The sequence below is a fragment of the Flavobacteriales bacterium TMED191 genome (assembly GCA_002171975.2).
Lineage (GTDB): Bacteria > Bacteroidota > Bacteroidia > Flavobacteriales > TMED113.
Map to the genome: position 1 here is coordinate 1 of NHIO02000057.1, position 42590 is coordinate 42590.

Consider the following 42590-nt stretch of genomic DNA (forward strand, 5'->3'; position numbering starts at 1 on the left):
AAATTGAGTTAAATAATGAAAATGCATGCTTCACAGATATAATACTCCTAATTAACAGCTCCAATGAGTCCTTTAGTTGGGAGGGTTCCGGTGGAATAATTGGTGAACTTGATGAATTTGAATTATGTAATGCTGATTGGTGTATTGAATCATTTGCATATGATCCAAATTACAGTGAAATATATTTAAGCTTTATTAACGAAGGCACATATGTTTTAAATACATTTATTAATGAGTGTCCGGAACTGACTAACACAATTACATTCAATGTGGTAGAAAACTGTAGTTCTGCAAATTTAGAAACACACCTCAATTTTCAGATGTTTTTAGATGCAAATAATAATTTAAATATTAATAATCTAGAGCAACCATCAAGCTTAGAAATTTACAATACTATTGGAAAAAAATTGATAGAATCAAACATCAATAAAAAAAATAATCTTATCCAATTAAATCAGTATAGTAAAGGAATATATACTATTCAAATACATAATGAAAACTCCTCATTTAGTAAAAAAATCTATATTAATTGATGAAAGAAAAAGTGTTAATCACTGGAGCAGGTGGATTAATAGCCAAAAATTTAGGCAAAATATTACTTCATTCTGGATATAATATTTGCTTTTTAAGTTCTAATAAAAAAAATCTTAGTTCAAATACCTTTTACTGGAATTTTGAAGAAAAATATATTGATGAAAATGCTTTACACAATGTAGACCATATAATCCATTTAGCAGGATATAATATTGCCAGTAATTGGAACAAAAAAAATAAAAAATTAATGCGAGATAGTAGACTCAAAACATCCGAGTTAATTTATAATAAGTTTGTAGACTTAAAAACTTATCCTAAAACATTTATTAGTGCCTCTGCCATGGGATATTATGGTTTTAACCAAAATGGGACAAAAAATGAAACAGAAAAACCCGGCACTGACTGGATGGCACAACTATGTGTTGATTGGGAAAGTTGCGCAGATCAATTTACTAAACTTGGATCTAATGTAATAAAACTAAGACTTCCTTTAGTACTAGATAAAAATGCTGAAATATTAAAAAAATCATTAATGAGCTTTTATTTTGGTTTTGGAGTAGTATTTGCAAATGGCCAACAAAAATTACCTTGGATTCATATTGAAGATGTTGTCCGTTTTATTGCCTTTGCATTAAAAAATAAAAAAATAAAAGGCGTCTATAATATAGCAAGCAGAGATAATATATCTCATTATCAATTTATTGATATGATTAAAAAAGTAAAATATACATATTCCATGCTGATATATATGCCTCAATTACTTATAAAACTTATATTTTTTAAAAAACATGTTTTATTACTAAACAATATTTCTTTAGATACAAAAAAAATACAAAATGAGAATTTTGAACTAAAATATCCTACAATAGAAAAAGCTATAACAAACTTACTATTATAGCTATTTATTTCTCCTAAATCCTATTTTTTTCTTTTTCACTTTATTTAATGAATTTTCAATTTCTTCATGAGTTTGAGGGGAAATTCTAATTTCTACATCTAATGCCTTCGCCATCATATCGTGCCATTCTTGTTGTTGTTGAGAAAAGTAATTATCAGATCGAGCAATGTTCCGGATGTCCATTAAAAAATATTCTCTCTGAGCTATGTTGAAATTAGGCTGTTGCTTTAAAAACTCAATCATTGAAAACATTACGCCTATTTGATCATGAATAGTTTTTATATTTTCACGCCCCCATGCTATAGTTTCCAAAATCACCTGATTAAGCTTTTCCTTTTGGCTCCCAGACCATCTCAACATGAAATTTGTAATTATTTTTTTTTCTGAATTTGCAAGCCTACCATCAGTAGTAAATGCAAAACTCTGATAAATAAAAAATATACAATGTAAAGTGTTTAAATTTGTTTTTGTTTCCATATGAGTGTTTTTAAATATTAACTAAAAAAATATTTTGACTACCATTTTCCGTACATAGGATTAGGAAAAATAAATTTATTTACACCAAACTTGTAATTTTTGTCCTCAGGAAAATCCCCCATTGCATCACCAAAATAAGCAATAATTTTTTTTGCTCCATGTGCCTTCATTCTGTTCTTTCCTAAAAAAACCTCATCCCTTCTATTAATCTTAGTATCATTTTTATCAAGCTTCAACAAAAAAATATCATCGCTAAAAAAAACCCCTAAATCTTTCATATTATTTTTTGTAGCCATTAAAGTAGTGTTATCTCTATTACTTAAAAAAATAATTTTAGCATCTTTAATTTTTTTATATCTTAAAATGAAGTCCTTGGATCCAGGCACTAATTTAGCTTCTTCTCGTTTAACCCATTTATTCCAACTTTTTGGATTATATTCTTCTGACTTATTAAATAAATTTATCTGATATTGTGAATTATCTAAAACTGTTTCATCTAAATCCATAATAATCACTGGCTCATCTAAAGAAGCAACTTTATTTCTTATTGAAATCCATGCATTAAAATAAATTTGTTCACATAAAGATTTATATTCTGAAGATTGAGTCACCCATTGAACATCATTAGGCAACACTTTACTCTCTTGACTAATAGCAAAGAAGGAAATAATAATAAGTAGATACAAAACCCATCTATTTTTCATAATAATATTTTTTATTTTTTTCTTGTTTAAATAATAAGTGGACCATACTGGATTCGAACCAGTGACTTCTACCCTGTCAAGGTAACACTCTAAACCAACTGAGTTAATGGTCCTTAGTTAAAAAAAAATCCCTCTATTTAAAAGGGATTTATTGTTTTAGTGGGCGATACTGGATTCGAACCAGTGACCCCCTGCTTGTAAGGCAGGTGCTCTGAACCAACTGAGCTAATCGCCCCAATAGAGAATGCAAATATATAAATCTTTCATGCTTTATCTAAATATTTTAGAAAATCTGATACAACAAATGTACTTCCACAAATACAAATTAAGTCATTTTCATCTGTTTTACTTAGTAAATAATCATATGCCTCAAATGAAAAATCAAATACTTCGTAAGTTAAATTATATCGATCAAAATACTTTGAAAGCTTATTTGGGTCTAATATTCTTGAATTATAACTTCCAGTTAAATAATAAGTAAAGTTCGAAGGAAACAAGGAAATTATAGAATTAATATCCTTGTCATGAGAAAGACCTAATATAATGGAAGTTTTTTTATTCAATTTTAATAGCTGACCTACAACCAATTTCATTGAATTATAATTATGAGCGATGTCACAAATAACCTTAGGTTTTTTATTTAATACTTGCCAACGTCCTAAAAGTCCAGTGTTCTTCACTACATTTAGTAAACCATTTACAATATTTACATCTGTAATATCATAAATAGGTCTCAGAATATCTACAGCACTTATACAGGTGTTAATATTTTTATTTTGATATTCTCCTTTTAAATCAGAATTATAATTATAATTAGATGAATAATATATTGGTGCATTTAATTTTTTTGCATTTTTCTCAATTATATATGAACATGAATTCTTTTCACCTATCAAGATAGGAGTGTTCTTTTTGACTATACCAGCCTTTTCATTTGTTATTGACTCAAGGGAGTTTCCTAATAAATTAGTATGATCAATTGAAGTATTCGTAATAATAGATAAAATTGGACAAATTACATTTGTCGCATCTAAACGTCCACCTAGACCCACCTCTATAATTGCAAAATCGACTTTTTCAGAAATAAAATAATCAAATGCCATAGCAACATTCATTTCAAAGAATGACATATGAATTTTTTCAAAGTATCTTTTATATTTATTTATAAAATCTTCCACAAATACTTTTGATATTTTAATGCCATCTATCCTAATTCTTTCTCTGAAGTCTAATATATGAGGAGAAGTAAATAAACCTACTTTATATCCTGATTGTTGTAATACGGAACATAACATGTGTGCAACAGAGCCTTTACCATTTGTTCCTGCAATATGAATTGATTTAAATTGTGAAAGATCGAAGTTATGTTTATCAAAAAAAAATTTAACATTATCAATATCTTCCTTGTATGCAGATTTACCTTTTTCCTGATAAGATGGGAGCTGGTTATAGATCCAATGTATCGCCTCATTAAAATTCATCAATTTCGATAAAAATTATACGTTATTTGGCCGATTTGGATTTCAGGAGCATCATAGTAGGGTGTCCAAGTAGTGCTAAGAGCAGCAATTTTTGCTTCATTTAGTAGACATGATGCAGATTCAGTTGTTCCTCTAACTCCGGCCTCAGCCTTAATAGTTTTTCCTTGTCTATTCACCCAAACACGAACAACAATAGTTCCTGACTCATCACAATTATATTGGGGTTTGATTTTGACTACAGCAAATCTATTGTCCGATAAGATGTAACCGTCATTCTTTTCGTTAATTTCTAAATTATCCACAATGATTGTATCCTCCATATTTTCATTAAATAATTCTTGAGATGATTGAGGTTGATTTAATTTATCGAGAGCCTGTTCTAGCTCAAGACTAATATAAACCTCCTCCTTCGTTTCATTGTCTTGAAAAGTGACCGTATCTTCATCATTAGGTAGCACAGTGTCATCTTCTTTTTCTTTAATTAATTTTTCGACATTTTTCACCTGATCAATTAATTCATTCTCTATTGATTGATTATCCTGAACAAGAGTTGTTTCTTGTATTTCATGTAGACTTTCGTATGGTAAATATTGAACCTCAATACCTTCAGGGGGTAAAATAAAATTCGATCCCATTGTAGAATAAATACATACAATAATAAATACTACATGAAACAACAAAGTTCCAAAAAAACCTAATCTTTTATTTCTAGAATTAAACATAGTATTAATTAGGTTGTGTGGCTAAAACAATCTTAAAATTATTACGATATGCTACATCCATAACTTCTACGACATATTCTAAAGGAATAGTTTGTGCAGCTCTTAAAATGATTGTAGTATCATTTCCTTTCATATGTGTTTGAATTTTGGATTCTAAAAAAATTCTTTCAATGGATTCATTATTAATAAAGTATCTCAAATCTTCGGTAATTGAAATAGATATAGTTTGTTTTTTAAGGGGTTGAGCAGAACTTGAAGGCAACACAATGTCAAGAGCATTAGTTGTTACTAAAGTGGATGTCAACATAAAAAATATTAGCAATAAGAATACGATATCTGTCATTGAAGACATACTGAAATTGGGATTGATTTTATTTTCTGATTTTAAAAACATTAATTATTCTTTTGATCATAAATTAAATCTAAAAACTCAATCACAGTAGATTCCATTTCAAATACTGCTTTAGAAATTTTTGATACTAAATAATTATAACTTATATAGGCCATAATTCCAACAAATAATCCAGCAATAGTAGTTGTCATGGCAGTATAAATTCCTCTTGACAACATTTCAATATCTATTTGCCCACCTGAACTTGCCATCTCATAAAATGCAAGGACCATACCAATTACAGTTCCTAGAAACCCAATCATGGGGGCACTACCAGATATTGTACCTAATATTGCTAAATTATTTTCTAATTTAGATAACTCTAATTTTCCTATATTATTTATTGAAACTGAAATATCTTCAAGTGACTTGTCAATTCTAACAATGCCCTTTTCTAAAATTCTAGCTATTGGAGTATCAGTATTTTGGCATAAATCAATCGCAGATGAATGCTTTCCATCATACAAAAAATCTTTAATTGAATTAAAAAAATAATCATCTTTTTGTAATGCTTTTTTAATAGTAAAATATCTTTCTAAAAAGAGATAAATTGTTATAAAAGATAAAAGAAATAAAAATATAATGATAACCTGACCAGCTACTCCACCTTGAAAAAACAAATCTATTACAGAAATATCATCTGTATAAATTCCTAAATCACTAGATTCTTGAATTAATAAGCTATCTAATTGACAAAAATTAAAATAATAAAACATAATAATTTGATTTAATTTATAAAAACTGTAAAATGATATAGGCAAGAGCACCATAAATATAACCTATAAAAGCTAAAAATGATATCTTTTTTAAATACCACATAAAATCTATTTTTAAAATACCCATTACAGCTACACCTGCTGCAGATCCAATAATTAAAACACTTCCTCCTGTGCCCGCGCAATATGCTAAAAATTCCCAAAAAGTGCCATCCTGTGCAAAGGGACCTACTGAATCAATAGGGTACATACCCATAGCTGCTGCTACTAATGGAACATTATCTACAATAGCCGACATTAAACCTACAATTACATTAATAACGTAAATATTGCCAATTGTATTATTTAAATAATTAGCAAGGGAATTTAAAATACCTGCTGACTGTAAACAAGAAACTGCTAATAGAATTCCTAGAAAGAAAAAAATCGTAGGTGTTTCCACTTTCTTTAATACTCCTATTACAGTTAAGTTGGATTTTTCTTCTAGATTTTTTGACCTATGTAGTACTTCAGTTACAACCCACAGAACACCTAAACTAAGTAACATACCCATATAAGGAGGAAGATGTGTAACTGTTTTAAAAACAGGGACAAATAACAAACCTGCAACACCTAATGAAAAAACTAAATTTCGTTCAAATGAAGTTGTAAGATTTAATTGATTTTCAACAGAATTATGATTTTTTGGTCTTATAATTTTTCCTTTAAGAGTAAATGATAAATAAATTAATGGAGCCAACATACAAATTAAACTAGGAATAAAAATTGAAGTTATAATATTGAGTGCCGATACTTGGCCCCCGATCCATAACATAATTGTTGTAACATCACCGATAGGTGACCATGCTCCTCCGGCGTTACATGCTAATATAACCATACCTCCAAAAAACCAAATATCATCTTTACCCTTAATTATCTTAGGTAGTAAAGCTGCCATAACAATTGCTGTTGTAAGATTATCAAGCACTGCTGAAAAGAAAAAACTTAAAATCGATATAATCCATAACAGTTTAATTCTATCTGATGTTTTTATTTTATTTGTAATAATAGAAAATCCTTGATGAGAATCAACTAATTCAACTATTGTCATAGCACCTAGTAAAAAAAATAGAATTTCAGAAATATGAACTAAGTGATATTGTAACTCTTTTGAAATTTGATAATAACCCGAATCCGCACACAAAACTAAAATAGTCCAACAAATAACCCCTGTCACAATTGCTGTTGCAGCCTTATCAATTTTAATAGGATGTTCAAAAGCAATACACAAATAGCCGAGAAAAAAAATTATAATCAATGTTGTAATCACGATGAATTTTGTTTAGTTAATAATTTATTTAATGCAATTTCTAGAGCTGTAGAAGTTATGTTAACATTACTTGAACTATGCTCATAACATTCTAACAAAGCTTTATATATTATTTTAGAACAATCTTCAAATATATCCTTATCGGTTAGTAAGACTCTTCTTTCAGACATTAAATATGCAAAAACTCTAGCCATTCCACAATTTGAAATAAAGTCAGGAATAACACTCATATTTTTATCTGCATGCTCAGCAATTGAGCCATAAAATATTTCTTTATTAGCAAAGGGAACATTAGCACCTGATGAAATAAGCTGAACACCTGAGTTAAGTAGTCTGTTAACTTGATCTAACTCTAATAATCTAGAAGCAGCACATGGAATAAATACATCAGCCTTTAGATCCCAAATTTGCTTATTTACTTCTTCAAAAGCAATTAGATTTGGGGATATTAATTTATTATTTTCCTTATTCAAAAAAAGTTTCTTAATCTCTTCAGTTGAAAATCCATTTGTATTTATAAGTCCGCCATTAATATCAATTATACCTACGATCAAAGCACCAAACTTGGACAGATAATAAGCAGCAGAAGAACCTACATTTCCCCAGCCCTGAACAATGACTCTTTTATTTTTAAAATCACCTCCCCATATTTTATAATAATGTTTAATTGACTCCGCAACTCCGTATCCCGTAATCATATCAGCAACCACAATATTTTTATATAAACTGGGCGTATAGTTTTCATCTTCTAGTCTTTTTTTTACACCATACCTTAATTGACCTATCCGATTTATTTTCTCAGATGATGAGGGTGAATAATGTCCTGAAAAAATACCTTCCTGAGGGTGCCATACACCACAATCTTCAGTAATAGGAATTACTTCAGATACTTCGTCAATATTTAAATCTCCGCCTGTACCGTAATAATTTTTTAACAATGGAGCAACAGCCTTATACCACCTTAATAAAACATCCTGTTTACGTGGGTCCGAAGGGTCAAAGTTAATACCTGATTTTGCGCCTCCAATAGCAGGACCACAAATAGTAAACTTAACTTCCATTGTTTTAGCAAGGGATAGAACTTCGTATTTTGTCAATCCTTTTCTCATTCTTGTACCGCCTCCAGCAGCTCCCCCTCTTAAAGAATTTATTACTACCCAACCAATTGCATCTGATTGTGGGTCTTTCCATTCAAAAACAATTTCTGGAGATTTATTTTCGTATTCTTGTAATAAAGATTTCATATAAAAAAGTTAATCAAAAATAATAACTAAAAAACATAATATATGCTATATATATATTTTTTTTTAAACATTATAATAAGTATATGTCACCTGAAGAATGATCTCTTTTTGCACCAGTTGCAGACGAAAGACAATTTGTTTGTTTCAAAGACCTAAGCACACCTAAAAAACCAAATACAATTGCTTCTTTAAAACATATAATTTCACGAGAAGGAAGAAGTAATGAACTCATGTAGTTTTTTTCAATACGCGCAATTAAATTAGTGTTGAATGCACCACCGCCCGTAACTAAAATTTTATTTAAGTCTAATTGTAAAAAAACCTTAGATAACTGTACAGCAATATGCTCTGATATTGTAGCTAATAAATCATGTTTATTTAAAGACACTTTACTCAAAATGGGAAGAAAAAATGAATCAACATATTCCATACCTAAAGATTTTGGATGTGAAGAATAATAATAATCTATTTCATTTAAAGATTTTAATAAATTTTTATCTACAGTTCCTTTTGATGCCAATTTACCATCCATATCAAAATCTTGACCAAGTTGATTAGCAATATTATTTAATAAAATATTACATGGACAAATATCAAAAGCAAAACGCGAAGAATGTTTCTCGTAGGAAATATTGGCAATTCCACCTAAATTTAAACAAGCATCAAATTCAGAAAACAATAATCTATCTCCAATAGGCACTAAAGGTGCACCCTGCCCTCCAAGGTCAATATCTTGCTGTCTAAAATTACATACAACAGGCAAACCTAATCTTTTAGAAATAATACTTCCCGAACCAATTTGAGTGGTAAAACCCTTCATAGGCTCATGAAAAATAGTGTGACCATGTGAAGAGATTAAATCAACAGATACATCATGCTTTTTTATAAAACTTATAATAAAATCTGAGATCAGGTGCCCGAATTTTTCATCTAAAAAATTAATAGATAATTCTTTTTTATAGGCTTGAATAAAATTTATCTTTATATCCTTACTATAAAAAAAAGTTTCTGCTTGTATCAGCTTAAATTGCCATTTTTCTTTTTTTCTATAATATTGTACATAAGCAATATCGAGACCGTCCATTGAAGTACCTGACATAGTAGCAATAACCGAAAATTTGTTTGTTATATTTATCATTTTTATAAAGTTAAAATAGAAAAAAAAGAATTATTTTAGAAGATAAATTTTGATTAAATATGAATTTTGAACTATCCAGCGAACAAAAGTTAATTCGAGAAACTGCAAGAAATTTTGCCAAAAATGAGTTATTACCAGGAGTAATTGAAAGAGATGAAAATAAAGAATTTCCAAAATCTCAAATAGCGAAAATGGCAGAAATGGGTTTTTTAGGCATGATGGTAAATCCCAAATACAGTGGTGGTGGAATGGATACAGTTTCTTATGTTTTAGCGATGGAAGAAATATCAAAAGTTGATGCATCATGTTCAGTAATTATGTCTGTAAACAATTCACTAGTTTGCTGGGGAATTGAAAAATATGGTTCCGAAGCACAAAAAGAAAAATACCTTCCTAAACTAGCAAAAGGAGAAATCATTGGAGCATTTTGTCTTTCAGAACCTGAAGCTGGATCAGATGCAACATCTCAAAAAACTACTGCCATTGAAAAAGACGATCACTATATATTAAACGGTACGAAAAATTGGATTACCAATGGAAGTACTGCGTCAATTTATTTAGTTATTGCTCAAACTGATATTTCAAAAGGTCATAAAGGCATCAATGCATTTATTGTTGAAAAAAACACAGAAGGTGTAACTGTCGGGCCAAGAGAAAATAAACTTGGAATCAGAAGTTCTGATACCACTTCTATAATGTTTACCGATGTTAAAGTACCCAAAAAAAATAGAATTGGTGAAGATGGCTTTGGATTTAAGTTTGCCATGAAAACATTAGAGGGAGGACGTATTGGGATTGCTGCACAAGCTCTTGGTATTGCATCTGGTGCTTATGAATTAAGCCTCAATTATGCTAAGGAAAGAAAAGCCTTTGGAAAAGAAATTTTCAAACATCAAGCAATTGCATTTAAATTAGCAGATATGGCAACAGAGATTGATTGTGGAAGATTACTATGCATAAAAGCAGCATGGCAAAAAGATAATAACTTAGACTATTCACAAACTAGTTCTATGGCTAAGTTATATTGTGCTGAAAAAGCAATGAGGATAACAACCGAAGCTGTTCAAATCCACGGAGGATATGGCTTTGTAAAAGAATATCATGTTGAGAGATTAATGAGAGATGCAAAAATTACACAAATCTATGAGGGCACATCCGAGATTCAAAAAATTGTAATATCAAGATCTATTTTAAAGTAATCTTTTTAGCTACTGTCCCATCATTAAATATTTCTACAGTGAACATTTGACCATTTGTCTCTCTACCAAGTAAGTCTGTAAACCTAACAATCAAATTCTTTTTGTTATCCTCCAATAATGAAACATTATTATCAACAATAATTTCTACTAATAAAGGGTCACTTGCACAAGTTCTATCAAACGAAATATTCCAATCATAAAAATAATAATAATAATCTGTTGAAGAGCCTACATTACCTTCTCCATTATCATAATAACCTTCAGTAATTTCTAATATGTTATTTACAGCAAATGGAAAGTTTGGCAAGCCACCAGTAGTTCTTTTAAGCATTGGGTTATTGTCTCCAAAATTATCATTATTCATTTGAGTATTTGTAGTTAATAAATAATCAGAACCAGGGTTAATATTCCAACCTAAATCAATTATATAACCATTATTTGGTGCAGCTGGAATATCTACAAGAACATCGAAAAGTAAATTATCATTACTATCTCTCAACTCAATTGTTCTGTTGCCAGGGGTATCTGTATAAACTTTAACACTATTTAATGAAAAATCAGAATAACAATTAAATAACAAACCACCATTATATACTGTACCACTATAATCTGCATTATTACCAGTTCCCTCATGGTTGGGCTCACCAGTATTAATTGAAGAACTTTCAACAACTGCTTCATTAATTACTGAAAAAAAAGTGTTTTCAATAATAGGTCCTGAATTAAAAATAGGTCCATCATTTACAATATTTCCTTCCAAATCCATATAAATAACCAAGTTATTAGATGGAGATTGACAATCTAAAGAAACTGATTGACCATAATTTACCATATAAATCAAACCATCAGAACATATCGGTAAATCAACAACAAAATTGTCACAAAAATACTCACATGAACCATCATCAATGGTAGCAAAAGAGTTATAATTTTCTGCTTCTAAATCCATACAACCTAAAAATTCACAAGTACCATCATTAATTGTGGCATCTGGATCAAAATTAGATGCATTTTCATTAGTACAACCAAAACCTTCATATGCACCATATGGTGTGTGTAATATAAATAAACCTTCTTGTTGATCCGTAGCTAGTATTAATCCCGAGGGCAAATATGGATAAGCCCCCCAACAACCATCAAAAGACCCGCCTGTCATAGGAGATGTGTCGTAGTAAGCAACTTCGATTAAATTAAAAGGATTACTTGCGTCAATTACCGTAACTCCTGATGTATAATACGAAGTCACCAAATAATCTCCAAATACATGGGTATTATGTGGAATGACATTTTCCTGGTTTCCATTAGCCCCATCACCAGTCCATTCTTGGACTAAGTCTATTTCCTGAATATCATATATATCTGAAACATCATAGGAACCAACATAGCAGCCAGCTGTTTCGTCTGTTGTGAATAAATAATTATTATCATCAGAAATCCAAGCATTATGAGTAAACTGACAAGATGTTGGATAAGAGGACATAATAGATGGATTTGATTTATCCGATACATCTATAATAGAAAATACACCTGCATAAATAGCAGAGCCCCAAAGTGTATCGCCTCTAACCATACCATCATGTAGATAATAATCATCAAAAATTCCAGCTAAAACAGGATTCATTGGATCATTCGTCAAATCTAAAATAACTGCTCCTCCATTGCCTGTATCAGTACCAAAAATATATGCATATCCATTTTCATCAATATAAATATTATGAGATGTAGTAAAGAACTCCTCAGTATATACATATGTTTGACCCGTTAAGTCGCTCAAATCTACAATCAACAATCCATCTTCAGCTTCAGTGGTAACATAAGCATATTTACCCCAAGTTTTCACATCTCTCCAAGTAGAACTGCTACCGTCTATAAAAAACAACTCTGTTGGCTCAGAGGGATTAGATATATCAACAACAGAAAAACCCGTAACAGTACCCACTAAAGCATATTCATTGCCACCGTCTGCATAGCCCCATATATCATTTGTTCCTTGTGAGTATGGTAAATTACCAACTAAATCCATATTTAAACTTTCTTGAGCATATAGAATTAATGACATTAAGCCAGCGATAGATAAAATTATTTTTTTCATACTTAAATTATTTCAAAATTAAAACAAAGATACAAATTAGAATATACATTCTAATTAAAGAAAATTAATTACGTCCGTAATTAATTTTTTTGTAATTGACTTTTATTTCTTTAAAACCCTCCGAAAACATATCAACTATTTCAGCTTTTATAGAATTTCTAATACAATTCAAATCTCTTACTTGAAGGGCTAACCGTCCTATTTCATCAAGTGGCAATTTAGTTCCTTTTCTAATGTCTCCCTCTGTATCCCATATCTTTCCATTAATATCGTACATTCGCTCAATAAAATCTTCTAAATTAACTTTATAGTTAAGTATTTCTTCTTTATATACATGAAGTTCATTTTTAACGTCTTCGTCAGTTCTTTCTGACTTTAACCTAGTAATAGTAAATCGATCTATTATTTCAGATATTGGCATTTTCATAGCGCAAATTATTTCAGGTTATTTTTTGATTTGAACGACTCCAAACCACAATTTAAATAATTAATATAGTTATTTACATTTTTTGCATAACTGTAACCAATAGGATGAGCTAACAATTCCTCATCTGGACTCATTAAAACATATAAAGGTTGTGTGTTGTTTGCAAAAGTTAAACTCTGCAGTGTACTCCACTTATTACCTATTGTTTTTATCTTCTTTTTCTTAACATTACCATCTCTAGTCACAATATCAACAGTCTCCTGTAATTCTTCAGGCAATAGAGTTTTTTCATCAACATATAATGATATAACAACATAATCATTATCTAATATTTTTTTTACATCTTTTTCTACCCAAATTGCTTCTTCTATCTTTCGACAATTAACACAAGCTTGGCCTGTAAAATCAATCATAATTGGCATGTTAGATTTTTTAGCATACTCAAGACCTAACTCATAATCTTTAAAAATATTTTTTATTTCATGTTCTGGGTTCAAGTATGAGTAATACTTAGCTGGAGGAAAGCCACTCAATAAATTATGATGCCACCAACTTTTTCCGATAATGCCAGGAAATAAATATATAGCAAATGAAAATGTTAAAACTGCAAACGAAATTCGACCAAATCCTAAATTTGTTTTTTGACTATCATGAGGAAACTTAATCACACCAATTAAGTATAAAAATAGACCCATAAATGTTAAAAACCATAAAAAGAAAAATGTTTCTCTTTTTATCAAGCCCCACTGCTCTACAAGATCAGCATTAGATAAAAACTTAATTGCTAAGGCGATCTCTAAAAAGCCTAAAATTACTTTAACTGTATTTAACCATCCACCCGATTTAGGTAATGACTTCAGCCAAGTGGGGAAAGCAGCAAATAATGTAAAAGGGAATCCAAGTGCTAAACCAAATCCTGCCATTGCAAGACTTAATTTTACAGAAACCATAGCTGTTTCAAATCCAAAAAAACTTACAGTATCTGCAGTTGCCGAAGATAAAGTGCCAGCTAGCAATGATCCTAAAATTGGACCGGTGCAAGAGAACGAAACAATAGCTAAAGTTAGAGCCATAAAAAATATTCCCACTATACCACCAATATCACGACCTGAACCAGCTGTATTACTCCAACTACTTGGTAGCGTAATTTCAAAATATCCGAAAAATGAAATTGCAAACACAAGAAAAATAAAAAAGAAACTAATATTTAACCATGGATTTGTAGAAATTTCATTGAGAACTTCTGGATTAATATTTGGCATTAAATGAAAAGGTAAACTTAAAAAACTATATGTCAAAAATATAAATAAACCATATAGACCTGCATTATATATTGCTTTTGATTTATTACTAGAACCTTTAGTAAAAAAACTAACTGTAAGAGGAATCATGGGAAAAACACACGGTGTTAAAAGGGCAATAAATCCACCGACTATTCCTAATAAAAAAATCCCCCACAATGATTTTTCAGATTTTTTTTCACCGCAGTCGCCAATTGGATTATCAAGATCAATGGAGGCAATTTTATATTTATTATTTACGCCTAAGTGTTTTTGATTGTCATTTAATAATAAGTGATTCTTAGTTTTTTTTTTTAAATCAAATAACATATCTACATAATCAGGGGGCAAACACATAGTTGAGTTACATACCATAAACTCTAATTCTCCTTTTACAAAAGATAATGTATCATTTACCAATTTAATCTTTTGTTTAAAAATAGCCTTGTTCTGAAATGAGGATAATTCCATCTGAAAAACAGGATCAAATTTTGTTATAGTATTAGATTCCATTACAGATTCTATTAATTGATAATTTGAAGAAGGGGCAAACGTAAAGGTGGTTGGCACAGGACCATCTGGATCAACATGTTGTGAATACACATTCCACCCATTTTCAATATCAGCATGAATTACTAAATACCTGGTGTCTTCAGAAAGACTGTCAACAGAAAAAGACCATTGAACAGGGTCTTCTATTTGAGAAAATAAATTAAATGTAAAAATTGTGCATAATAGAAAAATATATTTTTTCATAGTATTCTTTTTATAGAGATTTAACAATATATATCTTTTTAGATTCTTTAACAAGTTTAAATCTTTCATCTAATCTTTCACCAATAATACAAACAATTTTATTATCAGAAATAAGTAAACGTGCTTTCTTTTTTTTAATTAAGGAAAATTTATTATCAATAAAATAATCACTAACCTTTTTAAATCCTTTCATTCCTAGTGGCATAAAGGTATCACCGTTTTTCCAAGGTCTTATTAATAAAGGGAAACGAAGTTTTTCATAAGATATGTACATTGAATTTAAATTAGTATGTTTTATTGCATCACAATAATCCCTTAATGTATTAATTTCAAATTTTAATTTATATTTCTTAAAACTTTTTAATTTTTCATAAATAACTGTTGAGTCATTATTAATATGCTTTGTTATAATTAAATCTTTTCTATCCTTAATCATATAAAAATCCGAATTAAAAAACTCCTTGCCAGATCTTGATGACAATGATTTAAAAACACTATCAATATCGTAAAAACCAAAATCTGAAATCATTTCATATAATATTTGTTTTGGAGCAGTTTGATGTAAAAGTAAATCAATATTAATTTTATATTCATTATTGCTCTCAGTAATTATACTAGATTTTTTTTCAGAAATAAATTGTTTATATATTAATTCAACATCTTTTAATCGCATAATTGTAGAACCAATAGAATTTAAAACATTAGGGTTGATTTCCTCCATAATCGGAATAATTGTATTTCGCACTTTATTTCTAATATATTTATCTTCTTTATTACTACTGTCCTCTCTATAATTTATTGCATATTTTTTAGCATAACTCAGTATCTCTCTCTTTTGAAAATTAAGTAAAGGTCGAATTATATGTGGTAAATTATTTATACCATGCAAACCCGAAATACCAGTCCCTCTAATTAGATTAATTAAGGCAGTTTCTACTGAATCTGTATAATGATGGGCTGTTGCAATGTAACAAAAATTATATTTTTTTTTAAGTGTTTGAAACCAATCATATCTTAACAATCTTGCGGCCATCTGAATAGACATTTTACTTTTTTTTACAAAGGCCTTTGTGTCAAAACTTTTAACATATAGCTTTATCTTATATAAATCACTTAATGATCTAATAAATTCTTCATCACCATCAGATTCATCTCCTCTTAAACAAAAATTACAATGTGCAATAGAAAATTTGATTCCTGTTTTCATGAAAAGATTTAATAACACCATACTATCAACACCGCCACTTAAAGCCAATAAAATATGTGATTTTTTTTTAACACCACATTTATTTAAATTTCTTTTAAAAATTGTTTTCATTGACCCAAGACTTTAAGAATTGATTTTGCCTTTACTAGACACTCTTGATATTCCGATTCTGGATCTGATTCAATAGTAATTGCTCCACCAACCATAAAAGATAAATATTTATTTTTTTTATTATAAAAAAGAGAACGAATTACTACATTAAAATCAAAATCTTCCTCCGGACTGATATAGCCAATTGCACCAGAATAGATACCTCTCAATGTATTTTCAAATTTATCAATTAACTCCATTGCTCTAATTTTCGGTGCTCCAGTCATAGAGCCCATTGGAAATGTAGCTTTAATTATGTCTACTATATTATATTTTTTATCTAAATCGCATTTAATAGTTGAAATTAAATGGTGTACATTTTCATAACTGTACAAGCAGGCTAGTTCTGTAACACTAACTGTTCCCTTTGCAGCAATTCTCGACAAATCATTTCTAACTAAATCTACAATCATAATATTTTCTGAAATATCTTTAGCGCTAGTCATTAATTTATGTTTATTATCTAAATCCAATTTAAAATCTTTTAACCTTTTAATTGTTCCTTTTATTGGCTGAGACATGATCGAATCACCTTCTTTTTTCAAATATCGCTCTGGACTAGCACATAAACAAAAATTATCATTTACTCTGTAAAAACATGAAAATGGTGCCTTTGAAACTCGGTTTAGATATTCAAAAAGTGCAAATGGATCTAAATCTACATTATCGGCGTAAAACTCTTGGCAATAATTCATCTCATAAATATCTCCCTCCTGCAAATGCTTTTTAATTAAGTTGATATTTTTAATATAATCTTCTTTGCTCACTCTGGGTTTTACTTTGATTTTTTGTTTAAAATCTTGCACATAATTTGCTGAACATATTCGCTCAAATAAATCATCAATTTCTATACTGGAATATGATGAATCATATATAATTTCAATAGATTGATTTTTTACCTTGACTAAAATTGAAGGAATAAAAAAATGTATGTGAGGAAATGCTAATCTGTCTGAATTATTAGATGTTAAATCCTCAATTATATTTTTTAAATCATAACCTAAATATCCGAAGAGCCAGTCTTGGTATGAATTAATCATATTTTGCAAATCCTCAAATGGATGATCAAGTTTTATCAATTGCTTTTTCGGCTTAAATGCAGCTAGAAAATTAAAAGAATTTTTTGATGACGAATCATTACTATCTAAAAAACAAAAACATTTATGATGACGTAAATAATCTAACAAACGAATCTTAAAATTATTTAAATCAGCAACTTTATATTTTTTTTTTTTCTTATTCAAACTAAAAAAAGTAAACAACTAATAATCAACACAATTATTATATATGTAAAGCACGATTTTCTGTGGCAGCAAGTGCTGCTTCTTTTACCACCTCGCTAAAAGTAGGATGTGCATGCGTAATCCTAGCTATATCTTCTGCAGTTGCTTTATATTCCATAGCTACCACTGCTTCAGAAATTAAATCAGCACATCGAGGACCTATCATATGCACACCAAGTATTTCATCATTAACTGCGTCAGCAATAATTTTCACAAAACCGTCATTATCCATAGAAATCTTAGCTCTTCCATTAGCTTTAAACGGGAAAGTGCCAATTTTTATATCTCTACCTAACTTCTTCAATTCTTCTTCAGTAAAACCAACCGAAGAAACTTCAGGCCAAGTATATACAACATTTGGAATTAAATGATGATGGATTTCAGGTTTTTGACCTGCAATTAATTCAGCAACAAACACCCCCTCTTCTTCCGCTTTATGAGCTAACATAGTACCCTCAACTACATCTCCTATTGCATATATATTAGATTGTGAGGTCATAAGTGATTTGTTGACTTTTATTTGTCCCGAAGAGTTTGTTTCAACATTGATTGAATCTAAATTCAAAGAGTCTGTAAAAGGTCTCCTTCCTATAGATATTAAACAATAATCTCCATGTAGTTTAATTTTTTCATTTGATTTGGAAGAAGCAATTAATTCAACCTTTTTGCCATTACTTGTAACTTTTTCTACCTTGTGTGATAAGTAAAATTTAAAACCTAAGTCTCGAGTTAGAACTTTTTTTAATTCTCTACCCAAACTTGCATCCATAGAAGATAGAACACTAGAAGAAATATCAACCACTGACACCTCTGAACCCATTCTAGCATAGACAGAACCTAACTCTAATCCAATAACTCCGGCACCAATAATAATCATTTTCCTTGGAATTTCCTTAAGAGAAAGAGCCTCCGTCGATGTTATAATCCGTTGTTTATCAAAATTGAAAAACGGTAATACGAGAGGTTTTGAACCTGTTGCTATGATAATGTTTTTACCATGTATCTTTTGAGTAGTTTGCTTACCAACAATTGCAACTGTATTTTTATCTACAAACGACCCTGTTCCTTCAAAAACAGTGATTTTATTTTTTTTCATTAAAAAATCTAAACCTGCATGCATCTCTGAAATAATTTTTTCTTTTCTCTTTAATGTTTGAGAAAAATCAATTTTCAGTGCACCAACATTAATTCCATGTTCTTTAAATTCATGCTTTGATTTATGAAAATGTTCTGAAGACTCTAATAAAGCTTTTGATGGTATACAACCAACATTTAAACATGTTCCACCTAATTGAGGATACTTCTCTATAATAGCTATTTTCATGCCCAGTTGTGCACATCTAATGGCTGCCACATATCCCCCTGGTCCAGAACCAATTATTACAACATCAAATTCATTCATAAATAATAACTTTATAAGTATTTACAAAAATAATAGTTATAATTATATTTTAATGAGAAAACTTAAGTTTCTTCCTTACAAGATATAATAGGAAAATGGAAATTGACAAAAAAGATGCAATTCTTCCTAAAAAATCCCCGTGCTTTGTATAAAATGTTTCATTATTATTCAATAAAATACTCGCACTAATTACTCCACTTTTATCCCAATCAATTTGATGATCTATTACTCCTAAAGGATTAATAATTGATGATATTCCTGTATTAGCAGAGCGTGCAATATAACACCTTGTTTCAATAGCTCTTAATTTAGCATACATACTATGTTGTTTATATCCGCTTGTTTGTTTCCACCATCCATCATTAGTTATTATAAATATTGCTTGAGCACCTTTTTGAACAAACCTTCTTACATAATCCCCATATATTGATTCATAACAAATAATAGGTGCAATAGAGTATTCTGTATGTTTACTAATTGAGTCGCTAGGAAAAGCTACAGACTTAAAGACAGATAAAGAATCTTGAGAAGAAAAATTGCCTAATGATGTAGCAGAACCTATTTTCAAAATTTGATCCCCTAAAATCGGAAATAAAAAATCTTGAAACGGCATCTTTTCAGCTCCCGGAACTAGTTTAGATTTATGATAAGTGGTAATTAATAAATCTTGGTTTTGATATACTTTATCATAGACTTTAATAGAGTTCTTTCGCAGGTGTAATGCTGTGTTATAGACCTTATAAAATTGATTCTTGTGACTGCCTAAAGGTTTTGAAGTTGGACTATTTTCTGACAGTGCTAAAGTAGTTGCTCCAACAAATATATTTAAAGGATAAGTTGTAACAGACTCATTACTACTTTTTGCTTTAATTTTATAAGAATTGATTAAATCAAATAATTTTTTAATATCAAGATTATTGAAAAACTGATGTTCCCATATAGGTTGAGCTAAAAAAGTTTCGGGCAAAATAATAAAATCAATATTTTCATTAACATGAGGATTAATAAGACTTAACATATCGTTAGTTTGATTTGTTTGAGAAATTGAAAACTTGTCCCTATATGGATCAATATTAGGTTGTACTACAAGTAGATTAATACGGTCCATACTATTAGAGTTAGGTTCCAAAAAATGGAAATATTTCATGTATAAATAATTTGAGCTAAGAAGTGGTATACTCAATAATATGAAAGTTGACAAAAGAAATTTAAATCTAAAACCGCTCTTATGAGTTTTTTCATAAATATGTATAATAGATATATTGACCAATAACACCCATAATGACCCTCCTAACACTCCAGTGTAAGAATACCACTGTACCCAATGAGAGTGGATTGCGAAGACATTACCTAATGTTAACCAAGGCCAACTTAAATCCCAATTTAAGTGTAAAAACTCAAAGCCCAACCATAAAATAGGTAAAATAAAAAATGTTTTTTTTGATTTAATATTGTTCTTAATTATTGAAAAAAGTGAAAACACCAATGCCATAAATAAAGCATTACACAAGATTGCAAATACAGCCCCTCCAATATGAGCATGCTTAATCCAATAAGTAGTTAATAAATTAAATAAAAAAAAAGTCAAATACGAATAGCCGAAAAATTGTTTTTGACTTATTTTGTTATTGCTAGTATCTAACTCTACTATTAATAAAGGAACAAAAGCAAAAAACACAAAACACGTCCATGAACTAATGGGAGGCCAACAAATAAATAACAAAAATGCTGACAAAAAAGAAAAAATTAATCTTTTAATCATAATATCATAAATATAAAATATTTAGTTGCTACGACAATAATGAACTTTTAATTATTATTAATTCCAATAATTGGAAATAAAAAATATCTTTTTAGTAGTAAAAAAGTAATATGTATTAAAATGATAAAATAAAATTAGTCTTAATTTTATTTCTTGTTCTATATTATATATATTTAAATTTGAAGGAGTAGATATAGAAAGTATTTTATTTCTTATATAGAAATAAGTCTTTAATTAATAATTTTAATGAAAAGTAATATGAAATTTGCAGTACAAATAAACATTATGCCTCAAGATGCACTACTAGACCCGCAAGGTAAAACAGTAGAAAATAACACTTCGAAATTAGGAATAAATAATATATCGAATATTAGAATTGGAAAACATATATCTTTACAAGTTGAAAGTGATAATCAAAATACTGCAGAAGCAACAGTAAAAGAAATTTGTAAGAAACTATTAGTCAATCAAATTACAGAACAATATGAATTTACAATAAAAGCTATTAAAACCTAAAATTATCTCCTAAGTACAACCTCCTAACTTCAGGGTCATTAATTAAATCAATAGTATTGCCGTACTTCAAAATTTTTCCATCGTAAAGCAAATAAGATCGATCAGTGATAGAAAGTGTTTCTCTGACATTATGATCAGTAATTAATACTCCTATATTTCTATCTTTAAGTTTCTTAATCATATTTTGAATATCTTGAATTGCAATTGGGTCGACACCCGCAAATGGCTCATCTAATAAAATAAATTTAGGTTGATTAGAAATTGCGCGAGCAATCTCTAACCTCCTGCGTTCTCCACCGGACAACAAATTTGCTTTTGTCTTTCGAATTCTAGCTAATCCAAAATCAATTAGAATACCTTCTAATTCCTCATGTTGTTTATCAATCGTCAGCTTAGTGGTTTCTAGGACTGATAAAATATTATCTTCAACATTCATCTTAGTGAAAACTGATGGCTGTTGAGGTAAATAACCAACACCTTTTCTAGATCTTATATACATAGGATCATTTGAAATATTGTTGTCGCCTAAAAGAACACTGCCTTCAAAAGACTTAACAAGTCCAACAAGCATATAAAAAGTAGTTGTCTTTCCAGCACCATTGGGTCCTAATAAACCAACAACTTCACCATTGTCTAATTCAATAGAAACATCATTAACCACATATCTATCACCATATTTTTTTTTTAAATTATTTGCTCTTAATTTCATAGTTTAGGTTTTGAGATTCTAGAAATAAAAATTGAAATTTCGTATAAAATAAATATTGGCAATCCAATTAAAATCTGACTAAATACATCGGGAGGCGTCAAAATAGAAGCCATAATTAATATGATAACGAATGCGTGTCTTCGATATTGTACTAACTGGTTAGGTGTTATTAAGTTAAACTTTGTTAAACCAAAAATAACAAGTGGCAACTGAAAAAGTAGTCCAGTAGTCAGAATAATTGTTGTAAATGTTTTAATAAATGAAATAAAATGAATATTATTTTCTATAACACCACTAATATTATAAGAACTTAAAAAATTAATCGAAAATGGAATTATCACATAATATCCAAAAAGCACACCTAAAATAAAAAGAAAAAAAGCAATAAGAAACATAATTACAGATGTCTTTTTTTCACTTTTATACATTGCAGGTGAAACAAATAACCATAGTTCATATAATATATATGGAAATGATATTATAACACCACCAACAACAGAAACTAAAATATGCATCATGAATTGACCAGCCATCTCAATATTCATCAAGATAAAAGGCATATCCTTTATACATAATTTATCTGAAACCTGACATAAAAAAACATAAGTAGGAAAACTATTTTCCTTACATGCAAAAATAATTTTATCAAAAACAAAAGATTTATTAAAAAAAACAATTATAGTACCAACTAAAATAGATATAAATGATCTAAAAAAATGCCACCTTAATATTTCTAAATGGCTAATGAATGATTGCTTAGAACTGTTTTGACCCATCATATTAATCTTTAAAAAATATTACATTTTAAAATATCATGTAAATGAATTATACCAGCATATTTTTCTGCATCTTGTACAATCAACTGTGTTATATTATGTTGTTTCATTAAACTAAATGCTTCATATAATAAAGAATTTTTTTGAATTACTTTTGGATTTTTAGTCATTAATATTGATGCAGAAATTGTCTTAATTTCTGAGCTCTTTTCAAGCATTCTGCGAAGATCACCATCAGTAATAATTCCCACAATATTATTAGAATCTAATACAGCCGTAGCACCTAGTCTTTTCGAAGATATTTCAAAAATAATTTTATCCAATCTATCATCGACTAAAACCATGGGAGGATTTGATTGATTACATAAATCAGACACTTCCATATTTAACTTCTTACCTAAAGATCCCGCAGGATGATATTTAGCAAAATCCTCCTTAGAAAAATTTTTAATTTTCAATAAACTAATTGCTATTGCGTCACCCATAACTAATTGCATTGTTGTGCTAGTTGTTGGTGCTAAGTTATTTGGACATGCTTCCTTAGAAACATTTACTCTTAAAACATAATCTGCTTCACATGCTAAAAAGGAATTTATATTTCCAGTCATTGCAATTACAGGCACTTTCATTTTTTTAACAAGCGGAATTAATTGCCTTAACTCATCAGTATTACCACTATTTGAAATAAACATGACAATATCATTGAAATTAATATTGCCTGAATCACCATGCAATGCATCACTAGCGTGAATAAAAGATGATAAGGTTCCAGTAGAATTTAAAGTAGCTGCTATTTTTCTCCCAATTATGCCGCTTTTACCTAAACCAATAATAATTAATCTGCCCTGACAATTTGTAATTGTATCTACTACATTAATAAAATCATTACCAATGGTATTGTATAACTTAGTTAATTCTTGTAATTGATCGTTGATTAATTCTTTTGCAACCTTAATGATATCAATACCGTGTTTCATGTGTTATAATCTAAAAAAAAGAATTATATTAATGTAGATAAAATTAACGGTATTTTTTCAAAATATCACTTAGGAATGAAAAAGATTCAAATTGACATAAATAAAAACTTACATGATTTTTTTGGCTTTAAAAAATTCAAAGGCAATCAGGAAAAAGCAATTACTTCTATTTTAGAGGGCCACAATACCTTTATTATTATGCCAACTGGTGGTGGGAAATCATTATGCTATCAATTACCCTCGCTTATTTTAGACGGTGTTGCTATAATTATATCTCCATTAATAGCCCTAATGAAAAATCAAGTAGATTCAATAAGAAGTTATTCTAAGAATCATGATATTGCTCACTTTTTCAACTCAACACTAAATAAAAACGAAATACAGCAAGTTATGAATGCTGTAACCAGTGGAAAAACTAAATTATTATTCGTAGCACCAGAGACAATTAGTAAAGAAAAAAATTTTGCTTTTTTTAAAAGTTTTCAAATTTCTTTTTTTGCAGTAGATGAAGCTCATTGCATTTCTGAATGGGGACATGATTTTAGACCCGATTATAGAAAACTTAAAAACACGATTGCAAAGATTGGAACTAAACCTATAATGGCATTAACTGCTACAGCAACAGAAAAAGTGAAAAAGGATATTATAAAAAATTTGGGTATAGAAAATAACAACTTATTTATTTCATCCTTTAATCGTCCTAATCTAAATTACAAAATACAAACAAAGGAAAATATAGATAAAGATATAATTAAATATATTAAACTTCATGAGGGAAAATCTGGTATAATTTATTGTCTTTCACGGAAAAAGGCTGAAGAAGTATCTGAGATTTTAAATCTAAATAATATTAAAAGTCTACCCTACCATGCTGGACTAGAACAATCTGTTCGGAGAAAAACACAAGATGCTTTTTTAATGGAGGATATTGATGTTGTGGTAGCAACTATTGCATTTGGAATGGGTATTGATAAACCAGATGTTAGATTTGTTATTCACTACAATTTACCCAAAAGTTTAGAAAACTACTATCAAGAAACAGGAAGAGCCGGCAGAGATGGAGGTGAAGGGAATTGTATTTTATTTTATGACCCTTTAGATGTAGAAAAATTCGAAGCTTTTAATTCTAAAAAAAACATATATGAAAAGGAAATTAGTACACAATTATTAGAAGAAATTGTGGCCTATATTGAAAGTTCTGACTGTAGAAGAAAAAAATTACTACACTATTTTGGAGAGGAATACCAAGATCATCATTGTAAACAAAAATGTAATAATTGCAATATCAAAAAAAATTTAAAAAATGTACAAAAAGAATTACAATTGATTTTAGAAACCATCCAAGAATCATCAAATAAATTTAACTCGCAACAAATAACTCAAATACTTCACGGCTTATCAAATAATATAAATAATTGTAAAATCAACAACCTAAAAAATTTTAATAAGGGAGAAAAAATAGAAACCTTCGAAATACAACAAATAATTAGAAAAGCTATCGTTGGAAATTTAATTACCAAAAATACTGAATCATACGGAACACTTTTAATTACCGAAGAAGGGGAAAGTTTTCTAAAAGAACCATACGAATTCAGAATAATGGATAAAATATTAAATACAAATCCATCAATAACATCTTCACACGTGTCAATCGATAATAATCTTATTTATATTTTAAAAAAAATACGTAAAAAAATTTCGGAGTTGAAAAATATCCCTCCTTTTATAATATTTCAGGATCCTTCCTTAGAAGACATGTCAATACAATATCCTACAACCATGGAAGAACTTCGAAATATTATTGGCGTAGGCAAAGGAAAGGCTGAAAAATATGGTAGTGAATTTATTGTTGCAATAAGAAAATACGTAGATGAAAATAATATTGAAAGAGCACAAGATTTTGTTGTCAAATCAAAACCTAAAAAGAATGATTTAAAAATTTTTATTATCCAAAGTGCTGATAGACAACTTGAATTTGATGATATAATTGATCAAAAAAATATTAGTTCTGATATTTTATTGGATGAAATTGAAAACATTGTGAATTCAGGTACCAAAATCAATATTGACTATCATATTAATGACATTTTAGATGATCAACAACAAGAAGAAATACGCGACTATTTTCTAAATGAAGCTGAAAATGACTCTATATCCAATGCTGAAAAATATTTTGAGGGAGAATACGATGAAGCTGAACTGAGATTAGTTAGAGTTAAGTTGTTTTCAGACCTAGCAAATTAGCAACAGTCAAATAACTCATCAATCCAACCCCTATTTCTAAACTTTTTTCATCAATATCAAAATAAGGTGTATGAACAGAGTGGGAAATATTTTTAATCTTATTACCGACGCCGATGCGAAAAAAACAAGAGGGAACCTGCTGAGAAAAGTATGAAAAATCTTCTGAAGCCATTCTAATATCCAATTGCTTAACAAGCTCAGGATTTAGAAATTGTTGACTCCATTTCACACATGCTTCTGTAAGATTAACATCATTAAATAATACAGGATATCCTTTTTTAATTTCAAGCTCACAAATTGTTTTATACTTATGTTGTATTTTTTTTGCTTCATCTATAATAATATCATGTGCTAGTTTTCTAAAATTCATATTTAAGGTTCGTAAAGTACCCGAAATCTTAGCTTCTTCAGGTATAACATTGGAAGCACCATAAGCATGAAAATCTCCAAATTCTAGTATGTATTTTTCCTTAAAATTTAATTTAGAAACTTCTTGTTTGATATTAAGTATAAGTTCTGCAGATGAAGTAATTGGATTAATCACACTATTTGGTAATGCTGCATGCCCTCCTCGACCTTTCATTAAAACATATAATTCATCACAAGCAGCCATATACTGACCACTGCGAAAACCTACATTTCCGACCTCCATTTCTGGCAAAACATGTAAAGCCAACATTTTATCAATTTTAGGCTTTAACAAAACTCCACTTTCAATCATTAATGAAGCACCACCAGGCAACTTTTCTTCTGCGGGTTGAAAAATAATTTTAATGGTTCCAATTAATTTATTTCTTAATTCATTCAAAACTATAGCAACTCCTAAAGCAATAGCAGAGTGTGCATCATGACCACAGGCATGCATGACTCCATCATTAATTGATTTATAAGTGACATTATTTTTCTCTTGAATAGGAAGTCCATCCATATCAGCCCGAACCCCAATTACTTGACTTGATGGATTATTACATTTAATAGTAGCAACTACACCATAACCAGCAATATTAGAGGAATATGATATATTGTTTTTCTTTAAAATTTTGCAAATAAAATCTGATGTCTTTTTTTCCTGAAAAGATAATTCAGGATGCTGATGAATCCATCTTCTATATGAAACAACATCATGAAAAATGGATTGTGTTATTGACTTTATTTGGTTTTTTATATCTTCGCTAAGCACATTAGATTGTTTAGAATTTTACTAAAATAATTAAAGAGATGATAATTAAAAAATTTACATTCAACTCATTTCAAGAAAATACATATATCATAAGTGATAATAACAAATGTATGATTATTGATCCCGGCTGTAATACAAAAGCTGAAGAAAATATACTGGCTGAATATATATTATCTAATAATTTATCTCCTGTGGAGCTAATAAATACTCACTGTCACTTAGATCATATTTTTGGAAATAATTTTATTGCGAATAAATATAACTTAACCCCTAAAATGCATAAAAAAGATTTACCATTATTAACAAATGCAGTGAACATTGCTAAACAATATCATGTACATTTATCACCCCCTCCATTAAATGTTAAATTTATCGACGAAAATGATTCTATCCAATTAGGTGAAACTTTATGGCAAGTCATTTTTACTCCTGGGCATGCCCCCGGACACATTTGTCTATTTAATAAATCATATAACAAAATTATTGCTGGAGATGTATTGTTTTACATGAGTATCGGTCGAACAGACTTACCTCTATGTAATCATGAAGATTTAATTAATAGTATCAAACAAAAGTTATTTAATTTAGATGACACTGTGGAAGTTTATTGTGGTCACGGTCAAAACACAAGTATTGGATTTGAAAAAGAACATAATCCATTCTTGAAACAAACTAATTAATAATATCTAAAATTTGTTGCTCTATATTTTTGCGCTTTAATTCTTCTAAACTATAATCGCTAGTTAAATTATTAGTCTTCATTATATCCAACATGATTTTGTTTTGAACTTTTCCAAGTTTCAAAGCTTCGCTGTATCTTATATTACTAAATGTCACCATTGAATAAAGAGGGATCCATTTTTGAGGATGCATATTCGAAAACCATTCTTCGATTTTCTTTTGAAGTAAAAAGCTTTTGTCAGCAGTTTTATCTTGCATTTCAATAAAATTATGCATAGATAAGTCCTGCATAGCTTCTGTATCAATTTTTCTATTATGCAAAAAATTATCTAAATCTTGATTATTAAAACTTCTTTTTTGATCTAACCACCTATTCAGTAAAAAACAATCTTCAAAACCCGAATTCATGCCCTGACCATAAAATGGGACAGTAGCATGACAAGCATCGCCAATTAAAATTGTATTATTTTCTCTCCAAGAACTACATCTCACATAACCAAGAGGGGAAGTTGGATTAAAAAAGTATTGTTCAGATAAATTCGGGATAATTGATTTTAAATCTTTAAAGTATTTAACGAAAACACCATCTACATCATTTGAGTTTTTTATTGAATCAAAGGAATTCAAACCTTTATTTGGAGCAAAAAGAGTGCATGTAAATGTTCCATCTAAATTTGGGAGTGCAATTACCATAAATGATTTTCTAGGCCAAATATGTAAAGCTTTATTATCAATTTTATGCGTACCATCATCATTTGCAGGTATTGTTAATTCTTTATATGAAGAATTGATGAACTTAACCGAACTTTTTATTGTTTTAGATAACTCAACCATTTTTTTTCTAATTACTGAGCCTGCACCGTCAGCACCAAAAATGAAATCAAATCTTAAATTAGAATTATCAGAAAAAAACAAAGTATTTGTTGTTGGATTAATACTAATACAATGTTTATTAAAAGAAAATTTAACTGAATCTTTTTCAGCAATATTCATTAATTTTGAATTTAACAAATGCCTAGAAATAGAATAAATAGCTTCTGAATCCTTACCGTATTGTTGCTCTGTTAAATCTCCATGAATAGAATGCATAATACGTTTATACATAGGCATAGCAATTTTTAAAACAGATTGTTCAATACCTATTTTACTGAGAGCATTAATACCTCTATTTGACAATGCTAAATTAATAGATCTACCAGCACTATTATCGTCTAGTCTAATATCATCTCTTTTATCAAAAACTGACACAGCTGCACCTTGTCTACTTAAATAAATAGATAATAAACTTCCTACCAAACCACCACCAACAACTGCAATATTTTTATTTTTTAAATGCATGCAATAATAAATTATAAAATCTAGCAATATCCTCAAATGAATTATATAATGGAGCGACTGCGATTCTCATTACATTGGGGTCTCTCCAATCAATAAACACACCTGATTGTCTTAAAAAATCATACACATACTTACCCTTTTTATTAAGTAAGATAGATAATTGACCTCCTCTTTGGCTTGCAGATCCAGGAGTAATTATTTGCAAATTCAAATCAGATGATTTTTTATTAAATGAATGAATTGCTCGCTCCAAGTATGTAGACAAATTTATTCTTTTTAGAATTAATTTTTTCATTCCTATTTCATCAAATAAATCTAAAGAAGCTCTATAAACAGACATTGCAAAAATTGGTGCATTAGAAAGTTGCCAACCTTCAGCAGTCATAACAGGGTCAAATTTTTTTTGTAAACTAAATCTGTTCTTTAATTTATGACCCCACCAAGCTGATAATCTAAATGGATTTTTTTTTATTTGATCTTCATGAATAAAAATTGTTGAAACATTTCCTGGGCCTGAATTTAAATACTTATAAGAGCACCAAGCTGCAAAATCTACTCTCCATTGATGTAATTGTAATTCAATATTTCCCGCAGCATGAGCCAAATCAAAACCAACAATAATACCATGGCTATGACCCTTTTTGGTGATTTTTTGAATATTAAATACCTGGCCAGTATAATAATTAACTCCCCCAATAAATATCATGCTTAAATGATTTTTATTGTCCTCTATACATTTATATATGTCAGGCTCGGAGATAACACCATTTTCGTCAGAAGGTAAAAAAACAAGCACATCATCAGGATTATAACCTTTTAATTGAATTTGACTTTGTAAAATATATAAATCTGATGGAAATAAATGTGGTTCACATAAAATTTTAAATCTCTTTTTTGTAGGTTGATAAAACGATGTTAATAATAAATGAAGATTAACAGAAAGGCCGTTCATAGTAACTACTTCATTTCTTTTTGCCCCTACAATTTTAGATGTCGATTTTTCTAAACACTTGTGATAATCTACCCAAGGAGTTTTAGCCTTGAAATGTCCATCAACCCCTAAATTACTCCAGTCTTCTAAAGACTGATCTAAATAAACATTCTGATTCTTCAACTGTAAACCAAGAGAATTGCCTGTAAAATAAATTGCTTGCTTTCCATCAACAATAGGTATATTAAAGTTTTGACGAAGACTATACAATGGGTCATTTTTATCCATACTACGTGCAGCTCCAATTGAAAAGACATTATCCATGATTATTTTTATATAAAGAACATTGAACAAAATACAAATAAACACATTATTATTGAAAGCCCCTCAACAATTACACCATAAAAAAAATTAGATCTACGTGAATTAGCGAGATACAAAATTAACGATGTTAATTCTATACTAATAAATAATGCTATGAACATTTCAAGTGATATTACATTGTTTATTATTTCAACAATTAATAAAATTTGAATAACAAATAAGCAGAACCAACCAAAATATTTTGATTTCATGATTCCAAATGTATTTGGAATGGTACTAATATTATCAACTTTCATGTCACGAATATCAAAAGGAAGTGATATGACTAGTACAAAAAGAAACCTTTGTATAAAGTTGCTTATTAAAAAAAAATCGATTTTAATATTAAAATATAATAAAGGCATTAAAAATGTAACATATGACCACACTAGAGCAATTAAAAAAACTTTAAAAAAAGGAATTGATCTTAATCTAAATAAATGATGTTTATTTGAAATTGCAATGGACATTGGATAAATTATACATATTAAAACAATAGGCATAACTAATTTTAAAAAATACAAATCATATAATAAAACCGAACATAATAAAAATAAAAGAATGTAAATAAAAGTTCTTTGAGGATTAAAAAAATTATTTTTCAACCTATTAAAAAGTTGCATATAATTATATGCAAGTAGTGTTGAAAAAAAAATAAAAAATCCCATTTTTATATCACTAATATTAAACAAAAATTCCGTTAATTTATATAACGAAAATGAACTACAAGCAACTATAATATTAGTTTTGATTATATAACTTATAAATCGATTCATAAATGATTTGCTTGCACAACTAATTTACTACAAATTGCATATTATAATAAAAAAATTAATATAAAATACTAACAAAATGCTTCCTGATACAGATTTTATAAATAGACATATTGGTCCTAGAAAGAAAGATACACTTGAAATGTTAAAAATTATTGGCATTGAAAGTATTGATGAGTTAATTAGTAAAACAATCCCAAAAAATATATTGATGAAAAATATATTTGATGTTGGTGAGCCTATGAGTGAAGCTCGTTATGTTGAACACATTCAGCAACTAGGAAGAAAAAATAAAATATATAAAAGTTACATAGGTCTAGGATATTACAACAATATACTCCCTGGAGTCATTCAACGAAATATTTTAGAAAATCCAGGATGGTATACTGCATATACTCCATATCAGGCCGAAATTTCCCAAGGAAGATTAGAAGCACTATTTAATTTTCAAACAGTAATAACTGAATTAACAGCTCTACCAATTACTAATGCGTCTCTACTTGATGAAGCTACCTCTGCAGCAGAAGCAATGACTATGAGCTATCAGTGTCGAAGTAATAAGAAAAAACAAGCAAACGCTAATATATTTTTAATATCTGACAATTGTTTTCCACAAACTATTGATGTTATTAAAACCAGAGCGTCATCTTTAGACATTGAACTTAAAATAGTTAATCATAAAGATTTTGTTTTTGAAAAAGAAGTTTTTGGAGCAATCATTCAATACCCTGGCAAATATGGAGAAATCAACGATTACTCATCATTAATTAAAGAAGCAAATGATAATGATTGTTTAATTACTGTAGCAGCAGATTTATTAAGCTTAACAATACTCAAGCCACCTGGAGAATTAGGAGCTGATATTGTGGTGGGCTCCTCACAAAGATTCGGTATTCCGTTAGGTTATGGTGGTCCACATGCAGCTTATTTTGCAACAACTGAAAGGTTTAAAAGAAACATACCAGGGCGTATTATTGGCGTTTCTCATGATATTGATGGGAAAAAAGCCTACAGAATGGCACTACAAACAAGAGAACAACATATTCGTAGAGAAAAAGCAACTTCAAATATATGTACCTCTCAAGTTTTACTTGCAGTTATGGCTGGAATGTATGCAGTATATCATGGACCTGAAAAACTCAGTAAAATTGCGCAAAATATTCATCACCACAGTTTTATTCTATCTTCTGCTTTAAAAGCAATTGGATATGAACAAATAAATAATACATTTTTTGACACATTATTAATTAACACTGATGACATATCTACAAAAAATATAAAAGTCTACGCTGAAGATGCAAAGATGAATTTTAACTATATAAATGACTCTTTAATTTCAATAAGTATTGATGAAAAAGATGACATACATAATATTGAAAAAATTATTAAAGTTTTTGCTAGAGCAAAAAATCATACTGACTTTTATAAAATTTTGCAAAACATAATTAAAGATAATTTGAACGAAAATTATCAAGGAATTCCAAAAAATTTAATTAGAAAATCTCACTTTTTACAGTATGAAGTATTTAATTCTTATCATTCTGAAACAGAATTAATGAGATATATAAAATCTCTTGAAAATAAAGACTTATCACTAACACACTCTATGATTCCTTTAGGTTCATGTACTATGAAATTGAATGCTGCTGTTGAATTATTTTCACTTAGTTCTACTGACTTCTCAAATATTCATCCTTTTGCTCCATTGAATCAAGCAAGAGGATACCATATAGTTTTTGATGAACTTGAGAAAGCATTATGTAAAATTACTGGACTAGCAGCTGTTTCACTACAACCTAATTCAGGCGCACAAGGTGAATATGCAGGGCTAATGGTAATTAAAAAATACCACGAATCAAATAAAGACATTAACCGAAATATTTGTTTAATTCCCTCATCAGCCCATGGAACAAATCCTGCAAGCGCTATAATGGCAGGAATGAAAGTTGTAATTGTACAATGTGATACCCAGGGAAATATTGACATTAATGATCTTTCCTCCAAAATTGAAACTCATTCAAATAATATTGCAGCCTTAATGATAACATATCCTTCAACACACGGAGTGTTTGAAGAAAACATAATTCATATAACCGATCTTATTCATAATGCCGGAGGTCAAGTATATATGGATGGAGCAAATATGAATGCCCAAGTTGGATTAACCAATCCAAAATTAATTGGCTGTGATGTATGTCATTTAAATCTACATAAAACTTTTGCAATCCCTCATGGAGGGGGAGGACCTGGAATGGGACCTATTGCAGTTGCAGAACACTTAAAAGAATTCTTACCTAAAAGTGCCATTATTGATTACGGAGGAAAAAATGGTATTTCTTCAATATCAGCAAGCCCCTGGGGAAGTGGTTTAATACTAACAATATCATATGCATATATAAAACTATTAGGAAGTATCGGTTTAAAAAAATCTACTGAAATAGCAATATTAAATGCTAATTATTTAAAATTTAAACTGGAAAAAGATTTTAAAATTTTATACCAAGGAAAAAATAATACTGTGGCTCATGAAATGATTATTGACTGCAGAGAGTTTAATGATAAAAACATTAATGTAACAGATTTAGCTAAAAGGCTCATGGATTATGGTTTTCATGCTCCAACTGTTTCATGGCCTGTACCTGGAACAATGATGATTGAACCTACTGAAAGTGAAAGCAAATATGCACTAGATAGTTTTTGTGAAGCTATGCTCCAGATAAAAAAAGAGATAGATAAATCTAATTCTGATGACAATTTATTAAAAAATGCACCACATACTCTAGAAATGTTAGTTAATAAATGGAACTATCCCTACTCAAGAGCCGAAGCAGTATTCCCAATATCATATGTAAAAGAACGTAAATATTGGCCTACTGTTCGACGTATTAATGAGGTGCATGGTGATAGAAACTTGATATGTTCATGTGCCTCAATAGAAGAATATGAAGAAAAAACAGTGGATTAAGATAATAAATCAATAAAAAAGTCGTATCTTTAGCGTCCCCCTTCTCTCGAGGAGAGGAATCTTAAGACATTTTAAATTATTAACAACTAAAACAAACAATATGAAAAGAATTTTTACTTTATTATTATCTTTTTTAGCATTATCGTTTTCATTTGCACAATCTAATGCAAATATAAAAGTTAAGCGAAATGCCAAAGAAGCTCCAATTAAATTAGTGCAAACAGATGTTAACATAGAGCCAAGATCTGTAGATTGTATTTGGGAAAGCGATTTTTCCAATGCTGCTGACTGGAATATTGCTCATGATGTATCAGACTGCTCTTTAGATTGGGAAATTGGACAAAACCTAGAATGTAGCGGATCATATCCAATTGCGGCAGTTGAATCTGCGAATGGTTATTATGCTATGCTTGACTCTGACGCATATGGAGGAGAAGAAGGTGGAACAGAAGTGGAAGACTCATGGTTAACTATGGCAAGTCCTGTTGACTGTTCTACATTTGATAATGTTATTGTAGAATTTGATACATGGTATAGAAGCTACAATAGTGAAAAATGTTTTTTAGTCGTTAGTACTGATGGAACCTTTCCTGAGGACTTAACACCATCAACAGAAGAAGATCCTGCTAGTGGTATTTATGAAATTTTTCCTGAAATATCTACTGTAGATGTTGGTGGTTCTCCTGCAACCAATCCTGCTACTAGAAGAATTAATATTTCAGAGGCTGCAGGTGGACAGTCTCAAGTATGGGTCCGATTTAATTGGGTTGGAACTTGGGGATATGCATGGTTTATAGACAGAGTTTGTGTTGCTCAACAGCCTGCTGATGACATCACACTATCATACGGATTAGTCAGTCATAACGGTACTGGCGAAGAATATGGTAGAGTGCCTCTTTCACAATTAGGAGATGGAGCATACACTGGCGGAAGCGTATATAACTTTGGAGTAAATGATGCAACTGATGTTGATTTATCAATGGAAGTTACAGACGCTACTGGTTATCCTGTAACATCACAATCTGGATATTCAATGTATGGACTAGATGCAGATGGATTCTTAGATATGACCACTACTATTAGTGGACCTATTGCTAGCGATGTAAGTGTTTATTTTGAAGATATGACACCAATGAGTAGTGTTCCTGAAGGAATATACACTGCAACATTCTCAGCATCTTCAGATGGAGACTCTAATGGTGGAGAATACTTTGGAGATAATACAGCTACAAGAGAATTTGAACTAACAAATGGATTATATTCAACTGATGGTCTAGGTGTTTACTCAAATCCTTCAATAAATAGATTAGGTACGGGTTCATTTACTGATGCTACTGACGGATTTATGATGATGTCATACTATGATATATCTGCAACTACAACAATAGGTGGTGTTTGGATTGGTTTAGACTCTTATGCATATGAAACACCCGCAACTGTAGCAGGGGGAGAACTTGTTGTAGCTCTTAGAGATACAACTCTGATATCAGCTGAAACTTTCGATCCAGGTAACGTTATTGAATCAAGTGACTTCTACTTAGTAACTCAAGAGGATATTGACAATGGATATGTAGTTGTACCATTTAGTGAAAATATCACACTAAATCCAAATGCATACTTTGTATCTGTCGAAATGTATAGTAACGGAAATGCGACTGATATATATATATTAGATGACGAAACAATTCCTCAGCCTTTCTATATGAGCATGATTTATATTCCAGGTGATGCCGCATATTCAAATGGAACCGCAGCAGCAATTAGAATGATTACTGGAGATGCCGTATCTGAAATTATTAGTCTAAACGAAAATAATTTAGATTTAAATATTTACCCAAATCCATCTAATGGAAATGTAAATATTGAAATAGATGAGAACGGTGACTACTTAGTCCAAATAAACGATGTTGTAGGTAAAAATATATATAGAAATAACATTAATAATAACACTTCATTGAATCTGGAGGGTTTAAATAAAGGTATATATTTTGTAACTATTTCTAACGAAGAAAAATCAAATACAACTAAATTAATTATCGAATAGATATTTATATCTATAAGATGCAAAACTAAAAAAGCCCAGAATTTCTGGGCTTTTTTTAATAATCAAAATAAATAGTATTACTACTACAATAATAACTTAGAGGAAGATTTAAATTCACACAACTCCTTATTATTAGAACTTAAAAAATTCTCTTTATTACCCTCCCATTTTTTACTTCCATCCTTAATAAAAACAATATTATCACCTATATCCATAACTGAATTCATGTCATGTGTATTAATAACAGTCGTAATATTGTTTTCATATGTAATTTCCTTTAATAAATTGTCTATAACTATTGCCGTTGTAGGATCTAGACCTGAATTAGGCTCATCGCAAAATAAATATTTTGGATTTAATGATATTGCTCTTGCAATAGCAACTCTTTTCTGCATACCACCACTAAGTTCAGAGGGGAACATATCATGCGCACCTTTAAGGTCAACTCTATTTAAACAAAAATCTACTCTTTTGCTCATATCTTTTAAAGACATCTTTTCGGACATTAACAATGGAAACATAACATTATCAAAAACACTCATTGAATCAAACAATGCACTTGCTTGAAAAACCATACCCATCTCTTTTCTTATTTGTTTTCTTTGATTATCATTAATGGAATTAAAACTTCTTCTATCAAAGAAAATTGATCCAGAGTCAACTTCGTGCAAACCTAACATACATTTAATTGCAACGGTTTTACCCGATCCACTTCGGCCTATAATTAGGTTGATTTTTCCGGATTCAAAATTGGAAGAAAAATTATTCAAAACAACTTTTTCTCCAAAAGATTTATTTATAGCATCAACCTTAATCATAAAAACTTAATTTAATAATAAATGAGTGATAAAATAATTACATATAATAATTAAAATACTAGTATAAACAACTCCCCTTGTGCTGGCCTGTCCAACTTCTAATGCTCCACCTTTAGTAGTATAGCCAAAAAAGGCACAAACGGTAGTTATGATAAAAGCAAAAATCACTGTCTTAATTAATGCATATGCAAGATTAAAAGGAATAAACTCATATTGTAAGCCCAACAAAAACTCTTCGGTAGGACAAATTCCAGTTAAATTTCCAGCCAACCAACCACCTACAATACCTAAAGCAATACTAAGAATAATTAAAAATGGGTTAATAATAATAGTAGCACAAATTTTTGGAAATACTAAAAATGAAGCAGAATTAATGCCCATTACTTCTAAGGCATCTATTTGCTCAGTAACTCTCATAGTACCTAAAGAAGATGAAATGTGAGAACCTATTTTACCTGCCAACACAAGACTAATCATTGTAGGAGAAAATTCAAGTATAATAGAATCTCTACTTGCTAAACCAATTAGATAAGTAGGTAACAGTGGGTTTTCCATATTATAAGCAACTTGTAAAGTAACAACTGCGCCTACGAATACTGATATAAATGCAACAAAACCAATTGAAGACATGCCTAACTCATTGATTTCATGAACAATCCTAGGAAGATAAACTCTTCTTTTTTCAAATCTTGAAAATATCTTTCTAAGAAATAGAATATATTGTCCTGTAGTAATTAAAAAATGCATATATGAAATAAAAATAGTTATATTTATGTATAATGAAAAAATCTATTTTTATATTTTTTACTTTCACTCTATTAACTATACTTGTTTCTTCATGCTATACAACTAGAAAAGACGGTTGTAATTGTCCTGGTTCTAGTCAAAATAATATAGAAACACAAAATATAGATTGCTAATATGAAAAAGATTGCCATAATTGTATCAGGATATTTTAATCCACTTCACAAAGGACACTTAGAATATTTTGAAAAAGCAAAATCAAACGGAGAAGAATTATTTGTAATTGTCAATTCCGATTATCAGAGAGAATTAAAAGGGTCTAAAAAATTTCAAGACGAAAATGAAAGAACACTAATTATCTCACACTTAAAACTCGTCAATAAAACCATCTTAGCTATTGATAAGGATAGAACTGTTCAAGAAACTATTAAACAAATCCATACTCAATATAGTAATGATTACATGTTATTTTTTGCAAATGGAGGTGACCAAAACAACACTACAATTCCTGAAAGGAAAATTTGTAAAAAACTTGGAATAAAATTACTAGATGGACTAGGAGATAAAATACAGTCATCTAGCTGGCTTTTAAAAAAATAAATTTTAAAGCATTAGTTAATAATAAATAGCCTATTTATATTACTTCCTCGATCAGTAGATAATTTTACTTGATAAACACCTGGTACATAATCATCAATATTTAAATAAATATTCAACTCATCTGTTGAAAGATATTCTTGATCAAACATAAGTTGTCCAATAGAGTTGAAAAATCGCAATTGTATGTTATCAATATAATAAGAATTATATTCTATATTTAGAATAGAGGAAGATGGGTTGGGATATAATATAAAATCGAATGGATTATCCTCGTCTAAACCAATACCATCACAAGCATCACCTACACCATCATTATCAAAGTCTTCTTGATTAGGATTATCAACTTCAGGACAATTATCTACTTCATCACACCACTCATCTCCATCTGAATTGTTTAAACAGTTTCCTTCACAATCAACATAAGACTCATTAAGGATGCCATCACCATTAGAGTCAAATAAAAACTCTGGATATAAATCTTCCGGATAGTCACAAGAACCATCATTTTCTGTTGCAGATGAATCATAATTACATGCATCTAAATCAGTACACCCCTCAATTTCATCATCATCACATACACCATCATTGTCAACATCATTATCAACAACATATCCTGTACCATTTGTTGCTCCAGAACAGAAGTCACAACCAAATGCATAGTCACAATTACCACTTTCTTCAGTAGCATTTGTATTATAATTACATGCAGAAATATCAGTACAGCCATAAATCTCATCAACATCACATATACCATCACCATCTGGATCATTAATTGGATCATCTAAACATGAATCTACATCGTCACATATACCATCACCATCCGCATCATTTGCAGGGTCATTAGGGCAAATATCATCATTATCACAAATGCCATCATTATCTAAATCATTATCTAAAATAACACCATTTTCACAAGTTTCACATACACCATCTACGAATATACAAGAACCATCATCAGCTGTTGCAGACTCATCGTAATTACAAGCTGTTTGGTTTGTACAACCAAATACTGAACCTATAAATGTGGCACAAGAACCATCATCGGTGTTGGCTAGTGGATTAAATTCTAAATAATCTGAATCTGTACATCCTAAAACTGTAGTGAAACATGTACCATCATCTGTATTTGCATCTGCATTGTAGTTATCTGCANCTNGATCTGTACATCCTAANANTGTAGTGAAACATGTACCATCATCTGTATTTGCATCTGCATTGTAGTTATCTGCACCTGGATCTGTACANCCTNNGACAATCAGTGTAGAACATGAACCATCATCTGTATTTGCTAATGGATCATACTCTATATAAGTATCGTCCGTACAACCCTCTACTATCAATGTAAAACATGAACCATCATCTGTATTTGCTGAAGCATCATACTCTAAATAAGTATCATCTGTACAGCCAGAAACCTCTTGGTCAGAGGGACAACCACAACTTACAGGACACGAATCACTAATTGGAGAGCCTGCAAAGACATAGTCACAACCAAGTGCAGCTACTGCACCAACACAATCTCCAAAAGCACTCATAGCATCATTATCATCAAGTATACAAGAGCCATCATCCGTATCAGCTGCATCATCATAATTACATGCCGTTGCATCTGTACAACCATAAATTGGACAATTATCACAACTTACAGGACATGAATCACTAATTGGAGAACCTGCAAAAACAAAATCACAACCAAGTGCAGCTACTGCAGCCACACAACCTCCAAAAGCACTCATAACAGAATCATTATCTTCACATACTGGCGTCGAATCAGCACATAAGCCATTGTCTATAGTACAGGTTGAGCAATAATTAGATGCAGTTGCATCCATACAACCAATTGTCACTTCGGAGGGAATATCAGCAAACGCAGCTTCAGTAATAATAGAGCCATCTGGTAAAAGTTCTATATTCAGATTCCCTGAAAGATCACCGTCGGTAGTAAATTGTCCTAAAAGAACATAGTTATTATCATCTGCTAAACAATTAGGATTATCAGGAGTATAGTATATTGATGCATCGCCTGACTCACCAAATGACCATGAGTTTGACAAAAGACCATTTAAGTTTAATGTTCCAATCTCACTTGGTGAAGATTCATAATCATCTCCTATGGCAACCCACGTATCCCACTCTAAACCAGCAAACATATCAAATAAACTTGGATCTGAATCGCTTTGAAAATTTCCACCAATTGTAGTTTCATTAAAAAATACAGTCGACGTTTCTATAGTTGATAAATTATTTACATCTGCCCAAATAGCCACAACTTTTCCTGAACTAATTTCAGCATGTAGCCTATAGGTAGTTCCATCAACAGCCCCTCCATTGTTTAGTTGCTCCAAAACTAAACCTTGAAAGTAATCAGGGTTTTCTTGCGAGAAACCATTAAAAGACAATATTATGCAACAAAAACTAACTGTTAAAGTTCTTATAATATTTTTTAGATTAAAATTCATGCTTAATAAAGTTATTAAATTAATTTAACCAATTACCTAATACATCAAATAAATCCTGAAGATCAACAATTTCATCATTATTAACATCACCCGCTAAATCAGGACCACTAACAAGCCACGCACCAAGTACCGCAAATAAATCATCCAGATCTATAATATTATCTGAGTTTGAATCTCCTCGTTTAGATTCACATGTTAAACCTACATTATACTCATAAAAGCCCTCATTTAAACAACCTATAAATGTTTCACAAGACCCATCATCTTCTGTAGCATTCATGCTATATTCCAAATATGCCTCATCAGTACAACCAATGAAGACATAACTACATGTTCCATTATCCTCTGTAGCAGCAGAATTAAAATTAACTGCTGTTTCATCTACACATCCTAAAACCTCTAATTCATCACAAACCCCATCTGCATCACTATCATTTAAACAATTATTATCACAATCATAATACTCATCCGCATATTCACATTCACCCGAATCAGTCGCTGATGAATCATAATTACATGCTACTTCATCCTGACAGCCTATAATCTCTTCACTATCACATACACCGTCACCATCACTATCAATTATAATTAATTCACCTTCAACACAAGTATTACAACCAGCACTAGAGAATACACATTCTGCCTCATCTGTAGCAAACATATCATAGTTACATGCTGTAGAATCTGTACAACCTACTATCTCTAGTTGATCACATACGCCATCACTATCTTCATCAGCTAAACAAATACCATCACAATCATAAAATACACCATCAATATTGATTACTAAATCCTCTAAATAAAAACATGTATTATTATTTAAACTTGCAGTTGCATCATAATTACATGCTTCATCATCTGTACAACCAAGAATATGTGCACATAATTCAGCTTGCCCTGAAGGATCCTGTGAAGCATCAACATTTGCATCTGGATTGTAATTTGCAAATTCCGATAATGTACATCCAAAAACTGCTGGAGTAACACATGAGCCATCATCAATATTAGCTTCAAAGCCTTGACTATAATACTCTAAATATAAATTATCTATACAACCTCCAGTATACAAACAACTATTATCATCTGTATTAGCAGCTGCATTATAATTATCAGCCAATAAATCCGTACAACCTTCAACTACTGGAATACATGATCCATCATCTGTATTAGCATCAAGATTAATATCATAATTAAATGCTGTTGGGTCTGTACATCCTAATATATAAGGTATACAAGGATTAGTAAGATCTCCAATTGCGGTTCCATTAACTGTTGCATTATAATCAAAATTAAATTGTGT

Annotated in this window: 35 protein-coding genes and 2 tRNA genes; 9 read left to right on the top strand and 28 right to left on the bottom strand. The window is 29.9% G+C overall.

Annotated features, from left to right (window positions below; all coding sequences use genetic code 11):
* Both CBD51_006695 and CBD51_006700 read left to right on the top strand, forming a co-directional pair.
* On the top strand, positions 1-533 hold a 533-nt coding region (locus tag CBD51_006695), incomplete at its 5' end, for a T9SS C-terminal target domain-containing protein (protein RPG57702.1).
* Positions 533-1432 carry a TIGR01777 family protein gene (locus CBD51_006700; protein ID RPG57703.1) on the top strand — a complete coding sequence of 300 codons (900 nt, stop codon included), beginning with the start codon at positions 533-535 and terminating at the stop codon, positions 1430-1432. The genes CBD51_006695 and CBD51_006700, both read left to right, overlap by 1 nt.
* Here CBD51_006700 and CBD51_006705 read toward each other — a convergent pair whose 3' ends face one another.
* The 11 genes from CBD51_006705 to CBD51_006755 all read right to left on the bottom strand — a co-directional run bounded on the left by CBD51_006705 (position 1433) and on the right by CBD51_006755 (position 9614).
* On the bottom strand, positions 1433-1909 hold the full coding sequence (locus tag CBD51_006705) for a hypothetical protein (protein RPG57704.1): 477 nt from the start codon (positions 1907-1909) through the stop codon (positions 1433-1435).
* Positions 1910-1947: 38 nt separating this feature from the next.
* Complete coding sequence (locus CBD51_006710; protein RPG57705.1) at positions 1948-2613, bottom strand: hypothetical protein; 666 nt, start codon at positions 2611-2613, stop codon at positions 1948-1950.
* A 38-nt stretch (positions 2614-2651) separates the two neighbouring features.
* Positions 2652-2726 (bottom strand) — tRNA-Val (locus CBD51_006715).
* A 44-nt stretch (positions 2727-2770) separates the two neighbouring features.
* Positions 2771-2848, bottom strand: a tRNA-Val gene (locus CBD51_006720).
* Positions 2849-2876: 28 nt separating this feature from the next.
* On the bottom strand, positions 2877-4094 hold the full coding sequence (locus CBD51_006725) for a bifunctional folylpolyglutamate synthase/dihydrofolate synthase (GenBank protein RPG57706.1): 1218 nt from the start codon (positions 4092-4094) through the stop codon (positions 2877-2879).
* Positions 4094-4816, bottom strand: a complete 723-nt coding sequence (locus tag CBD51_006730; GenBank protein RPG57707.1) for a hypothetical protein — start codon at positions 4814-4816, stop codon at positions 4094-4096. The genes CBD51_006725 and CBD51_006730 overlap by 1 nt, the downstream gene beginning before the upstream one ends.
* Positions 4817-4820: 4 nt before the next feature.
* Positions 4821-5210: a biopolymer transporter ExbD gene (locus CBD51_006735; protein ID RPG57708.1), complete on the bottom strand. Its 390-nt coding sequence runs from the start codon at positions 5208-5210 to the stop codon at positions 4821-4823.
* On the bottom strand, positions 5210-5923 hold the full coding sequence (locus tag CBD51_006740) for a MotA/TolQ/ExbB proton channel family protein (GenBank protein RPG57709.1): 714 nt from the start codon (positions 5921-5923) through the stop codon (positions 5210-5212). The genes CBD51_006735 and CBD51_006740 overlap by 1 nt, the downstream gene beginning before the upstream one ends.
* A 16-nt stretch (positions 5924-5939) precedes the next feature.
* Positions 5940-7232: a sodium:proton antiporter gene (locus CBD51_006745; protein RPG57710.1), complete on the bottom strand. Its 1293-nt coding sequence runs from the start codon at positions 7230-7232 to the stop codon at positions 5940-5942.
* The gene (locus tag CBD51_006750) at positions 7229-8476 is read right to left on the bottom strand and encodes an amino acid dehydrogenase (protein ID RPG57711.1); all 1248 of its coding nucleotides are present in this window, start codon (positions 8474-8476) and stop codon (positions 7229-7231) included. The genes CBD51_006745 and CBD51_006750 overlap by 4 nt, the downstream gene beginning before the upstream one ends.
* A gap of 70 nt (positions 8477-8546) precedes the next feature.
* The gene (locus tag CBD51_006755) at positions 8547-9614 is read right to left on the bottom strand and encodes an anhydro-N-acetylmuramic acid kinase (GenBank protein RPG57712.1); all 1068 of its coding nucleotides are present in this window, start codon (positions 9612-9614) and stop codon (positions 8547-8549) included.
* A gap of 59 nt (positions 9615-9673) precedes the next feature.
* On the opposite strand from CBD51_006755, the gene CBD51_006760 reads away from it, so the two are divergent.
* Entirely contained in the window at positions 9674-10813 is a 1140-nt protein-coding gene (locus CBD51_006760) for an acyl-CoA dehydrogenase (protein ID RPG57713.1), read from the top strand.
* Here the strand turns inward: CBD51_006760 and CBD51_006765 are convergent.
* The 7 genes from CBD51_006765 to lnt all read right to left on the bottom strand — a co-directional run bounded on the left by CBD51_006765 (position 10800) and on the right by lnt (position 21172).
* Positions 10800-12905, bottom strand: a complete 2106-nt coding sequence (locus CBD51_006765) for a choice-of-anchor B family protein (GenBank protein ID RPG57714.1) — start codon at positions 12903-12905, stop codon at positions 10800-10802. The genes CBD51_006760 and CBD51_006765 overlap by 14 nt on opposite strands.
* Positions 12906-12969: 64 nt before the next feature.
* Positions 12970-13332 (bottom strand): hypothetical protein, encoded by a 363-nt coding sequence (locus tag CBD51_006770; GenBank protein RPG57715.1) that lies wholly within the window; start codon positions 13330-13332, stop codon positions 12970-12972.
* A gap of 8 nt (positions 13333-13340) precedes the next feature.
* Positions 13341-15368, bottom strand: a complete 2028-nt coding sequence (locus tag CBD51_006775; GenBank protein RPG57716.1) for a hypothetical protein — start codon at positions 15366-15368, stop codon at positions 13341-13343.
* Between the two features lie 10 nt (positions 15369-15378).
* Entirely contained in the window at positions 15379-16686 is a 1308-nt protein-coding gene (gene tilS / locus CBD51_006780; protein RPG57717.1) for a tRNA lysidine(34) synthetase TilS, read from the bottom strand.
* Positions 16683-17969, bottom strand: a complete 1287-nt coding sequence (locus CBD51_006785; GenBank protein ID RPG57718.1) for an anthranilate synthase component I family protein — start codon at positions 17967-17969, stop codon at positions 16683-16685. The genes tilS and CBD51_006785 overlap by 4 nt, the downstream gene beginning before the upstream one ends.
* A 37-nt stretch (positions 17970-18006) precedes the next feature.
* On the bottom strand, positions 18007-19410 hold the full coding sequence (lpdA, locus tag CBD51_006790; GenBank protein ID RPG57719.1) for a dihydrolipoyl dehydrogenase: 1404 nt from the start codon (positions 19408-19410) through the stop codon (positions 18007-18009).
* A gap of 49 nt (positions 19411-19459) precedes the next feature.
* Complete coding sequence (gene lnt / locus CBD51_006795; GenBank protein RPG57720.1) at positions 19460-21172, bottom strand: apolipoprotein N-acyltransferase; 1713 nt, start codon at positions 21170-21172, stop codon at positions 19460-19462.
* A 258-nt stretch (positions 21173-21430) separates the two neighbouring features.
* On the opposite strand from lnt, the gene purS reads away from it, so the two are divergent.
* Positions 21431-21688, top strand: a complete 258-nt coding sequence (purS, locus tag CBD51_006800) for a phosphoribosylformylglycinamidine synthase subunit PurS (protein ID RPG57721.1) — start codon at positions 21431-21433, stop codon at positions 21686-21688.
* Here the strand turns inward: purS and lptB are convergent.
* The 3 genes from lptB to CBD51_006815 are packed head-to-tail and all read right to left on the bottom strand — an operon-like array spanning position 21678 to position 24150.
* Positions 21678-22397 (bottom strand): LPS export ABC transporter ATP-binding protein, encoded by a 720-nt coding sequence (lptB, locus tag CBD51_006805; GenBank protein RPG57722.1) that lies wholly within the window; start codon positions 22395-22397, stop codon positions 21678-21680. The two genes, purS and lptB, sit on opposite strands and share 11 nt — an antisense overlap.
* Entirely contained in the window at positions 22394-23176 is a 783-nt protein-coding gene (gene tatC, locus CBD51_006810) for a twin-arginine translocase subunit TatC (GenBank protein ID RPG57723.1), read from the bottom strand. The genes lptB and tatC overlap by 4 nt, the downstream gene beginning before the upstream one ends.
* A gap of 8 nt (positions 23177-23184) precedes the next feature.
* Entirely contained in the window at positions 23185-24150 is a 966-nt protein-coding gene (locus CBD51_006815; protein ID RPG57724.1) for a KpsF/GutQ family sugar-phosphate isomerase, read from the bottom strand.
* 75 nt (positions 24151-24225) lie between these two features.
* Here CBD51_006815 and CBD51_006820 point away from each other — a divergent pair, with 75 nt between their 5' ends.
* Positions 24226-26394: an ATP-dependent DNA helicase RecQ gene (locus tag CBD51_006820; GenBank protein RPG57725.1), complete on the top strand. Its 2169-nt coding sequence runs from the start codon at positions 24226-24228 to the stop codon at positions 26392-26394.
* Here CBD51_006820 and CBD51_006825 read toward each other — a convergent pair.
* Entirely contained in the window at positions 26366-27574 is a 1209-nt protein-coding gene (locus CBD51_006825; protein ID RPG57726.1) for an amidohydrolase, read from the bottom strand. The two genes, CBD51_006820 and CBD51_006825, sit on opposite strands and share 29 nt — an antisense overlap.
* Before the next feature lie 38 nt (positions 27575-27612).
* On the opposite strand from CBD51_006825, the gene CBD51_006830 reads away from it, so the two are divergent.
* Complete coding sequence (locus CBD51_006830; protein ID RPG57727.1) at positions 27613-28254, top strand: MBL fold metallo-hydrolase; 642 nt, start codon at positions 27613-27615, stop codon at positions 28252-28254.
* Here CBD51_006830 and CBD51_006835 read toward each other — a convergent pair.
* From CBD51_006835 to CBD51_006845, 3 genes are read right to left on the bottom strand one after another with little or no spacing between them, the layout of a single operon-like run.
* Entirely contained in the window at positions 28247-29593 is a 1347-nt protein-coding gene (locus CBD51_006835) for an FAD-dependent monooxygenase (GenBank protein ID RPG57728.1), read from the bottom strand. The genes CBD51_006830 and CBD51_006835 overlap by 8 nt on opposite strands.
* Positions 29577-30848 (bottom strand): kynureninase, encoded by a 1272-nt coding sequence (gene kynU / locus CBD51_006840; protein ID RPG57729.1) that lies wholly within the window; start codon positions 30846-30848, stop codon positions 29577-29579. The genes CBD51_006835 and kynU overlap by 17 nt, the downstream gene beginning before the upstream one ends.
* Positions 30849-30856: 8 nt before the next feature.
* A complete protein-coding gene (locus CBD51_006845; GenBank protein RPG57730.1) occupies positions 30857-31663 on the bottom strand; it encodes a hypothetical protein in 807 nt (268 codons plus the stop codon).
* Positions 31664-31739: 76 nt separating this feature from the next.
* Between CBD51_006845 and gcvP the strand changes: the two genes are divergently transcribed.
* Both gcvP and CBD51_006855 read left to right on the top strand, forming a co-directional pair.
* Positions 31740-34625, top strand: coding sequence for a glycine dehydrogenase (aminomethyl-transferring) (gene gcvP / locus CBD51_006850; protein RPG57731.1), 2886 nt, complete (start codon positions 31740-31742; stop codon positions 34623-34625).
* Between the two features lie 100 nt (positions 34626-34725).
* Positions 34726-36669, top strand: a complete 1944-nt coding sequence (locus tag CBD51_006855) for a T9SS C-terminal target domain-containing protein (protein RPG57732.1) — start codon at positions 34726-34728, stop codon at positions 36667-36669.
* An 83-nt stretch (positions 36670-36752) separates the two neighbouring features.
* Here the strand turns inward: CBD51_006855 and CBD51_006860 are convergent, their stop codons facing one another.
* Together CBD51_006860 and CBD51_006865 are read right to left on the bottom strand one after the other, a co-directional pair.
* Entirely contained in the window at positions 36753-37487 is a 735-nt protein-coding gene (locus CBD51_006860; GenBank protein ID RPG57733.1) for an ATP-binding cassette domain-containing protein, read from the bottom strand.
* 6 nt (positions 37488-37493) lie between these two features.
* Entirely contained in the window at positions 37494-38234 is a 741-nt protein-coding gene (locus CBD51_006865) for an ABC transporter permease (GenBank protein RPG57734.1), read from the bottom strand.
* A gap of 174 nt (positions 38235-38408) precedes the next feature.
* Between CBD51_006865 and CBD51_006870 the strand changes: the two genes are divergently transcribed.
* Entirely contained in the window at positions 38409-38831 is a 423-nt protein-coding gene (locus CBD51_006870) for a cytidyltransferase (GenBank protein RPG57735.1), read from the top strand.
* Between the two features lie 11 nt (positions 38832-38842).
* On the opposite strand, the gene CBD51_006875 is transcribed toward CBD51_006870, so the two are convergent.
* Positions 38843-41290, bottom strand: a complete 2448-nt coding sequence (locus CBD51_006875; GenBank protein ID RPG57736.1) for a T9SS C-terminal target domain-containing protein — start codon at positions 41288-41290, stop codon at positions 38843-38845.
* Positions 41291-42590 lie beyond the last annotated feature (1300 nt).

What these genes read in the sequence shown, in the direction of transcription:
- CBD51_006700 (RPG57703.1), top strand. Translation starts at nt 533, where the DNA reads ATGAAAGAAAAAGTGTTAATCACTGGAGCAGGTGGATTAATAGCCAAA.
- CBD51_006705 (RPG57704.1), bottom strand. Translation starts at nt 1,909, where the DNA reads ATGGAAACAAAAACAAATTTAAACACTTTACATTGTATATTTTTTATT.
- CBD51_006710 (RPG57705.1), bottom strand. Translation starts at nt 2,613, where the DNA reads ATGAAAAATAGATGGGTTTTGTATCTACTTATTATTATTTCCTTCTTT.
- CBD51_006725 (RPG57706.1), bottom strand. Translation starts at nt 4,094, where the DNA reads ATGAATTTTAATGAGGCGATACATTGGATCTATAACCAGCTCCCATCT.
- CBD51_006730 (RPG57707.1), bottom strand. Translation starts at nt 4,816, where the DNA reads ATGTTTAATTCTAGAAATAAAAGATTAGGTTTTTTTGGAACTTTGTTG.
- CBD51_006735 (RPG57708.1), bottom strand. Translation starts at nt 5,210, where the DNA reads ATGTTTTTAAAATCAGAAAATAAAATCAATCCCAATTTCAGTATGTCT.
- CBD51_006740 (RPG57709.1), bottom strand. Translation starts at nt 5,923, where the DNA reads ATGTTTTATTATTTTAATTTTTGTCAATTAGATAGCTTATTAATTCAA.
- CBD51_006750 (RPG57711.1), bottom strand. Translation starts at nt 8,476, where the DNA reads ATGAAATCTTTATTACAAGAATACGAAAATAAATCTCCAGAAATTGTT.
- CBD51_006755 (RPG57712.1), bottom strand. Translation starts at nt 9,614, where the DNA reads ATGATAAATATAACAAACAAATTTTCGGTTATTGCTACTATGTCAGGT.
- CBD51_006760 (RPG57713.1), top strand. Translation starts at nt 9,674, where the DNA reads ATGAATTTTGAACTATCCAGCGAACAAAAGTTAATTCGAGAAACTGCA.
- CBD51_006765 (RPG57714.1), bottom strand. Translation starts at nt 12,905, where the DNA reads ATGAAAAAAATAATTTTATCTATCGCTGGCTTAATGTCATTAATTCTA.
- CBD51_006770 (RPG57715.1), bottom strand. Translation starts at nt 13,332, where the DNA reads ATGAAAATGCCAATATCTGAAATAATAGATCGATTTACTATTACTAGG.
- CBD51_006775 (RPG57716.1), bottom strand. Translation starts at nt 15,368, where the DNA reads ATGAAAAAATATATTTTTCTATTATGCACAATTTTTACATTTAATTTA.
- tilS (RPG57717.1), bottom strand. Translation starts at nt 16,686, where the DNA reads ATGAAAACAATTTTTAAAAGAAATTTAAATAAATGTGGTGTTAAAAAA.
- lpdA (RPG57719.1), bottom strand. Translation starts at nt 19,410, where the DNA reads ATGAATGAATTTGATGTTGTAATAATTGGTTCTGGACCAGGGGGATAT.
- lnt (RPG57720.1), bottom strand. Translation starts at nt 21,172, where the DNA reads ATGATTAAAAGATTAATTTTTTCTTTTTTGTCAGCATTTTTGTTATTT.
- purS (RPG57721.1), top strand. Translation starts at nt 21,431, where the DNA reads ATGAAATTTGCAGTACAAATAAACATTATGCCTCAAGATGCACTACTA.
- lptB (RPG57722.1), bottom strand. Translation starts at nt 22,397, where the DNA reads ATGAAATTAAGAGCAAATAATTTAAAAAAAAAATATGGTGATAGATAT.
- tatC (RPG57723.1), bottom strand. Translation starts at nt 23,176, where the DNA reads ATGATGGGTCAAAACAGTTCTAAGCAATCATTCATTAGCCATTTAGAA.
- CBD51_006815 (RPG57724.1), bottom strand. Translation starts at nt 24,150, where the DNA reads ATGAAACACGGTATTGATATCATTAAGGTTGCAAAAGAATTAATCAAC.
- CBD51_006820 (RPG57725.1), top strand. Translation starts at nt 24,226, where the DNA reads ATGAAAAAGATTCAAATTGACATAAATAAAAACTTACATGATTTTTTT.
- CBD51_006830 (RPG57727.1), top strand. Translation starts at nt 27,613, where the DNA reads ATGATAATTAAAAAATTTACATTCAACTCATTTCAAGAAAATACATAT.
- CBD51_006835 (RPG57728.1), bottom strand. Translation starts at nt 29,593, where the DNA reads ATGCATTTAAAAAATAAAAATATTGCAGTTGTTGGTGGTGGTTTGGTA.
- kynU (RPG57729.1), bottom strand. Translation starts at nt 30,848, where the DNA reads ATGGATAATGTCTTTTCAATTGGAGCTGCACGTAGTATGGATAAAAAT.
- CBD51_006845 (RPG57730.1), bottom strand. Translation starts at nt 31,663, where the DNA reads ATGAATCGATTTATAAGTTATATAATCAAAACTAATATTATAGTTGCT.
- gcvP (RPG57731.1), top strand. Translation starts at nt 31,740, where the DNA reads ATGCTTCCTGATACAGATTTTATAAATAGACATATTGGTCCTAGAAAG.
- CBD51_006855 (RPG57732.1), top strand. Translation starts at nt 34,726, where the DNA reads ATGAAAAGAATTTTTACTTTATTATTATCTTTTTTAGCATTATCGTTT.
- CBD51_006860 (RPG57733.1), bottom strand. Translation starts at nt 37,487, where the DNA reads ATGATTAAGGTTGATGCTATAAATAAATCTTTTGGAGAAAAAGTTGTT.
- CBD51_006865 (RPG57734.1), bottom strand. Translation starts at nt 38,234, where the DNA reads ATGCATTTTTTAATTACTACAGGACAATATATTCTATTTCTTAGAAAG.
- CBD51_006870 (RPG57735.1), top strand. Translation starts at nt 38,409, where the DNA reads ATGAAAAAGATTGCCATAATTGTATCAGGATATTTTAATCCACTTCAC.